Annotated in this window: 57 protein-coding genes (1 of these 57 running past the window's edge); 38 read left to right on the top strand and 19 right to left on the bottom strand. The window is 46.7% G+C overall.

From position 1 onward, the window contains the following. The 4 genes from WBM30_RS00315 to WBM30_RS00300 all read left to right on the top strand — a co-directional run. Positions 1-30, top strand: partial view of a threonine/serine exporter family protein gene (locus WBM30_RS00315; RefSeq protein ID WP_424898857.1) — the final stretch only. It extends 444 nt beyond the left edge of the window; 30 of the gene's 474 nt are visible here — the last part of the coding sequence; its start codon lies off the left edge, out of view; it ends in the stop codon at positions 28-30. A gap of 78 nt (positions 31-108) precedes the next feature. After that, positions 109-738 carry a YrrS family protein gene (locus WBM30_RS00310; protein ID WP_424898856.1) on the top strand — a complete coding sequence of 210 codons (630 nt, stop codon included), beginning with the start codon at positions 109-111 and terminating at the stop codon, positions 736-738. Positions 739-865: 127 nt separating this feature from the next. Beyond that, positions 866-1642: an IclR family transcriptional regulator gene (locus tag WBM30_RS00305; protein WP_424898855.1), complete on the top strand. Its 777-nt coding sequence runs from the start codon at positions 866-868 to the stop codon at positions 1640-1642. A 498-nt stretch (positions 1643-2140) separates the two neighbouring features. Beyond that, entirely contained in the window at positions 2141-3145 is a 1005-nt protein-coding gene (locus tag WBM30_RS00300) for a PfkB family carbohydrate kinase (protein WP_424898854.1), read from the top strand. A gap of 88 nt (positions 3146-3233) precedes the next feature. On the opposite strand, the gene WBM30_RS00295 is transcribed toward WBM30_RS00300, so the two are convergent. From WBM30_RS00295 to aroE, 6 genes are all read right to left on the bottom strand, one after another. After that, positions 3234-3458 carry a hypothetical protein gene (locus WBM30_RS00295; RefSeq protein WP_424898853.1) on the bottom strand — a complete coding sequence of 75 codons (225 nt, stop codon included), beginning with the start codon at positions 3456-3458 and terminating at the stop codon, positions 3234-3236. 19 nt (positions 3459-3477) lie between these two features. Next, a complete protein-coding gene (locus WBM30_RS00290) occupies positions 3478-3921 on the bottom strand; it encodes a hypothetical protein (RefSeq protein ID WP_424898852.1) in 444 nt (147 codons plus the stop codon). A gap of 9 nt (positions 3922-3930) precedes the next feature. Beyond that, positions 3931-4641: a hypothetical protein gene (locus WBM30_RS00285; protein WP_424898851.1), complete on the bottom strand. Its 711-nt coding sequence runs from the start codon at positions 4639-4641 to the stop codon at positions 3931-3933. A gap of 157 nt (positions 4642-4798) precedes the next feature. Further along, entirely contained in the window at positions 4799-5659 is an 861-nt protein-coding gene (locus WBM30_RS00280) for a prephenate dehydrogenase (protein ID WP_424898850.1), read from the bottom strand. Further along, positions 5643-6173, bottom strand: a complete 531-nt coding sequence (locus tag WBM30_RS00275) for a shikimate kinase (protein ID WP_424898848.1) — start codon at positions 6171-6173, stop codon at positions 5643-5645. Before WBM30_RS00275 ends, WBM30_RS00280 begins: the two co-directional genes overlap by 17 nt. A gap of 18 nt (positions 6174-6191) precedes the next feature. Then, positions 6192-7001, bottom strand: a complete 810-nt coding sequence (aroE, locus tag WBM30_RS00270) for a shikimate dehydrogenase (protein ID WP_424898847.1) — start codon at positions 6999-7001, stop codon at positions 6192-6194. 446 nt (positions 7002-7447) lie between these two features. Here aroE and aroF point away from each other — a divergent pair, with 446 nt between their 5' ends. From aroF to WBM30_RS00235, 7 genes are all read left to right on the top strand, one after another. Further along, positions 7448-8473: a 3-deoxy-7-phosphoheptulonate synthase gene (gene aroF, locus WBM30_RS00265; protein ID WP_424898846.1), complete on the top strand. Its 1026-nt coding sequence runs from the start codon at positions 7448-7450 to the stop codon at positions 8471-8473. A gap of 48 nt (positions 8474-8521) precedes the next feature. Further along, positions 8522-9595 carry a 3-dehydroquinate synthase gene (aroB, locus tag WBM30_RS00260; RefSeq protein ID WP_424898845.1) on the top strand — a complete coding sequence of 358 codons (1074 nt, stop codon included), beginning with the start codon at positions 8522-8524 and terminating at the stop codon, positions 9593-9595. Positions 9596-9653: 58 nt separating this feature from the next. Next, the gene (gene aroA, locus WBM30_RS00255; RefSeq protein WP_424898844.1) at positions 9654-10949 is read left to right on the top strand and encodes a 3-phosphoshikimate 1-carboxyvinyltransferase; all 1296 of its coding nucleotides are present in this window, start codon (positions 9654-9656) and stop codon (positions 10947-10949) included. Further along, a complete protein-coding gene (gene aroC, locus WBM30_RS00250; RefSeq protein WP_424898843.1) occupies positions 10946-12043 on the top strand; it encodes a chorismate synthase in 1098 nt (365 codons plus the stop codon). Before aroA ends, aroC begins: the two co-directional genes overlap by 4 nt. A gap of 20 nt (positions 12044-12063) precedes the next feature. Continuing rightward, complete coding sequence (pheA, locus tag WBM30_RS00245) at positions 12064-13209, top strand: prephenate dehydratase (protein WP_424898842.1); 1146 nt, start codon at positions 12064-12066, stop codon at positions 13207-13209. 122 nt (positions 13210-13331) lie between these two features. After that, entirely contained in the window at positions 13332-13856 is a 525-nt protein-coding gene (locus WBM30_RS00240) for a transcription repressor NadR (RefSeq protein ID WP_424898841.1), read from the top strand. A gap of 96 nt (positions 13857-13952) precedes the next feature. Further along, a complete protein-coding gene (locus WBM30_RS00235; protein WP_424898840.1) occupies positions 13953-14510 on the top strand; it encodes a hypothetical protein in 558 nt (185 codons plus the stop codon). A gap of 93 nt (positions 14511-14603) precedes the next feature. On the opposite strand, the gene WBM30_RS00230 is transcribed toward WBM30_RS00235, so the two are convergent. Together WBM30_RS00230 and WBM30_RS00225 are read right to left on the bottom strand one after the other, a co-directional pair. Beyond that, complete coding sequence (locus WBM30_RS00230; RefSeq protein WP_424898839.1) at positions 14604-15230, bottom strand: carbonic anhydrase; 627 nt, start codon at positions 15228-15230, stop codon at positions 14604-14606. A 24-nt stretch (positions 15231-15254) separates the two neighbouring features. After that, the gene (locus WBM30_RS00225) at positions 15255-16166 is read right to left on the bottom strand and encodes an AEC family transporter (RefSeq protein WP_424898838.1); all 912 of its coding nucleotides are present in this window, start codon (positions 16164-16166) and stop codon (positions 15255-15257) included. Between the two features lie 176 nt (positions 16167-16342). Between WBM30_RS00225 and WBM30_RS00220 the strand changes: the two genes are divergently transcribed. The 3 genes from WBM30_RS00220 to WBM30_RS00210 all read left to right on the top strand — a co-directional run bounded on the left by WBM30_RS00220 (position 16343) and on the right by WBM30_RS00210 (position 18485). Beyond that, positions 16343-16804, top strand: coding sequence for an S-ribosylhomocysteine lyase (locus WBM30_RS00220; protein ID WP_424898837.1), 462 nt, complete (start codon positions 16343-16345; stop codon positions 16802-16804). Between the two features lie 22 nt (positions 16805-16826). Beyond that, on the top strand, positions 16827-17939 hold the full coding sequence (locus WBM30_RS00215; protein WP_424898836.1) for an iron-containing alcohol dehydrogenase family protein: 1113 nt from the start codon (positions 16827-16829) through the stop codon (positions 17937-17939). 147 nt (positions 17940-18086) lie between these two features. Then, positions 18087-18485, top strand: coding sequence for a cytidine deaminase (locus WBM30_RS00210; RefSeq protein ID WP_424898835.1), 399 nt, complete (start codon positions 18087-18089; stop codon positions 18483-18485). A gap of 79 nt (positions 18486-18564) precedes the next feature. On the opposite strand, the gene WBM30_RS00205 is transcribed toward WBM30_RS00210, so the two are convergent. Continuing rightward, on the bottom strand, positions 18565-19413 hold the full coding sequence (locus WBM30_RS00205) for a hypothetical protein (protein WP_424898834.1): 849 nt from the start codon (positions 19411-19413) through the stop codon (positions 18565-18567). A gap of 147 nt (positions 19414-19560) precedes the next feature. Between WBM30_RS00205 and WBM30_RS00200 the strand changes: the two genes are divergently transcribed. The 3 genes from WBM30_RS00200 (at position 19561) to WBM30_RS00190 (ending at position 22217) form a co-directional block, all read left to right on the top strand. Further along, positions 19561-19935 (top strand): VOC family protein, encoded by a 375-nt coding sequence (locus tag WBM30_RS00200; protein ID WP_424898833.1) that lies wholly within the window; start codon positions 19561-19563, stop codon positions 19933-19935. 9 nt (positions 19936-19944) lie between these two features. After that, positions 19945-20592 (top strand): SGNH/GDSL hydrolase family protein, encoded by a 648-nt coding sequence (locus tag WBM30_RS00195; RefSeq protein WP_424898832.1) that lies wholly within the window; start codon positions 19945-19947, stop codon positions 20590-20592. A 494-nt stretch (positions 20593-21086) separates the two neighbouring features. After that, entirely contained in the window at positions 21087-22217 is a 1131-nt protein-coding gene (locus tag WBM30_RS00190; RefSeq protein ID WP_424898831.1) for a DUF4349 domain-containing protein, read from the top strand. Between the two features lie 105 nt (positions 22218-22322). On the opposite strand, the gene WBM30_RS00185 is transcribed toward WBM30_RS00190, so the two are convergent. Beyond that, positions 22323-22955 carry a DUF47 domain-containing protein gene (locus WBM30_RS00185; RefSeq protein ID WP_424898830.1) on the bottom strand — a complete coding sequence of 211 codons (633 nt, stop codon included), beginning with the start codon at positions 22953-22955 and terminating at the stop codon, positions 22323-22325. Between the two features lie 13 nt (positions 22956-22968). Beyond that, positions 22969-24021: an anion permease gene (locus WBM30_RS00180; RefSeq protein ID WP_424898829.1), complete on the bottom strand. Its 1053-nt coding sequence runs from the start codon at positions 24019-24021 to the stop codon at positions 22969-22971. Positions 24022-24356: 335 nt separating this feature from the next. On the opposite strand from WBM30_RS00180, the gene WBM30_RS00175 reads away from it, so the two are divergent. From WBM30_RS00175 to WBM30_RS00145, 7 genes are all read left to right on the top strand, one after another. Then, on the top strand, positions 24357-25640 hold the full coding sequence (locus WBM30_RS00175) for an alkaline phosphatase family protein (protein ID WP_424898828.1): 1284 nt from the start codon (positions 24357-24359) through the stop codon (positions 25638-25640). A gap of 21 nt (positions 25641-25661) precedes the next feature. Further along, entirely contained in the window at positions 25662-26045 is a 384-nt protein-coding gene (locus WBM30_RS00170; protein ID WP_424898827.1) for a (deoxy)nucleoside triphosphate pyrophosphohydrolase, read from the top strand. Positions 26046-26561: 516 nt separating this feature from the next. Next, the gene (glgB, locus tag WBM30_RS00165) at positions 26562-28472 is read left to right on the top strand and encodes a 1,4-alpha-glucan branching protein GlgB (RefSeq protein ID WP_424898826.1); all 1911 of its coding nucleotides are present in this window, start codon (positions 26562-26564) and stop codon (positions 28470-28472) included. 70 nt (positions 28473-28542) lie between these two features. Next, complete coding sequence (locus tag WBM30_RS00160; protein ID WP_424898825.1) at positions 28543-29679, top strand: glucose-1-phosphate adenylyltransferase; 1137 nt, start codon at positions 28543-28545, stop codon at positions 29677-29679. Continuing rightward, complete coding sequence (glgD, locus tag WBM30_RS00155; protein ID WP_424898824.1) at positions 29666-30811, top strand: glucose-1-phosphate adenylyltransferase subunit GlgD; 1146 nt, start codon at positions 29666-29668, stop codon at positions 30809-30811. Before WBM30_RS00160 ends, glgD begins: the two co-directional genes overlap by 14 nt. A gap of 17 nt (positions 30812-30828) precedes the next feature. Further along, the gene (gene glgA / locus WBM30_RS00150; RefSeq protein WP_424898822.1) at positions 30829-32268 is read left to right on the top strand and encodes a glycogen synthase GlgA; all 1440 of its coding nucleotides are present in this window, start codon (positions 30829-30831) and stop codon (positions 32266-32268) included. 18 nt (positions 32269-32286) lie between these two features. Continuing rightward, on the top strand, positions 32287-34683 hold the full coding sequence (locus tag WBM30_RS00145; RefSeq protein WP_424898821.1) for a glycogen/starch/alpha-glucan phosphorylase: 2397 nt from the start codon (positions 32287-32289) through the stop codon (positions 34681-34683). A 171-nt stretch (positions 34684-34854) separates the two neighbouring features. Here WBM30_RS00145 and WBM30_RS00140 read toward each other — a convergent pair whose 3' ends face one another. Then, complete coding sequence (locus tag WBM30_RS00140) at positions 34855-35217, bottom strand: DUF4828 domain-containing protein (protein ID WP_424898820.1); 363 nt, start codon at positions 35215-35217, stop codon at positions 34855-34857. A gap of 211 nt (positions 35218-35428) precedes the next feature. On the opposite strand from WBM30_RS00140, the gene WBM30_RS00135 reads away from it, so the two are divergent. Continuing rightward, positions 35429-36790, top strand: coding sequence for an aspartate kinase (locus WBM30_RS00135; RefSeq protein WP_424898819.1), 1362 nt, complete (start codon positions 35429-35431; stop codon positions 36788-36790). Between the two features lie 75 nt (positions 36791-36865). On the opposite strand, the gene WBM30_RS00130 is transcribed toward WBM30_RS00135, so the two are convergent. Both WBM30_RS00130 and WBM30_RS00125 read right to left on the bottom strand, forming a co-directional pair. Beyond that, positions 36866-38809, bottom strand: coding sequence for a heavy metal translocating P-type ATPase (locus tag WBM30_RS00130; RefSeq protein WP_424898818.1), 1944 nt, complete (start codon positions 38807-38809; stop codon positions 36866-36868). Between the two features lie 258 nt (positions 38810-39067). Continuing rightward, entirely contained in the window at positions 39068-39889 is an 822-nt protein-coding gene (locus tag WBM30_RS00125) for an undecaprenyl-diphosphate phosphatase (RefSeq protein ID WP_424898817.1), read from the bottom strand. 218 nt (positions 39890-40107) lie between these two features. Here WBM30_RS00125 and WBM30_RS00120 point away from each other — a divergent pair, with 218 nt between their 5' ends. Then, entirely contained in the window at positions 40108-40617 is a 510-nt protein-coding gene (locus WBM30_RS00120; RefSeq protein WP_319995913.1) for a PTS glucose transporter subunit IIA, read from the top strand. Between the two features lie 103 nt (positions 40618-40720). Here the strand turns inward: WBM30_RS00120 and WBM30_RS00115 are convergent, their stop codons facing one another. The 3 genes from WBM30_RS00115 to WBM30_RS00105 all read right to left on the bottom strand — a co-directional run bounded on the left by WBM30_RS00115 (position 40721) and on the right by WBM30_RS00105 (position 43458). Beyond that, complete coding sequence (locus tag WBM30_RS00115; RefSeq protein WP_424898816.1) at positions 40721-41338, bottom strand: flavin reductase family protein; 618 nt, start codon at positions 41336-41338, stop codon at positions 40721-40723. Between the two features lie 4 nt (positions 41339-41342). Further along, positions 41343-42245 (bottom strand): VOC family protein, encoded by a 903-nt coding sequence (locus WBM30_RS00110; RefSeq protein WP_424898815.1) that lies wholly within the window; start codon positions 42243-42245, stop codon positions 41343-41345. Positions 42246-42426: 181 nt separating this feature from the next. Further along, positions 42427-43458, bottom strand: a complete 1032-nt coding sequence (locus tag WBM30_RS00105; protein ID WP_424898814.1) for a lactonase family protein — start codon at positions 43456-43458, stop codon at positions 42427-42429. A gap of 173 nt (positions 43459-43631) precedes the next feature. Between WBM30_RS00105 and WBM30_RS00100 the strand changes: the two genes are divergently transcribed. The 6 genes from WBM30_RS00100 to WBM30_RS00075 all read left to right on the top strand — a co-directional run bounded on the left by WBM30_RS00100 (position 43632) and on the right by WBM30_RS00075 (position 48687). Beyond that, positions 43632-43991: a PTS glucitol/sorbitol transporter subunit IIA gene (locus WBM30_RS00100; RefSeq protein WP_424898813.1), complete on the top strand. Its 360-nt coding sequence runs from the start codon at positions 43632-43634 to the stop codon at positions 43989-43991. A gap of 11 nt (positions 43992-44002) precedes the next feature. Continuing rightward, positions 44003-45199, top strand: coding sequence for an AI-2E family transporter (locus tag WBM30_RS00095; RefSeq protein ID WP_424898812.1), 1197 nt, complete (start codon positions 44003-44005; stop codon positions 45197-45199). Positions 45200-45224: 25 nt separating this feature from the next. Beyond that, complete coding sequence (gene sppA / locus WBM30_RS00090; protein ID WP_424898811.1) at positions 45225-46265, top strand: signal peptide peptidase SppA; 1041 nt, start codon at positions 45225-45227, stop codon at positions 46263-46265. Next, positions 46265-46831 (top strand): RDD family protein, encoded by a 567-nt coding sequence (locus tag WBM30_RS00085; RefSeq protein WP_424898810.1) that lies wholly within the window; start codon positions 46265-46267, stop codon positions 46829-46831. Before sppA ends, WBM30_RS00085 begins: the two co-directional genes overlap by 1 nt. Positions 46832-47162: 331 nt before the next feature. Then, on the top strand, positions 47163-47564 hold the full coding sequence (locus WBM30_RS00080; RefSeq protein WP_424898809.1) for a GntR family transcriptional regulator: 402 nt from the start codon (positions 47163-47165) through the stop codon (positions 47562-47564). Continuing rightward, on the top strand, positions 47551-48687 hold the full coding sequence (locus tag WBM30_RS00075; RefSeq protein WP_424898808.1) for a DUF1648 domain-containing protein: 1137 nt from the start codon (positions 47551-47553) through the stop codon (positions 48685-48687). Before WBM30_RS00080 ends, WBM30_RS00075 begins: the two co-directional genes overlap by 14 nt. Before the next feature lie 61 nt (positions 48688-48748). Here WBM30_RS00075 and WBM30_RS00070 read toward each other — a convergent pair whose 3' ends face one another. Further along, complete coding sequence (locus WBM30_RS00070; RefSeq protein WP_424898807.1) at positions 48749-49411, bottom strand: type 1 glutamine amidotransferase; 663 nt, start codon at positions 49409-49411, stop codon at positions 48749-48751. After that, on the bottom strand, positions 49412-50764 hold the full coding sequence (locus WBM30_RS00065; protein WP_424898806.1) for a MurT ligase domain-containing protein: 1353 nt from the start codon (positions 50762-50764) through the stop codon (positions 49412-49414). A 374-nt stretch (positions 50765-51138) separates the two neighbouring features. Between WBM30_RS00065 and WBM30_RS00060 the strand changes: the two genes are divergently transcribed. The 6 genes from WBM30_RS00060 (at position 51139) to WBM30_RS00035 (ending at position 57595) form a co-directional block, all read left to right on the top strand. After that, positions 51139-51711 carry a thymidine kinase gene (locus WBM30_RS00060; protein ID WP_424898805.1) on the top strand — a complete coding sequence of 191 codons (573 nt, stop codon included), beginning with the start codon at positions 51139-51141 and terminating at the stop codon, positions 51709-51711. A gap of 42 nt (positions 51712-51753) precedes the next feature. Further along, positions 51754-52833 carry a peptide chain release factor 1 gene (prfA, locus tag WBM30_RS00055; protein ID WP_086627420.1) on the top strand — a complete coding sequence of 360 codons (1080 nt, stop codon included), beginning with the start codon at positions 51754-51756 and terminating at the stop codon, positions 52831-52833. Next, the gene (gene prmC, locus WBM30_RS00050) at positions 52820-53668 is read left to right on the top strand and encodes a peptide chain release factor N(5)-glutamine methyltransferase (protein ID WP_424898804.1); all 849 of its coding nucleotides are present in this window, start codon (positions 52820-52822) and stop codon (positions 53666-53668) included. The genes prfA and prmC overlap by 14 nt, the downstream gene beginning before the upstream one ends. 120 nt (positions 53669-53788) lie before the next feature. Beyond that, complete coding sequence (locus WBM30_RS00045) at positions 53789-54808, top strand: L-threonylcarbamoyladenylate synthase (protein ID WP_424898803.1); 1020 nt, start codon at positions 53789-53791, stop codon at positions 54806-54808. A gap of 159 nt (positions 54809-54967) precedes the next feature. Next, the gene (gene glyA, locus WBM30_RS00040; protein ID WP_424898802.1) at positions 54968-56245 is read left to right on the top strand and encodes a serine hydroxymethyltransferase; all 1278 of its coding nucleotides are present in this window, start codon (positions 54968-54970) and stop codon (positions 56243-56245) included. 174 nt (positions 56246-56419) lie between these two features. Further along, complete coding sequence (locus tag WBM30_RS00035; RefSeq protein WP_424898801.1) at positions 56420-57595, top strand: IS110 family transposase; 1176 nt, start codon at positions 56420-56422, stop codon at positions 57593-57595. The last annotated feature ends 76 nt before the right edge of the window (positions 57596-57671 follow it).

Below are 57671 nucleotides of genomic sequence, written 5' to 3'. Positions count from 1 at the left end.
AAGAAAAGCCAGGCTAATAGCCGACTGTGACACAGAGATGTAAACTGGATTTAACGCAGCCGTATCGCAAATATGCTAAACTTGTATTATTCAGAAGGGGGCTAACGCATGTCCGAAAATAATCAAAAACCGACCAGACAAGATTTACATCGAAATCATAAACGCAATAACCTGCTCGTTATCTTGGGCATCATCGCCGCCGCATTTTTGGGTCTTGTGCTCCTATATAATGTTTTTTACGGGAATGATGAAGAACCATCCGTAGCGGCAGGTAATCAAACTAACTCAAAAAGTATGATCATCACCGAGTCGGATGATCCCAGCAAAACGTCCTCTTCAGCCGAAAAATCTTCGGAAAAAGATGCAAACAGTTCAGAGGAGAAATCGGAATCAGACACCGAGACGGAGGAAGTTCCATCCACCGATGACAATGTCAGCACGGCCTATACCGGCGACTGGGAACCGATCGGCACAACCCAAACCGGGAAACATGTCACTGATTACAGTGACGGCTCCGCTGACCGGAATGAAATCAAGCAAGCCATTGCTGCCGTGACTGGCATCAGCACCGATAACATGGTCGAATGGTGGATCGGCAATGCCGGCGATCAGCAAGTCACCGCCACAGTCTCGGATACACAGAAAGAGACGATTGCGCGCGTCCAACTCAACTGGATTGACGGCGAAGGCTGGCAAGTCAAGCTTGTGGAAGAACTGAACGAGATACCGAACAACTGATTAACAAAACAAGGCGCTCTTTGATGGGGCGCTTTTTTTGTGTTGCTTATTTGGAAATGGTTCTGTACGGAATGCTGGTTTTGGGGTAAACTATTTCTGAATAGGAAACAGTTGAGGGGTGTCAAAAATGGAAGAAGAGAAAAAACCTTATGGAACGGTCCTGCTGAAAGCCGCAAAAATCATCGATCATTTGTCGAACAGCAAGGAAGCCCAGAGTCTGGCCGCCATCGCAGCCAACACGGGTCTGTCCAGCCCAACGGCACTGAAGATACTGGACACGCTGCTTTTGATCGGATATGTCGAGAAGGACGAGCAGACGAAGCGTTTTAGCTTGGGCAGCGCGTTGATCCGCTATGCGAACAACCGACTGGCGAATTTGGACATCATCAAAATCACCGATCCCTACCTTCGGAATCTGCAGGCGGGGCTGGATGAAACGGTTCATTTGGGTATACTGGATAAAGATGAGGTCCTCTACGTCAACAAGTTGGAGACACAAAAAGCGATCGCCAACATCAATTCCCGCATCGGAAACACCAATCATCTATACAGTTCCGCCATGGGCAAGGCGATGCTGGCTGCCTTCAACGACGAAGAGTTGACAGCATACCTGGAGCGGGTCGAACTAGTCGCGGACACCCCGAACACCATAACGGATCGGGATGTTCTGAAGGCAGAAGTGAAAAAAATCAAAGAATTGGGTTTTGCCACCGATGACGAAGAAAACGACCTAGATGTCATCTGCATCGGGGCGGCGCTCGTCGTCGACAACAAAATCTATGGCGCATTCAGCGTCAGCACGCCTAAGTACCGCTTCGAGCGCGAAAAGACCATCGAAAAGGTGCTGGAAACGAAAAAAAATCTGTTGGCTGAATTGGGAAGGCCGAATACGTTTATTAGTTGATTTGGCGTTATGATTTGGTACTCTGGTTCGAGTTCGCGCGTTTGAATTTGACAGGATCTCCCCGCCAAAACGGGTTTGGCGGGGAATCTCGTATTATCCGTGGACGTTTTTCCCCGCCAAGGTGGTTTCGGCGGTTTTTTTGACTGTGATTTGAACTGTTTTTCCCCGCCAAAATCATTTTGGCGGGTTATTTTTGCGCGGTAATTCATATCCAATGTCCCGAAGCCTCAATTCTCAGGGTAAATCAGAATATTAGGTGACGGTCCACTGTTCAAACGCCAATAAAATAGAAATTCGCTCACATAGGTGTTGAAATAACCAAAAGGAAACCGTATAATGAAACAAAAGTATTTCCTAAAAGAAAACAAGATTTCCTATTTGGAAATATAGTGAGTTTTTTGTATCATGCATTTCACGTCGGTTGCTTCATACCAGTAAGAAGTATGTAACCGCGTTCAGAAAAAGAGTTTATTAATATAATCGGGAGCGTGCGAGAAGATGAGTAAAATTTTGACGTTGGGTGAAATCATGTTACGCCTATCAACAGATCCAGGAACATTGATGACCTATTCCACAAATTTCACAGGGCATTACGGCGGTGGGGAAGCGAACGTCGGCATCAGTCTGGCGAATTTTGGACATGAAGTGGCTTTCGCAAGCAAAGTGCCGGCCAATCCGTTGGGGGTTGCAGTCCGGAAACATCTGAAAAGCTACGGAATTTGCACAGCCTTGCTGAGAAAAGGTGGCGAACGCCTCGGCACCTACTATTTGGAAAGTGGCGTTGGCGAACGTGCCGCTTCGGTGGTCTATGACCGCGCCCATTCAAGTTTCTCGAGCATGGAAGCCTTGGAATGGGATTTCGACGAGCTATTCGAGGACGTGAACCTGTTCCATATTTCCGGTGTCACTGCCGCTCTCACCAAGGATTGGGCCGCATGGTCGGTCGATTTGGTGCGGGAAGCGAAAAGACGCGGGATCAAAGTCAGTTTCGACATCAATTACCGCGCCAAACTATGGACGCAGGCCGAATGCGGGGCTTTTCTTCAGCAAGTCTTGCCGTTGACTGATTATCTTTCTGCAGGCAAATTAGATGCCTTGTATCTGATTGGGATTCCAGAAAATACGAGCGAACAGGAAGATGTGACTTATTATTACGAGAAGATGGCGGAAAAATATCCGAACATCGAAGTTTTCTACTCCACAATCCGTCAGGTGCATTCCGCCAGCCACAATGTGCTCCAAGGGACGATGTGGCGCAAAGGGGAAACGACCTTCTCAAACGTGCATACAATCACACCGATCGTTGACCGGGTAGGCGGAGGGGATGCTTATGCGGCAGGGGTTCTGCACGGTATTCTTTCTGGGTATACAGCGGAGCATACCGTCGATTTCGCGATCGCCGCATCCAGTATGAAGCACACGATCCATGGCGACTGCAACCAGTTTTCTGCCGAAGAAGTTGAAGATTTCATGAGGTCCGAGTCCGGCGCGATCAAACGATAAGAAAATACATATTAAAAAGGCAAGCGTTCGGTCAAAAAACCGAATGCTTGCCTTTTTTGTCGACTGTACCGTGGCAATGATTTTAAAATCAGATGAATTCGCTGTCGTATTGCTTCTCCAACAGTTTCATTTCATGGTGACTCACTTGGTCGAGCGTCATGAAAGCCAACAACAAGTTGAAGTCGTCGCGGGCTTCCGGATCGGCGGCATCCCAGATGAGCGTATGCGCCGCCTCGTCCTCATCGAGATCCTCCGAAAGATCGACCATGTTGTTGCGCCATTTGATGTATGCTTCGTATTGTCCAGGTTTCATATTATTTCCTCGCTTTTCTTTATTTCATAATGTAAATCATTTCGATTTCGCGTTTTTCAAGATCGGTTCCGCGCTTCATGAAGCCGGCGTTTTCGAGCGTTTCACGTCCCCATTGGTTGCCGATCTGGATCGATGCCTGCAGCAGTGTGCAGTCGAATTGCGTCTCGATCCATTTTGCAATCTCCCTTAGGCTTTCGGAACCGTAACTTTTGGATTGGAAGGGGTGGCCGATCATGAACTGTTCGAGCGTCATGATTGCTGTCTTCGACTCTCTTTTGACGAACGCCAAGCCGACCAGATCTTCCCCTGCATAAAGGGAGATCGGGAATAATTCTTGCGGTTGGACATAAGCCAACGCAAACATTTCCGCATTTGGGCGGATGTATTTGCGCTGCCAATCATCCACGCTCAACGCAAGCGCGGCCTCGATATTGTCTTGTGAAAGGTTATGTATAGTGATCATTTTTTGCTCCTAGTCCGTTTCGTTATTTTTGGTTTCCGTATCGAAGGTGATGAGATAAGCCTCAAGCCAATTACCGCTGCTCTTCAAGGCGAAGTAGCCCAAGGTAGCGACAATCGCTGCGGCGGTGCAGTTCACGATCAGGTCACCCATCGTATCCAATAAGGCCGCCTGCCCTATCAGCGGGACGCCCTCGATCGTCATGGTTCGTTGCGTATTCTGGCCCAGGACGCTGTCGGCGAAAAATTCATAAAATTCCCAAAGCACACCAATTGTTGTTGCCAGGCAGAAAGAAAAAAGCGAAGATAAGACCGGTGTCAGGTTCAATCTTTGGACGCCTCCCTCTTGCAGATTAGCGATGACGGAAAATCCGAGCACCCCAAATAAAGCAGAACTCAAGGCATGCTGGATGGTATCCCATTCGGCAACCGTGTCATAGAACCCGCCAAGACTGCCCAACAAGAGAGCCAAATAGAGAAACACAGCATAGATAAAGGTGATTCTCTGAGGTAAGAGGATGCGCGTATGTTTCCGCAGGAGCGAAGGAAAGAGCAAGGCGACCAGTCCGAAGCCGACTTGAACAAGCCGCAGAAAATGCTCAGCTTGCTTCTCGGTGCCTCTCGTTTGGATGAACCGCACAAATTCATACCCAGTGATCAGGATGAAGCTCGCAAAGATGAACAGGATTACAGCATAACTGAATTTTTTCAGCGTTTCACGCATGGTTTTTCAGCCTTCTTTCATATATTCAGCGCATATATCATCTACTCTCATTTTAGTCGACTTCAGCGGGAATCGCAACTTGTCAAGCCACTTTATGCCGCAAAAAAGGATGCCATAACGGCATCCTTTTTGCAGCGAGCAAAAATCAAATAGGTGTTTATCTATCAAATTTTTCCCGACGCTTGGTAGATTTTATGAAAAGTTGCTTAAGAGCCACACTGTCGTCGTTCTTGATGGCCGCCTTGATCAGGTCGAGCTGATCCTCGAACGTCTGGATGCTCTTCAGCAAATACTCTTTGTTCTCTAGGAAAAGTTCACTCCACAGGTCCTCATTGATCTTGGCGATCCGAGTCAATTCGCGGTAACTGTCACCGGTGAATTTTTCTGTTTCGCGGCCTTCAACATCGCTATTGACCAAAGCCACTGCGATCGCGTGCGGCAACTGGCTGGTGAAAGCGATCATTTCGTCATGGTAGTCGGCAGAGATGCGCGTAATCCGACCGAAGCCCATCTCCATGATCAAAGCTTCCATAAAAGCAAGATTCTCCTCTTTGTTGGACGGGAGTGGCGTCAGGATATAATTCGCATTTTTGTAAACGGAACTGCTGGCGAAATCGATGCCTTTTTTTTCGCGTCCGGCCATCGGATGACCGAAGACAAAGTCGATTGAGGCAGGCAAAACCGATAGGATATCCTCGATGAAGAATTTTTTGACGCCAGTCGCATCCGTCAGAATCGATCCCGGTTTGAAATGATCCTTATGAGTGACGATGAAATCATGCACGAGACGGGGATAGAGCGAAAAAATCACCAAATCGGATTGCGGCAGGATATCTTTCCCATCCTGATAGCCCTCCTTGATGAGTTGCTGAACTTTGGCTTTGTCCAGAGTCGCCTGATCGATGTCGATTCCGTAAAGATTACGGTAGCCGGCATCGTGAAGGGCCATCGCGAAGGACCCCCCGATTACGCCCAGGCCGACGATTGTGATATTCAGCTCCTTATTCAGGGGTGTCATGGGCGTTGCCTTCCTTTCCTGCTCCAGTGTGGCGCGCGATGATTTCCGCAGCGAGCTCTTCCAACGGTTTATCGTTCTTGACGACGAAATCAGCAGCGTCTTGGTAAAGGCTCTCGCGTTCGGCCTTCAGCGCATAGATCCGTTCGAATCCGTCCTTCAGCAGCGGCCGATGTGAAACTTCGATGTCGTGCGTGATGTCTTCGACTGCCCGGTCGATGTAGTAGACTGTGCCGTTCTTTTTTAAGGCCACGATGTTTTCGTTGCGTTTGACGACACCACCGCCCGTGCTCACGATCGTATCCTCGAAATTGGCAATTTCTTTATAGGCATCCGACTCGATGCTGCGGAAATAGTCCTCTCCGATTTGGAAGAGGTCAGTGATGCTTTTACCGGTTTTCTCCTCAATGAAGGCATCCGAATCGATGAAACGGTAACCGATTATATTGCTCAATAATTTCCCTAAAGTCGTCTTGCCTGCGCCAGGCAGTCCGATCAGGATGATATTTTTTCCCAAATCCTTCACCTATTCCCGTTATGATGTTATTTTTTCATAGATTTCTTGGTTCAATGTCAGTTCGAAAGGCCGTTCCAGCCAGATTTCCTGGGATTTGATACCTTGATGCACCAACATTTCCAATCCGTTGCAGGTTTTCAGACCGGCCGTTTTTGCCAAACGGAGGAATTCCGTTTCCTGAGGGTTGTAGATGAGGTCTACGGCTGCGCGGAATTGACGGATCACTTCCAATGGTACCGCACTGAGGCCAATGTTGTCAGGGAACATACCAAGCGGTGTCGTGTTTATGATGAGATCGCCTGAAATGTCGGCTATCTCATCATAACTCATCAAGGAGATGCGCGGATCGTCCGGGATATCAGTCAGGGAGCCTTTTTTTCGTGAAACGATGATAATCTTATTGATGCCGTTATCAAGCAAATATAAAACGACTGCTTTGGCGGAACCGCCGAAACCCAAAACCATGGCTGTGTTGTTTTCGATTGTGATGTCGTGCGAAGCCAACATGGTTCCGAATCCGTAATAATCGGTATTAGCACCGTACAGTTTACCGTCTTTTACCTTGATTGTGTTGACTGCACCGATGCGCACCGCTTCGGGTGTGATTTCGTCCAAGTAAGGCATCACCGTCTGTTTGTAGGGAATCGTCACGTTGACGCCGACAAACTGAAGCACGCGGATCCCTTCGATCGCCGCTTCCAACGCGTCAGGGGGCAGTTCAATATGTTTATAACCGGCATTCATACCGATCAGATCGAAAAAAGTCGAATGGATTCTTTCTGAATAACTGTGGCTCAGATGTTCGCCGAATAATCCGAAAAATTGCATCAAGTTTCACTCCTTTTAGGAAAGTGTAGATTATTGCCATGTAAATTTCAATACCCAGTTTAAATTAAAAAAAAATTAAAAAAACTATTGCAATGATTAGAGTGTTTGTTATAATGATGGAAATCAGACGTTTTCATTATGAGTTCAGCTGATTAAATGATACACAAGAGAAGAGGTCATCCGATGGGTTCCACGCATGCTATCAATCTTTTACAAACAAACTTTTACTTTACATTCTGGGGCTTCTATTTTAGCGCTGGATATTTTGTTTGGAAAAAATTGCATAGAGCGAATATGAGAAACATCAAGGGATGCGAGAAATAGGTTGCAGGACGGATTGTCAGGCAACAGCATTTTTGGATAACGAAGCTTAACGCGGTGCTCATATAACATGGGCACCGCTTTTTATTTTTTTAAAAGCAAAAACATACTAGGAGGAACAAGACATGATCATCATTTTGAAGAAAACTGCCAAAAAAGAGGAAATCGACGAACTGACAAAACGCTTAACGGATAAAGGGGTCATCGTGAGCCCGGTAATCGGCGAAACAATGACTATTTTGGGCTTGGTAGGGGACACTTCGAAAGTATCGATGGACACTATTCAGCAACATCATATCGTTGAACGCGTATTGAAAGTTCAGGAGCCTTACAAAAAGGCCAACCGCAAATTCCATCCGGACGATACGGTTGTCGAAATCGACGGCCAACGCATCGGTAACGGCTACTTCGGCGTGATCGCAGGTCCTTGTTCCGTTGAAGGCGAAGAACAGATCATCAGCATCGCGCAACGCGCAAAAGCTGCAGGTGCTAACTTCCTCCGCGGTGGAGCTTTCAAACCGCGTACATCCCCATACAGCTTCCAAGGTTTGGAATTGGAAGGCTTGCGTTTGTTGAAATTGGCGAAGGAAGCGACGGGCTTGCCGATCGTAACCGAATTGATGTCAACAAAATTCGTTGATGCGTTCGAGGCGGATGTCGATATGATCCAAATCGGTGCCCGCAACATGCAAAATTTCGATCTTTTGAAGGAAGTCGGCAAGACAAAGACGCCAGTTTTGTTGAAACGCGGCCTATCCGCAACTTACGAAGAATGGTTGATGTCTGCTGAATACATCATGTCCGAAGGGAACGAAAACGTCATCCTTTGCGAACGCGGCATCCGTACATTTGAAACGGAAACACGCAATACATTGGATATCCAAGCCGTTCCGGTCATCCAAAAATTATCCCATTTGCCGATCATCATCGATCCAAGTCATGCCGGCGGTTCAGCTTACTTGGTGCCATCCATGTCCAAATCCGCAGTCATGTCCGGCGCGAACGGTCTGATGGTCGAAATCCACCACGATCCTGAGAACGCATGGAGTGATGGCCAACAGTGCCTGAACCCGAATGAGTTCGATGAGTTGATGGCTGTCGTAAAACAATTGATTGCCATTGAAGGAAAGCATTTGGATGCGGTAAAATAAAGGAAGAACTTTCCTTAAAACAACGAAATCTTAATGAGGAGTGAGACAATGGCTGAATTACATGTAGGACTCGGCAAAAACAGCTATACGATCCTGATCGAAAATGGCTTGCGCCACCGTCTTCCGGAAGAAATCAAAAAAATCTACAGCGGCAAGAAAATTGCCATCATCACGGACCATAACGTCAATGCGCACTACGGTTCCCAATTGGAGAAAGGGCTGCAGGCTGCAGGCTTCGAAACGCTTGTTGTTGCCTTGCCGGCCGGCGAGCAGACGAAAGATTTCCAGATGCTGCCCCTGATATATGAACAATTGTTGGATTTCCAACTCAACCGCAGTGAACTGATCATTGCCTTGGGTGGTGGCGTCATTGGGGATCTTGCAGGCTTTGCGGCTGCCAGCTTCCTGCGCGGCGTGCCTTTCATCCAGATTCCGACTTCCTTGTTGGCCCAAGTGGACAGCAGCATCGGCGGCAAGGTCGGCGTCGATCTGGCAAGAGGGAAGAATCTGGTTGGGGCTTTCAATCAACCGAAGAAAGTGTTCATCGATCCGGAAATGCTGAACACGTTGTCGGACCACTTTTTCCGCGACGGTCTCGGGGAAGTCATCAAATACGGCTGCATCAAGGACGCCGAATTCTTCAGTTTCCTGCAGACGCTGCATACCCGCGAAGAGATGATGGCGCACATCGAAAAGATCCTCTACACGTGCTGCGACATCAAGCGCAGAGTCGTGGAAGAGGACGAAAAGGACACCGGCGAACGGATGCTGCTGAACTTTGGCCACACGATTGCTCATGCTTTGGAGACCTATACCAATTATGCGAAATATTCGCACGGTGAAGCGGTGGCTATCGGCATGGTCGCAATCACACGCCTTTCCGAGAAAAAAGGCTTCACACAACCTGGTACGGCCGCTGCAATCGAAGCATTGGCGAAACAAATCGGCTTGCCTACGGAACTGCATATGGAAGAAGTTGATTTAGATAGCTTGTTGGCGATCATGACGTTGGACAAAAAGAATTTGGACGACCATCTGAAAGTCATCCTGTTGAAGGAAATCGGCAACAGCTATGTTCAGGATGAAACCATCGCCTTCTTTGATGAACTGGAGAACATGTAGAGCTATACTATAGAAGAAACAGAAGAAACAAAATCGAAGAAATAACAGGAGGATTACCATGGATTTGACGATACAGCCACATAAACTATCGGGAACAGTGACTGTCCCGCCTTCAAAGAGTTTGGCGCACCGTGCGGTCATCTGTGCCGCGCTTTCCGACGGCACCTGCAAGATCGATAACATCGCGCTTTCGGATGACATCATCGCAACTACGGAGGCCATGAAGGCATTCGGAGCAATCATTGAGCAGGATGGCAGCACTTTGACGATCACTGGTGCGGGACAATGCATTACAGAAGCAAAAGCTGATGAGAACGCAACAACCGCTGAACATCTGATCGATTGCAATGAATCCGGTTCGACGTTGCGCTTTGTCGTACCGATTTCGACGCTTTTCCAAGGCGCGAGCCGCTTCATCGGTAGAGGTAATCTGGGCAAACGACCTTTGACTATCTTCTATGATATTTTCGAAGAACAAGGTATCTCTTACAAACCCACTGAAGGCGAACTTGATTTGGTCGTGGACGGCAACCTGAAACCGGGGCACTTCTCATTTCCTGGAAATGTCAGCTCGCAATTCATCACGGGTCTTTTGTTCACACTGCCGTTGTTGGGCGGGGATTCGCTCATCACGATCACGACGCCGCTTGAATCGATCGGCTATATCGATTTGACGTTGGATGTCATGAGCGCTTTCGGTGTAACCATCGAAAACGAAGGCCATCAACTCTTCCGGATCAAGGGTGGACAATCCTACAAAGCGACGGATTACCGCGTCGAAGGGGATTATTCCCAAGCGGCCTTCTTCCTGTGCGCAGACGCATTGGGTAACGACCTGTTGGTGGACGATCTGTCGATGGATTCCCTGCAGGGTGACCGCGCTGTCGTCTCCATTTTGGAAGCAATGGGCGTCTCTTTCGAGCAGCAAGGCAACGGCTTGATCGGCACGGCAACAAATGGGCTGCACGGTACTCTGATCGATGCGGCGCAATGCCCGGACATCATTCCGGTAGTCGCGTTGACGGCTTGCCTGAGCGAAGGCAAAACCGAAATCATCAATGCAGGCAGACTGCGGATCAAAGAATGCGATCGTTTGGAAGCTACGGCCAGCGTATTGAAGAAACTGGGCGCTGACATCGAAGAACTTCCGGAAGGCCTGCTGATCCACGGCGTCAAATCGCTGAAGGGTGGAGAAACAGTCTGGAGCTACAAGGACCACCGCATTGCTATGATGTTGGCGATTGCTGCGACAGTCTGCGAACAACCGATCACGGTTACGGATGCCGAGTGCGTTTCAAAATCGTATCCGAATTTTTGGGAAGACTATAAAGCAATAGGGGGCAAGATATTATGAGTGGTGTATTTGGGAATAAATTAAAGGTATCCATCTTCGGTGAATCACATGGTTCCGCAATCGGCGTCACCATCGACGGTCTGCCGCCAGGCCATAAGATCGATATGGATAACGTTCTGCAGGAAATGAAACGCAGAGCGCCGGGGCAAGGGGCTTTGACGACGCCAAGGAAAGAAAAAGATCAGCCTGAAATCTTGAGTGGCTACTTCAACGACATGACGACAGGCAGCCCGCTTGCGGCAATCATCCGCAACAGCGACACGCGTTCCAAAGACTACGGCCAGATGAAAAAATTGATGCGTCCCGGCCAGGCCGACTACCCTGGCTATGTCCGTTACGACGGCTTCAACGATTACCGCGGCAGCGGCCATTTCTCCGGCCGGATCACGGCACCGCTAGTGTTTGCTGGCGCAATCGCGAAACAATTGCTTGAAAAGCAAGGCATCACAATCGGCGGCCACGTGAAAAGCGTAGCCAAAATCCAGGATGACAGCTTCCTGAACACGGAAGTCACACCTGAAATGCTGAAAAGCTTTGCAAATAAAGAACTGCCGTTGTTGAACGAGTCGCTTGAAGAGGAAATGCGCAATCTGATCCGCGAAGCAAAAGCCAGCGGCGATTCCGTTGGTGGAACCGCAGAAATTTGTGTATTGGGCATCCCTGCAGGAGTCGGCAATCCGTTCTTTGATTCCGTTGAGTCCGTTCTGGCGCATATTCTTTTCTCCGTGCCTGCCATCAAAGGCTTGGAGTTCGGAAGCGGCTTCGGCATCGCAGAAATGCTTGGATCGGAAGCGAATGATTCCTATTATTATGACGGTGACCAGATCAAGACCCGCACGAACCATAACGGCGGTATTTTAGGCGGCATCACGGACGGCATGCCGATCATCTACAAAGTGGCAATCAAGCCGCCAGCTTCCATCACGAAGTTGCAGCAGACCATCAATATCGAGGACAAAACGGATGCGGAATTATCGGTTGAAGGCAGACACGATCCGATCATCGTGCCGCGCGCCATTCCTGTATTGGAAGCCGTGACGGCGATCGCGATCCTGGATCTGCTGTTGGATTCCAAATTCTATAAATACGACTGAGAACGGAGTGGAAGGCGAGTATGACGGATTTAGAAGACTATCGCAAAGAGTTGGATGCCATTGATCAGGAGCTTGTGGCTTTGTTCGAAAAACGGATGCACATTTCCCAAGCTATCGGCAATTATAAGCTGGTGCATGATTTGCCCATCTTTGACGAAGGCCGTGAGCAGCGCGTCGTGGAAAGGAATCTTACCCATCTGAAGAGTGAGGAGTTTGCGGTGCAGACCCATCATTTCTTGGATACGATCATGGATCTTTCGAAAGAAGTCCAAAAGGATGTCCGGGCGGCTTCGAATGATTATGAGCAGATTTTTGCGATCCACGATCCAAAAGAGCACGCGCAGATTGGTTATTTCGGGGAAACGGGCTCGTTCTGTGAAGAAGCGATGTTGGCTTATTTCAAGGAAGCGCCCCGCGATCCGAAAAACTACCATACCTTTGAATCGCTGTTTATTGGTATCCAGAACGGGGAAATCGATTACGGCGTTCTGCCAGTTGAAAACTCTTCTACTGGTGCGATTTCTCAAGTGCTCGATCTGTTGTACAAATATGGTCTATCCATAGTGGGTGAGCAATACATCAAAATCGAGCAGCATCTGATCGGCCTGGAAGGGACCGGTTTGGATCAGATCGAGGAAGTCTATTCGCACCCGCAAGGTTTCCAGCAATCCACCGATTATTTCAAGGACCATGAGCAGTGGCGTCAGATTCCTTTCCACAGCACATCCGACAGCGCGAAAATGGTGAAGGACTCCGGAGATGCGCATAAAGGCGCCATCGCCAGCAGAAGGGCCGCACAGATCCATGGCCTCGCCATCTTGGCGGAGAGCATCCAGAATCAGAGTGAAAACACGACCCGTTTCATCATCGTCGGCAAGGATCTTGAGTCGAATCCTCGTTGCAACAAAGTTAGCGTGGTGTTCTCTTTGGACAACCAAGCCGGGACCCTGTTCAAGCTGCTGCGTCATTTCGCAAGGTATCACATCAACCTGATCAAAATCGAATCCCGACCTGTTGAAGGGGAGAAATGGGAGTACTTGCTGTACTTGGATTTCGAAGGCAACATCGTCGACGAAAACGTCCATGAAGCCCTGCGCTTCATCCACCGGAGCAGCGTCTATTTCCGCTTGTTGGGCTGCTATATGGCCGCTACCGAAAACAAATAAGAAAAGCCAGCAATGACTGCCTTGTGCGGCGCGTTGCTGGCTTTTTGTTTTTTCGATTCTTGCAGTCCGGGGCAAAAATAGGTACTATAAAGAAGAGAACGCGTTACGGAAGGGTGAGTTTATTGAAAGCAGCAGAGAGACGAAATGAAATCATCAAATTATTGGAAGCCACGGATCAACCGGTGAATGCCACCCAACTGGCTGAAATGTTATCGGTCAGCCGTCAGGTCATCGTGGGCGATATCGCGTTGATCCGCGCCAAGGGGATCGATATCCTGGCAACGCCGCGGGGCTATCTGTCCGCGAATGCATTCAAGAGCGAAGGGAGCCTGTTTACAGGCAAAATTGCCTGCCAGCACTCGCAAGCCGACACAGTCACGGAACTTAACATCATCGTGGACAATGGCGGCGAGGCCGTGGATGTTCAGGTTGAGCATCCCGTTTATGGCACCTTGACCGGTGAATTGCATATCCGCTCGCGCCATGATGTCATCGATTTTATGAAAAAAATCGCATCAAATGAAGCAGCGATGCTGTCTTCGCTGACGGGGGGCGTGCATCTGCATACACTTGCCTGCAAGGATGAAGACACCTTCCTGCGCATCAAAAAGGAACTGCAGGAAGCGGGGATCCTCTATTCCGGGTGAAAATGCATGAAAATAAGCTTGACAACTCCTGAAAAGATTATATAATATATTACAACTGTCAAGACAGTTGTAAATATCTTTGGAGGGATTGGCCAAATGAATACACGTACACAAACGAAACACATTACGATAGCTGCTCTACTGATTGCGATAGGGATTCTGATACCGATGATTTCCCCTTTGAAAATAATTCTGGAACCGGCATCCTTCACCTTGGCTAGCCATGTGGCGACGATGATTGCTATGTTCCTTTCGCCCGGCATCGCGGTTGCGGTTGCCTTTGGAACTGCTGTAGGCTTCATGTTGGGCGGCTTTCCGTTGGTCGTAGTCCTGCGTGCGGCAACGCACATGATCTTTTCTTATGTCGGTGCAAAGTATATCCAAAAGCACCCGGAAATGGCCCATGATATCAAAAAATCGTTGCTGTTCAGCTTGGTTCTGGGTGTATTGCATGCTGGCTGTGAGGTTATCGTCGTGAGCCTGTTCTACTTTGCAGGAAACCTTACGACAGCTTATTACGACAAAGGACTGATTTCTTCCGTCATGCTGCTGGTCGGCGTCGGAACCGTCATCCACAGCATGGTCGATTACTGGTTGGCTCAAATCGTCTGGAAAACGGTCGGCAAAAAAGCTCTGCCTTTACGCTCTGTGTAGATCGGAAAACGAATCAAATGAAAAGGACGCATCCCGGATTTAATTGCGGGATGCGTCCTTTTTCTGTGCGTGACATTCATTCTTCAAATTTGCTCAACCGTTTCCCAACAAAAATTCGCCTTTATCGCGGTCGTAGATGAAAACTTCACCGGTCTCGATGATGTAGTGCCACCCGCTGATTTTCAGCTTGCCTTCCCTCATTTTTTTGGCTATGTAAGGAAAAGTTATCAAATGCTTCAGCTGCTCCACGACATTGCCTTGCTCCATCATCCAAGCCCGTGCTTCGGGTTCGGATTCCGGGATTTCCTTTAGGACACGGTCGCGAACCGGATGGATCAGTTCCAGCCATTTGCGGGTGTGCGGCAACTCCTCCAGTTTGCCTTCGGGATGCAGGCAAGCAGCACAGCCGCCGCAGTTGGAATGGCCACAGATGATGATGTTCTCTACGCCTAGTGCGAGCACGGCATACTCGATGGCGGATGTTGTTGCCACGTATTCAGTAGTCATCCGATAAGGCGGCACGATGTTGGCGATGTTGCGGACGATGAACAATTCGCCTGGTAACGTTCCGGTGATCATATTTGGATCGATACGTGAATCAGAACAGGAAATAAAGAGGGTATGCGGTTTCTGGGATGCTTTTAAACCCTTGAACAGCTCACGATGAGATTCAAAATCCCCTCTTCTGAAATTGACGATACCTTCTAATAACTTTTCCATGCGCATACCTTCTTTCTGAAATGATTATCCGAACAATAGCTGTGCAAATTGCACGATGATCGGTATTGAAAATAAAGACAGTAAAGTGGTCAGAACCACGAGCCGCGCTCCATATTCATAGTCTCCGCCGAACAGACGGCCAAGGATGGCTGTATTCGTTGCAGCCGGCGCACAGGAAGCGATGGTCAGGACGATTTCCACCATATAGTCATTGATCGGCAACAAATAGATGACGCCGATTGAGATGAGGGCGGTGACGATCAAACGGAGGAAAGTGGTCCAATAGGCTTTCGGGAAAGCCAACAATTCCGAAAAATTGCTGTTGGCGATATAGCTGCCGAGGATGATCATGGCCAGCGGCGTATTCAACGCTGCCAAGCTGTCAACGGACTTCCAGAGAAAGTCAGGGACCGGCAGGCGGCTGATGTAGATGGACAAACCGATGGCAGCGCCGATCATTCCGGGATTGATAAGGGTTTGCCGCAAGGTCATCGCTTTTTTGTCGCCCGAAATCAGATATTGGCCGTAAGTCCACTGGGTGACGTTATTTGCCATGATGTAACCGGACATGAAAAAGACGCCCTCATAGCCCACAGTCGCAAGGACCAAGGGGATGCCGATAAAACCGGCATTCGGGAAAATTGTGGCGTATTTGTCGATGCGATCCTCTTTTTTCAACAGGACATGGACGATGAACGCGCGGATGGAAATTGTCAGAAAAGCTGCCAGTGTCGCCCATAACAACAACTTCAAGCGGTGCGCATCAAAAGTTGCATTGAAAGAAGTGATCATGGTCGCTGGCATCACGAACAAGGAGAGGATGGTCGATATCTGACGCGTCCCTTCGCTGGTGATGACATGCGTACGGATCAGAATAAAACCAAAAAACATGATGGTGAACATGGTCAGCAACTGCTGGAAAACGATACTTATCAAAGTGGCGCAGCACTCCTTTCATGCGCGAAAGCAAATTCTCAGTTTTTTACTGTCCCTACATGATAACACACCACGTGATATAATTTTAAGGAAAATCTCATAAATGTCTAGTATAATGTATTGGTACGCATCAAAAACAAACAACAGCGCTTAAGCTGAAGAATGGAGAAATATAGATGGCTAGAGTAGAAAGTTTTGAATTGGATCACGATTTGGTGAAGGCTCCGTATGTCCGCCAAGCAGGCTATGAAGTGCACGAAACTGGGGCTGTCGTCACAAAATTCGACCTGCGCTTTGTGCAACCAAACCAGGATGCGTTGCCGACTGGTGCTATGCACACGTTGGAACACCTTTTGGCGATCAACATCCGCGATTTTGTGGATGGCGTCATCGACTTGTCTCCGATGGGTTGCCGTACCGGTTTTTACATGATCTGTTGGGGTGAACACACTCCGGAAGAAATCGCTGTTGCTTTGGAAAAAGTGTTGCAGATTGTATTGGAAACGACCGTAGTTCCGGCAACGACCGCGAAGGAATGCGGAAATTACCGCGACCATTCCTTGTTCGGTGCACAAGAATACGCTAAGCAGGTGTTGGCGGCGGGCATCAGCCGCGATCCGTTCACGCGTACGTTCTAGAAATTCAGGGAGGATTGACGTTATGACGAAAGAATTGATTGTTAGGACTGGTCCGCAAGAATACGAATGCAGGGAAGGGGTCCTCTCAACTTTGCCGAAACGTTTGGAAGAACGCTTCGTAAAAAATATTTTGATTGTGCACGGGACCGTATCCTGGCAAAAAGCCCGGCCCTACCTTGAAGACCTCTATCAAGTAGGATTTGTAATCACAGAAGTGGCTTTTTTGGGCGAATGCAGCTATGAAGAAGTCGACCGCATCGTTGGGTTGGCCGCACAGCACAAGAGCGATGCGATCATCGGCATCGGCGGCGGAAAGATCATGGACGCTGTGAAATATGCTGCAGCTAAAGCGGGCTGCATCCTGAATGTGATGATCCCGACATTGGCGAGCAATTGCGCGCCTTGGACACCGCTTAGCGTCATGTACACCGAAGATGGCGTGTTCATCCGCTACGATTTCCTGCAGCAACAAGCTTCGCTTTTGTTATTGGAACCAAAATTGATCATCGATTCGCCGAAGAATTTCTTTGTGGCCGGATTGGCGGACACGCTGGCCAAATGGTACGAATCGGATGAAATCCTTTCGCTGCCTGAGAATGCCCAACAACCGATGCTGATGATGGCGCGCCAAGCGGCATACATCTGCAGACAAAGCATCCTGGATCACGCCGAGTTGGCGATCGCCAGCCTGGAAGCCGGCGAAGTGACCGAAGCTTTTGTGAAGCTGACGGAAGTCATCACTTCCATCAGCGGCATGGTCGGCGGGATGGGGGATGCTTTTGCGAGGACGACCATCGCCCATGAAATCCATGATGCCATCACCAACTTCCCGGAGTCGCATCATTTCCTGCATGGGCATAAAGTTGCCTATGGAATCATGGTCCAGTTGGCTTATGAAAAGAAATGGGCTGAGATCGATAATCTGATTCCGTTCTATGAACACTTGAACATTCCGAAGAGCCTCTACGATCTGCACATGGACAGATTGGACGAAGAGGGTATCATGGAAATCGCCCGCCTGTCGACCAAACCTGAAGCACCGGCGCACGGACTGCCTTATGAAGTCACAGCCGAGTTGATGGCGGAAGCGATCCAGGCACTCGAGGATTACATGACGAATTTGCCGGAACTCTAATCCGAACGATTAAAGCTTGAACAGAAGCTAGGTAACATGAATAGATGACCTTTCCGGTTTGGCAAATTCTGGAATAATCGGTATACTGTAAACACGAACATTTACCGATCAGAAAAATAACCATTCTTGATAAGCGAGGGATCATCGATGAACAGTGAAGAATTAGTCTCCAGAGCAAGAGCGGCCATGCAACATGCATACAGCCCGTATTCCCATTTTCCGGTGGGAGCGGCAATCCTTTATAAGGACGGCGAAGTGATCGAAGGCGTAAACGTGGAAAATGTTTCCTTCGGCGCGACAAACTGCGCGGAGCGGACCGCTTTATTCACCGGAGTTACGAGAGGCTACCGCAAAGACGACGTCGCAGCCATCGCCATCGCCGGTGACACGGAAACGTTCCTTCCGCCTTGCAGCATCTGCCGCCAGGTGATGGTGGAATTGTGCGGATACGAAACGCCTGTCTACCTTTCCGACAAGCACGGGAAAATCATGGAGCTGACGATCAAAGAGTTGGTTCCCTACGCCTTTACCGATTTGGATATGTAAAAAAAAACAACTGCGGACACCTATTAGTGGTGGGCCGCAGTTGCTTTTTGGTTCTGGACCGGATACTTTCCGGTTGATGCTACATTTTCAGGAATAATACATAGGCGATCGTCATCATCAGCAGCAAATGTACGCTGATGCCGCCGAGGCAAAGGTAAAGGGTATCCCTTTTCGTTTCGTTGATTGTCTGGTACAAGCTGGCGATGAACGTCACCAGATAGCTGGAAAGATGGACCAAGAACAACAACAGCACAGGTACAGCCATCAAAATCGGGGCAATTAGGCTGATCACGAAGGCAGTGCCCAACAGCAGCAGACCGAAAGCATTCATGCCTGCATATTGCGTCATCCAGTTATGGAAGGCATGGCGTCTGTGCAGAAAGAATGTTTTGATGAGGTATGCCAGGAAGGGATACAGATAATAATATGCCAGGAACAAAAGGAAACTCTTCATGAACCAAACAATCGGTTCGACCTGGAAAGTGACAGTCGGCAGCAAGGAAATCTGCGAAAGCAGATCATATTGATTAGCCAATGCGACCGCAATCCGCGTAACCAATCCGCCTGAGAGCAACGCCGATAGGACGAAGGTGAAGTAGCCGTAAAGATTGTGGCTTTCTCTGCGCGATTTTCTGGTCTCTGCGGGATCTTTCATTTTTTTCCATAAAAAACGAACGTAGCGGATGAATTTATTCATTGCGTTGTTGAAAGAAAACTCTTGTTTTTCAGCACGCGAAGCCACTTCAGCCGCTTCTTCCTCCTCATCAGCTGTCAGATCGACAAAATTTTCCGTATTATCTTCGAATAAAGTGGATTGGTGAAATTCATCTTGTTGGATTGCGTCCGAGTCGGAAACATCCGAACCGCACATCGGGCAGATCAAAGCCTCTTTCGGGATGCGATTATGGCAGTAGATACATATCTTCATTGAGTTTTCTCCTTCTCACTGGTAACTAACTTCTAGAATAATTCAGTTTGTAGGATATAGCAAGGTTATTTTTGCGACAAATTTTTTGTAAAGGAACTGATAATTCGGTATGATAAAGACAGCATAAATGAGAGGAATGATGACTTAATGAAAATGTTACACACTTGCATCCGCGTTCAGCACCTGGATAAATCGATTGCATTCTACAAAGAGGCTTTTGGTTTCCAAGAAAAAAAGAAGCTGGATTACCCTGAACACAAGTTTTCAATCGTTTATTTAGGTTTGGAAGGCGATGATTATGAGTTGGAGTTGACTTACAATTACGATCATGAACCTTATAACATCGGTGATGGTTATGGACACATCGCTATCGGAGTTGACGAATTTGAAGCCCTTCATGACAAACAGGTAGCTGCCGGATTCAACGTGACCGACTATAAAGGGTTGCCTGATTCTTCCGTTAGATACTACTTCATAACCGATCCGGATGGCTACAAGGTTGAAGTCATCCAGAACAGATAGGGCGGACCTATGGAGAAAACGCCCAAGTACAAATTGCTTTTCATCGGCGATAGCATCACGGATGTCGGCCGCAACCGCAACAATCCAGGTTCGCTGGGAAAAGGCTATGTAGCAATGATAGCGAAGGCTCTTGCGGACAGAGGCGATGCCGAACACTATCAGCTGATCAACCGCGGCATCAGCGGCAACAGAATCCATGATATAGCGGAAAGATGGCACGGTGATTGCGTTTCGCTCGAACCTGATGTCGTCACTATGTTGATAGGCATCAACGATACGTGGCATAATGTAGGCGATGAAACGGTGTTCGCGACCAAACAGGGTGCTGAACAGTTCGAAATGCATTACCGCCATTTGTTGGCTTCCTTGCGGAAAAAATCGAATGCGCGGATCATTCTGATGGAGCCGTTCGTCTTCCCGTATCCGGAAGACCGCAAAACTTGGCGGGTCGATTTGGATCCGAAACAGGAAATCGTCAAACGCCTGGCCGAAGAGTTCGATGCCGATTGGATCGGGCTGGATGCATATTTGAATACAATCGGTGCTGTCGAGGGATATGAAACATTATCGAATGACGGCGTCCATCCGACCCAAAAAGGGCACAGGCTCATTGCTGATGCTTGGCTGGAGAAATTTGATGATCGCGGCAAAGAATAAGGACTATTCAGCAGACTGTCTGCAACCGAAATAAAAGTCTTGCTTTTTCGGTTTTTACATGATAAGATGTTTTACATGCGATGAGGCGACGAGCAATCAGGTGGGTTCGCCCATTCCGCGCAAGCGGCATAGTGATTGCAAATCAAACGGGACATACGTGCTTGCACAACCACAGGATGTGGATGTTTGATGGTGACTGCTGTGAACAGTCCCATCCATGGGTTTACCCATGCCGTATCAGAAGAAAGGGTCGGAAAGATGAACACTTAGGTGTTTACCTTTCCGGCCCTTTCTTTTTTTGCGGGAAAAATTGGGCCGTCAGCTCCGGCGAAGTCCGCTTCGCCGGAGAAGCGGCTAGTTTCCTCAGCTGTTCTCGGGTCAAGCCAAATCCGCCATAGCCGGACCTGTAATTATGTAAGGGCTTTATTAGGCGCAGCGGCCGCCATGCGGTATAATCTAAGTAGGAAACTTAGCAAAGATTGGAGGCGCCTCAATTGAAAAAACTGAAATTATTGATCCTTTCCCTGCTGTCATTTTCGCTAGTGGGCTGTTCATTTTTAACGACGGAAGAAACGAGTGTTTCGCAACAGGACGCTGCTGGAGTAGACAATGTAACGACGGAAATATCCAAATCGGATGGGGCAGAAGGCACGGGATTGTTGATTGGTGAAAAGGTAGTGACCACAGTCCACCTTTCCTATGAAACGTTGAAATATGATGATTCCATCGCTTATCTGAAGGAAATCGTCGGTAAATATGGAGCCTATGTGGAATACTCTTATGAATCAAGCGGCGGCGACATGATCTACACGACTTCCTCATTGGGCCAAAATTATCGCCAAGGCAGCTACACAATTCGGATTCCGAAAGATTCCGTGACAGCTTTCCTGGATGATCTGGAGGGCGGGCTGGGAACAAAAACCAGCGAGCAGCAGGGGAATGAGGACGTAACGCAATATTATGAGGACACGGCCACCCGTATCAGCGTCCTGCAAAGCAAGGAAGAGCGTCTGTTGACGCTGCTTGAGCAAGCAGAGACGGTCGAGGAGATCCTTGCCATCGAGGACAACCTTAGCGCGGCCATAGCCGAAAGGGAAGTACTGCAGTCAGAATTGGACAATATTGATGATCTGATCGATTATACAGCTTTATATCTGACGGTTTCTGAGCGTTCGCGCATTTCGAACAATCAAGGCGGATCGACGCCATTCTGGGATCGCGTCAAGGATGCGTTCATCAATTCGCTTTATTCCTTCTACTATTGGCTGCAGGATGCAGCAATCTGGTTCATCTATGCAATGCCGTTCTTCGTAGCCGTTCTGTTGTTGCTGCTCCTGTTGTGGGCAATCAAAAAACTGTTCGGCAAAACGATTTGGGGCAAGCAAAGGGTAGAGAAGCAGCTCCAGGAAAGAAAACAGATTGAAGAGCGCCGGAAAGAACGGTTTGAACGGACCCATCCAAGAAAACCCGGAGGAACGAACGTCGCAACGAAAGCGACCGTCACCCCGCCTGTGCCGCCAAAAGATGGTGCAACAAATGTGCCGGAAACTCCGGCCGCGAAAAGCGATACCACAAAGGAAACACCCCCTGAAGGCGGCAACAAGGAAGATCCCTTGGAACCGTAACTTTAACAAATATTCCTGAAACAAAGAAGCAGCCACCGAATCCCAGCGGATTCGGTGGCTGCTTCTTTGTTTTTTTAGATACTGAATGCCTGACCCCGCAAAATGCTACGAATTTTTCAGGACAATCCTTTCGATGACATTGGCTGCCGCTTCAAAGGAATCGGTAGCCCGTTCGAACCGGTCGTAGATATTCGTCGTAGCCATTGTCGTCAGCGCATCCTTCTGTTCGACAAATAATTTCTTGACCGAACGGGTGTACAAGGAGTCTCCCTGCTTTTCAAGGTGATTGATGGTGATGATAGCTTCTTTAATGATTTTTGATTTCTTGAAATTCATCAGATCATTGATGGCTTCATCCAGGGTCAACGCGCTCTTTTCGATTATCTCCATAAACTTCAACATTGCCGGCGTGATTTTTTGAATCTGGTAGATATCGATGTGGATGAGCGTGTCTTCGATCGTGTCGATGGTGGTATCCAATTCCCCGGCCAAATCGATGATGTCCTCGCGTTCGAGTGGAGGGAGAAAATCGCTGTATAGGTAACTCATCATCTTGTGCTTCTTTTGATCCGCTGCATGCTCGATCTCATGGAGTTCTTTGAGTCGGGCCTCCAAAGTCTCTAGATTGTAATCAGCCAAAATGCTGGTCATCAATTTGGCTGCGGAAACGGCCATTGCGGAAACTTCGATGAATTCTTGGTAGTAGCTATATTCTTTTGTTTTTTTTCTCATCAGCATAGTTGTAATCTCCTCAGAATATATTCATGAAAATAAGCGCCATCAGGTACCCAACCAAACCGCAGCCTGGGAACGTCAGAACCCAAGCCCAAACCATTTCTTTGACGGTGATCCAATTTACGGAAGATAGCCGTTTAGCTGCGCCGACGCCCATGATGGCAGTCGTTTTTGTATGTGTGGTGCTGACCGGCAAACCCCAGATAGATGAGAGCAAAAGGCAAGCTGCAGCACCAACGTCAGCACTGAAGCCTTGATATCCTTCCAGTTTCACCATGTTCATGCCCACCGTTTTGATGATCTTATAACCACCAATCGAGGTACCCAAGGCCATTACCAATGAGCAGAGAATCATCATCCAAAGCGGGATGATGAATTGGGTTGTATCGCTGTTGCCTTGCCCTAGGAATATTCCCAACATGAAAATTCCCATGAATTTTTGACCGTCTTGGGCACCGTGCATAAAGGCCATAGCCGCTCCACCAAGCACTTGGCCTTTCTGGAAAAACGGTCCCGTTTTTTGCCGGGCTTTATTTTTGCAGATGGCAGTGGTGAGCTTTGATACGCTAAAACCGAAGCCAAAGCCTAGGATCGTGGAGAGGAACAGACCGTAGATGACTTTGATCCATTCCGCTCCATTGATGGCTCCGAAGCCCCCCTGTAATGCAATCGCAGCACCAGATATGCCTGCAATCAGGGCGTGACTCTCACTGGTTGGGATTCCGAAGTACCAAGCTGCCGTTGCCCAAAGGACAATCGCGAAAAGAGCGGCGCAAAGCGCGATGATGGATTGTTTTGGGTCGTTGCCGAAATCGACCATGTTCGCAATCGTTTGGGCAACTGTAGCGTTGACGGAGGTCATCACGAAGACTCCCAAAAAGTTAAATACGGCGGCCATCAGGATGGCTTTCTGAGGAGCAATGGACCGAGTGGATACGCAAGTTGCAATTGCGTTCGGTGCATCGGTCCAGCCGTTCACCAAGATGACACCCAACGTCAATACCACAATTATCAGGAGGATGGGATTCGTCTGGATGCTGTCGATAAAATCCGAGAATGTGATTGTCATAGTTTGCAGTTCCACACTTTCTTGAATAGCGTAAACAATAAATGTAATCGCTTCCTTTTTTGATAACTGCTCATGTGGCGGCGGAGGTCAGCGAATTTAATGATTCCACTATTGTATTGTTAGATATTGCACATTATCCATTTTACTCCTAACTGTCCAAAAAAAGAATAGCATTTTGAGTGAATCGAAGCTTAAAGAATCACGCTGTTTATGTTTTTGAAAAGGCGGTGACGAAATACGTGCCTCCGCAGTCACTAGAATATTGAAATTAAATACTTTGCTGTATCCATGCGGCTACCAATATATGGTAAAATAACAGAATAGGAGGGTATATTATGGTAAAGAGAAAACTGTATATCATTTCATTAGATGCATTTGGTGCCAGTGACTTAGAATTTGCCAAGACGCTGCCCCATTTCCAGGAAATATTGGACAGAAGCGCACTTGTCAAAGAGGTTGAGTCGGTCTATCCCTCTTTGACATATGTAGCCCATACTTCAATCGCAACAGGGATGTATCCGAATCGGCACGGAATCATCCACAATACACACCGGCAATCGGAAAGGCTGTCACCAGATTGGTATTGGTATGCCAAAGAAATAAAGAAGGCCACGTTGTTTGATGTTGCCAAGAAGGCTGGTTATACAACATGTGCTTTGCTTTGGCCGGTGACGGGGAAGAGTCCTTCCATAGACTATAACCTCGCAGAAATTTTTCCGAACAGGCCCTGGAAAAACCAGATAATGGTTTCCGCTTTTGCATCCAGCACAAAATATGCGTTGGAGATGAACAAAAAATATAGCTCATTGCGAAACGGCATTGATCAACCGGAGTTGGATGAATTTGTGACGGCGATAGCAGTCGATACGATCAAGACGAAACAGCCGGATCTGATGGCTGTGCATCTGGTCGATCTGGACAGCATGCGTCATCAGTATGGAGTCTTGAGCGACCAAGCGAAAGAAGCTATCATCCGGATGGATCGCCACCTTGGTCAGATCATCGAAGCGATGAAAGAAATGGACATTTATGAGAATACCGTGTTGGCCGTGTTGGGCGATCATTATCAGATTGATACGCATACAGTCATCCGCCCGAACCACCTGTTTTTAGATAAAGGGTGGCAGACTTTGGATCGCAAGAGGAATATCAAGGACTGGAAAGTGCTGGCAAAAGCGGCAGATGGAGCTTGCTATATTTACCGGAAAGATGTCACCATCACCAACAAAATGATATTGGATGCGTTGAAAGGAATCGAAGGCAGGATCGAAACCATCCATTCGGCCGCAGAAGCCAGAAAAATGGGGGCAGATGAGAATTGCCTATTCATTTTGGAAGCGAAGGCGGGTTATTATTTTGAGAGTGACGTGCTCTATCCTTTCATGGAGAGTACCGCTAAAAACCTTCCCGACCGAAGATTGCATAGCGCAACGCACGGCTTCAGTCCGAAAAAGAAAAAATATGCCACGATGCTGATGGTTTCCGGACCCGGAATCGACAAAGACGCTGTTGTCGAAAAGGGCCGGCTAATAGACGAAGGACCGACTTTCCTGCATGCAATTGGACTGAAATTTCCGGAAGCCACGGATGGAAGGGTCATTAATAAAATATTCTTGTAATCAGGAGGATTTAATCGCCGCATGATCAAAGTAGTGGGAGCTGTAATAGAAAAAGAGGGCAGCATTTTTTGTGCCAAAAGAGGCCCGGGTAAAGCGTTGGCTGGCCTATGGGAATTCCCTGGGGGTAAGATTGAGGAAAATGAAACGGCAGAAGAAGCACTTGTCCGGGAGATGGAGGAAGAGTTTTCCTGCCGGATACTGGTCAAAGACAAACTTCTTACAATCAAGCATCCATATGATTTTGGAACAGTTGAATTGACGACGCTGCTCTGTGAATTACACGAGGGCGAACCTCGATTGTCGGAGCATGCAGAAATGCGTTGGGTGAACATCTCCGAATTGCTTGAGCTGGACTGGGCGCCGGCAGATGTGCCCACAGTGGAACTGTTGGCACAACATTTGTAAATATCAAGTAAAAATAATCCTGAATTGTAAAAATCATGGCACAATTTTTGCAAATCAGGATTTTTTTACTATGTAAATGTAAGCGTCAACATTCATTGTTGGGACGAATATCCTAATTGTGAAATTAATAACAAAATATATTTGTGTGTTTTCATATTCCTTTTTGTAAGTGGACGCTGAAAAAGTATTGTGGCAGTAGGCTTAATCGAACGCAATCTCATCTAAATCTAATTAATTATTCATTTTTATAAATTAAGTGGATTCTACATAGTGATATTTGTGTCTTGATTTTGCGTAGCGTTTACAATGTTGTTTTTATGTAAAAAGGCTATTAAGGATGATAGATTATTACTATCAGTAAGGAAATCAGGTTTCAATATATTTATCATGATTTATGGCAAAATCATCTTTAAAATGGTATTATGGATATATATTAATGAAAGGGTCTTGCATGATTAAATAAATCATTATCAGATCGTTTTGTTGCGGCAATATAATTGTAAGGGAAGTGTCTGGATGAGTGCAAAAATGAACATACTTAAAGAGTTGGAAAAAGAGATGTATTTGTTCAACATCGGGGAACATCTTGAAAGCTATCGCTTTTTAGGAAGTAAAAAACGGACCGAAGATGGGGTTGAAGGCTGGCGTTTCACTGTTTGGGCGCCTAATGCAAAAAACGTTTCGTTAGTCGGAGATTTTACTGAGTGGAAACCCGTAGAAATGCAAAAAATCGGTAAAACCGGTGGCTGGTCGCTCTTTACGGAGGATGCAGCCCAAGGCGACTGTTACAAGTATTATATCGAGGATAAGAACGGCAAAAAGAAATATAAAATCGATCCTTATTCTTTTGCTTATGAAGTTCCGCCAAAAGACGCCTCTGTCGTGTTCGACATGCCAGAGAAAAAATGGAAAGACGGCAGATGGTCCGCAAACAAAAAAAGAAAGTCCATCTATCAAAAACCACTTAACATTTATGAAGTGCATTTCAGTTCTTGGAAAAAACATGATGATGGCAGCTGGTATTCCTTCAAGGATCTTGCTGAGTCGCTGATTCCATATGTGAAGGAAATGGGTTACACGCACATTGAATTCATGCCATTAATGGAACATCCGCTAGAAGCTTCTTGGGGCTATCAAATCACCGGGTACTTCGCGGTGGCTGGCCGTTACGGCAACTTGCTGGAATTAAGGGATTTCGTGGAAGAAGCGCATAAAGAAGGGGTCGGGGTCATCATGGACTGGGTTCCCGGACATTTCTGCAAAAATGACTATGCGTTAGCCAATTTCGATGGCACGCCGACTTTTGAATATGCCGATCCGAATCGCGCCATCAACAACCGTTGGGGAACGTTGAATTTTGACTTGGGTAAAGCGCAAGTGCACAGTTTCCTGATTTCGAATGCCATTTTCTGGCTACAAGAGTTCCATTTTGACGGAATCCGTGTCGATGCCGTTTCGAATATGCTTTATCTTGATTATGATGAAGGTCCTTGGACACCGAATGAAGACGGTGGCAATGATAACCGCCAAGGGATCGAATTCCTGAAGAAGATGAATACAAAAGTCTTCGAGCGCCAGCCGGATACTTACATGATTGCGGAAGAAAGCACTGCTTGGGCCAATGTCACAAAACCGGTCGATACAGGTGGGCTAGGCTTTAACTATAAATGGAATATGGGCTGGATGAATGATACTTTGCGCTTCTTCGAAATGGATCCATTGTTCCGAAAAGACAATTTCAATCTGATTACCTTCTCATTCATGTATGCATTCAATGAAAACTTTATTTTGCCGATTTCCCACGATGAAGTGGTCCACGGTAAACAATCCCTGCTGGCTAAAATGCCAGGTGACCGCTATAAACAATTTGCAGGCTTACGTACGCTGCAAGCCTATATGATGGCTCATCCAGGGAAGAAATTGAATTTCATGGGTAATGAAATCGGACAATTCCTGGAATGGCGCTTCTACGACCAAATTGAATGGGGTGTCCTGAACAACGAGTTCAATCCAGAGTTCCAGCATTACATCAAAACGTTGAATCATCTATACAAAGATTCGAAAGCTTTGCATGAAGTCGATGATGCCAATACCGGTTTAGAGATTCTCGACGCTGACAACAGCTTGGAATCGGTGCTTTCCTTCATTAGAACAGGTGAAAAGCCGCGCGATTTCCTGATTGTCGTGTGCAACTTCACACCTGTTGAACGTCTCAATTTCCGAGTGGGCGTGCCATATGAAGGCCACTACGAAGTGTTGTTGAATACGGAAATGCAGGAATTCGGTGGTACTTGGACAGAAAATCTTCCTGAAATGATCACCAGCCTCGACGGCATGAATCGCCAACCGTTCTCAATCGAATTTACGTTACCCGCATTAGGAGTTTTGTTCATCAAACCAAAACGCGTTTTTGGTGTTAATAAATAGATCTACAGATAGTTATGATGAGAAGGAGGGGAAAGGAAGAAGCATTCTTCCTGATACTATGAAAAATCAAATGGTAGCAATGATATTAGCCGGAGGGCAAGGGACTCGGCTTGGGAAATTAACGCGCGAAACAGCCAAACCGGCCGTTCCGTTCGGCGGAAAATATCGAATAATCGATTTTGCTCTAAGTAACTGCGCTAACTCAGGAATCAATAAAGTTGGGGTAGTGACACAGTACCAACCTTTGGAATTAAATGAACACATTGGAAACGGTGAGTCGTGGGGACTGACTGGCAGAGACGGTGGAGTGACTATCCTTCAGCCGTATTCGAGTGCAGATGGCGAAAAGTGGTTCAAGGGGACTGCTCATGCCATCTACCAGAATATCGCCTATATCGACAGATACAATCCGGAATACGTGTTGGTTTTGTCCGGTGACCATATCTACAAGATGGACTACTCCAACATGTTGGATTTCCATATTGCGCACAAGGCCAGCTTGACGGTCGGCGTCATCCCTGTTCCGATGGAAGAAGCACCTCGTTTTGGGATCATGAACACGGATCAGACTAACCGCATCATCGAATTCGATGAAAAACCGAAAGAACCGAAAAGCAATCTGGCATCAATGGGAATCTACATCTTCAATTGGCAGGTGCTCCGTAAATATTTGGTGGAAGATCAAGCTAAACAACGCGAAATGGAAGATTTCGGTAAAAACGTTATTCCAGCCTATCTTGAAAACGGCGAAAACTGTTTTGCTTATGCGTTTGACGGTTATTGGAAAGATGTCGGCACCATCGAAAGCCTTTGGGAAGCGAACATGGAATTCCTCGATCCAAATCATACCCTGAATATCCGGGATGAAGAATGGCGCATCTATTCGAAAAATCCGGTATCCCCTCCACAGTTCTTGACAGAGTCATCCAACGTGACGGACTCCATGATCGTTGATGGATGCTACGTGGCAGGTGAAATCACGCATTCGATCTTGTCCCAGAACGTTCGCGTCGGCAATGGATCAGTCGTACGGGATAGCCTGGTTATGGCAAATGTTACGATCGGTGAAAATGTTACAATTGAGCATGCCATCATTGGGGAGAATGCAAAAATCGCCGACAATGCAAATGTCATCGGCAAGAACGGTGAAATCGAAGTTGTTGGATATGCTGAAGTTATAGGAGGACTGAAAGATGAAGATGAATAGTATTTGTGCCATTTTAAATTTGACCGAGGACGAGACAGCGTTGAAACCTTTGACGTATGTCCGCCCGATTGCTTCTCTACCGTTTGCTAGCCGTTATCGCCTGATCGATTTCAATCTTTCGAGCATCAGCCATGCTGAAATCAAATCAGTGGGTATGTTTATCGCAGGAAGCGGCCGTTCGATCTATGACCATATCCGCAGCGGATCCGTATGGGACCTTGAGTCCGGCTTGACCGGCGGGATCTTTACGTACTCCCAACAAGTGCTGAAAGCAGTCCAGGAGAAAAATGGCGATGCTCCAGACTTCTACATGAACCATAAGGAGTTCATCGAACGCTCCCAAGGCGAATACGTTATCATCATGGGTAGCAAAATTCTGGCCAATGTCGACATCAAAGCCATCATGCAACACCATTTGGCTAAGGAAGGCGACATCACTGTCGTCTATAAGAGCGTTCCGAAAGCCTTCCTGGAAAACAGACCGAATGAAAAAGTATTGAAAATTGATCGTGATGAATATTTGTTGCACTTGATTGATGCAAAAGATGCCTCAGAAGATCCTGAGCGCCTTGCGATGAGCATGAATATGTATTTCATGAGAGCGGACAAGATGCTGGAATTGATCCAGCGTGCGGAATTGGAAAATGTGCAACTCGATTCAGATAAACTGATCGAACACTACCTGCCTGAATACCAAGTCAACACATATGAATATACAGGCTATATGGCGAACATCGATTCAATCGAAGCCTACTTTAAGGCTAATATGGAAATGTTGGAAAAGAATAAGTTCTCATCTTTGTTCCACGGAAGCCAGAGCGTTATCACGAAGGTGAAGAACGGAGCACCGACCTATTATGCTAAAGGTGCTCATGTGAAAAATGCCCAGTTCGCTACCGGGTGCGTTGTTGAAGGGACAGTCGAAGACTCCTTGATTTTCCGTAAAGTCAACATCGCTAAGGATGCCGAAGTACGCAACTCCATCATCATGCAGGGTGCACAGATTGGTGAAGGCGCAATCCTCGAATATTGTATCCTGGACAAAAATGTGACTGTCGGAGCTGGCGTGACTTTGAAAGGCACGAAAGATAATCTTGTTGTGATCGAAAAAAATAAAATACTCACAGTTTAGAAAGAAGGATGCGCACGATGAAAATTTTATTTGCCGCAAGTGAGGCTGCTCCCTTCTTTAAAACAGGTGGCCTCGGTGATGTCGCGTACGCATTGCCGAAGGAGTTAGTCAAACAAGGCGTGGATATCCGGGTAGTGCTTCCCTATTACTCGACCATGCCTGCAAAATACAAAGAAGACATCAAAGAATTACTGCACTTCCGCGTACAAGTCGGTTGGAAAAGCATGTATTGTGGTGTGAAAACATTGGAATTGGAAGGCGTGACTTATTATTTCATCGATAATCAAGCCTATTTCAATCGTCCATCCCTGTACGGTCAAATGGATGATGCCGAAAGATTCGGTTTTTTCTCTTTGGCGATCTGCGAAATGATGGAAAAAATTGATTTCATTCCGGATGTCGTGCATGTGAATGATTGGCATACGGCCATGGTTCCGGTTCTCCTTGTGGATAAATACCATTGGGTCGAAGCGTATCAAGGCATCCGTAAAGTCATCACGATCCACAACATCCGTTTCCAAGGCGTGTACGATCCATCAATTCTGACTAGTATTTTCGGGACCGGCATGAACATCTACCATGAAGCTGGCGTGAAGTATTACGATAACGTTAACTTCATGAAAGGCGGCATCAATTTTTCAGACGTCGTCACGACGGTCAGCCCATCCTATGCGAATGAAATCCAGACACAGGAATTCGGTGAAGGCTTGGAAGGGACTTTGGGCTACAACAGTTGGAAAATCAGAGGCATCATCAACGGAATCGATTACGATGTCAATGATCCGGAAACGGATCCGAAGCTCGAATTCCATTTCTCAGCCGACGATTTGACCGGGAAAGCAGCAAATAAAGCGGCCCTGCAGGAACGTTTGGGATTGGAAGTGAATCCTGACATCCCGTTGATCACGAGCGTCGGACGCTTGACTGATCAAAAAGGCTATCAACTTGTGCAGGAAAAAACCGAGGAATTATTGAATGCCCGGGATGTGCAGATTGCTATCCTCGGGACCGGAGAATCGGAATACGAGGACTCCTTCCGTTACTTTGCTGCAAAATACCCTGATCGCTTTGCTGCGGTCATCGATTTTGACATCACCTTGGCACAGCAGATGTACGCAGGCGCAGATCTGTTCCTGATGCCTTCCGCATTCGAACCATGTGGCTTGTCGCAAATGATTTCCTTGCGCTACGGCACTTTGCCGATTGTGCATGAAACGGGCGGCTTGAAAGATACCGTGGTCCCTTATAATTCCTACACGGGTGAAGGCACCGGGTTCACATTCATTGATTTCAGTGGGTATGCATTGCTCGGAACCATCTATCGTGCGCTGGATGTATATGAAAACCAACCGAAAGCCTGGGCCGAAATGGTTCGCGAAGCAATGAGCAGCGATTTCAGCTGGAAAGAACCGGCTAAGGATTATCTGGATGTCTATCAGTCATTAGTCAACGAATAAGAGGAGTTGGAAGCATATATGGCATTTGACGTTCAAGAGTTCAAAAAAGAATATCAAAAGAAATTTGAGGAATTATTCGCTTACGGTTATGAGGCGGGTTCAAAAACGGAACAGTACATTGCTTTGGGGGACTTGGTCCGCGGACTCTACTCCGAGGATTGGATTCAAACAGTCACGGAGTACAACAACAAAAAGGAAAAGCAAATCTATTACTTTTCGATGGAGTTCCTGCCCGGAAGGATGCTGAAAAGCAATCTCCTTAATATGGGGATACTGGACTGCGTCAGACAAGGCATGGAGGATATGGGCTTGGATTTGGATGAAGTGGCGCGTGCTGAAGTCGATCCGGCTTTAGGAAACGGCGGACTCGGCAGATTAGCTTCCTGCTTCATGGATTCGATCGCGTCGACCGGCCTTGCCGGAAACGGCAACGGAATCCGCTACCGTTATGGTCTTTTCAAACAAAAATTCATCAACGGCTATCAGATTGAATTGCCTGAGAATTGGCTCCGCAACAAGAACGTATGGGAAGTCAGAAAAGAGAATAAAGCCGTCATCGTACGTTTCGGCGGAGAGGTCAGCTTTACGCAGGATGGGGACGGCAAATTGCGTGTGCGTCACGAAAATACCCGTGATATCCTAGCGGTTCCTTACGATACAGCGCAAGTCGGCTACAATAACGGCGTCGTCAATAATCTGCGACTTTGGTCTGCAGAAATACCGTATGGTGATGAAGCGCGTTTTTCGACGGAAGAGCAACGTGAAGAAGTCAAACGTATCACCGAAGTATTGTATCCGGATGATTCCAACTATGAAGGGCGTCTATTGCGCGTTCAGCAGGAATACTTTTTCTCCTCTGCCGGCATCCAAAGCATCGTCCGCTATTTCAAGCAATTAAATCTGGACTGGAGCCTTTTCCCGGATAAAATCGCCATCCACATCAACGATACGCACCCAACTTTGGCAATACCTGAATTGATGCGGATCCTGTTGGATGAAGAGGGGTTGACTTGGGACCAAGCGTGGGAAATCACGAAGAAAACAGTCAGCTATACCAACCATACGATTCTTCAGGAAGCAATGGAGCGTTGGCCGGAAACGATGATTTCAGATTTATTGCCGCGTATCTACCAGATTATTCAGGAAATCAACCGCCGCCATATCGACAAGAAAACGCCTTTATACGGAGAAGAATTATCGCAGCGCACTGCCATCATCGCAAATGGACAAATCAAAATGGCCAACCTTGCCATCATCGGCAGCCATAGCGTCAATGGCGTCGCTAGATTACATACTGACATCCTGATGGCTGATACGCTGCATGACTTCTATGTGATGTATCCGCAAAAATTCAACAACAAAACCAATGGAATCACGCAAAGGCGCTGGGTCCAGATCGCGAATGAAAATCTGACTGCGATGCTTGACGACACAATCGGGACGGAGTGGAAGAGCGATCCGGAAGACATCAAAATTCTGAAGGCGCACCGCGACAATAAAAATGTCCTGGATAAGCTAGAACAAGTCAAGCTGGCAAACAAAGTACGTTTTGCAGCTTATGTACAGCAAGAAATGGGCATCAAAATTGATCCGACTGCATTGTTCGATGTGCAGATCAAACGATTGCATGCTTATAAACGCCAATTGCTGAACGTTCTGCACATCTTAGACAGATACCTGCAACTGAAGGATAATCCTAATGCTAATCTGCAGAAACGCGTCTTCATCTTTGGTGCAAAAGCTGCCCCTAGCTATTATTATGCAAAACAAATAATCAAATTGATAAATTCGATTGCTGATCTCGTTAACAATGACCCTTCCATCGATGACAAAATCAAGATTGTTTTCGTTGAGAACTATGGCGTTTCGTTGGCAGAGTTGATCATCCCGGCAGCCGATATCAGCGAACAGATTTCTCTTGCCGGTAAGGAAGCTTCCGGTACCAGCAATATGAAGTTGATGTCGAATGGTGCCATCACAATGGCAACATTGGATGGTGCCAATGTTGAAATCAGGGATAATGTCGGTGACGACAATATCTTCATCTTTGGCCTGAAGAGTGACGAAGTGCAAGAATACTATCGCAATGGCGTATACAATTCAAGAGATATCTACGAAAAGAATCCGCGTTTGAAACGTATCCTGAATCTGCTTATTGATGGCACGATTCCAGGTGTCGAGACTGAAGGCCGGGATATCTTCGATTCGTTGGTCATGTACAACGATGAGTATTTCCTGCTGAAGGACTTTGATGGATATCTGCAAGCGCAATATGAGGCGGATGTGGCCTTTTCTGACAGAGACCGATGGAACCGCATGGCACTGATGAATATTGCAAGCTCAGGGCCGTTTTCATCGGATTACACGATTCTGCGTTACGCGGATGAAATCTGGAAGATCAAACCACAGTCCTGATCGAAGTTAACTAAATGCAAGCAAGGGCTGCCTCGTTTTTGAGGCAGCCCTTGCTTTGTTCATGAACATGAATAAACGAAATTTATCCATGTTCATGTTATACATCCGTTCACAGTCACCCATTTCAAAAAAAAAAGCCCTTATTAGGGGCGGCGTTACATAAGCAATTCGTTATTTATCGGTTTCACGTTTGAAGTAGAATTCTTGTTCTTCTGCCTCATCGTAGATGGTCAGCGTAGGGGACGTATCTTTTTTCAGAATCAGATAATAGCCGAAGTGGTCGCGGAAGACCAGTTCGTTGGGTTTGGCTTCTTCAAGGGTTGCTTTTAATTTTTTGTTGTTTAGGAGAATCTCCAGATTATCAGTAATTTCAACCTTCAAGGACTGTGCGTCGTTTTTCCATGTGCCGATGTAAGGGGTGTACGATGCTGATTGACTCTTCCCGGCATTGCGATTTGACTTGAACAAAGCAGAGCTGATGCTTGCGATTACGGATAATCCGACTACGATCCTCCAAGGATTATTTTTTTTCACTGATTTGAAACCTCCCACATTAAGTTAACTCATAGTATATTCCTTTTTTTGCAAATGGCCATAGCATTAACAATACAAATATGTTACAAATGATGTAAAGTTTGAAAAGGTAATTGCCATAGCCATGATATGATGATATTCTAAAGCATAAATGAAAATACAATTACAAAATTAAAAAAAGATTAAAAAACCAAGTGAGGAAGTGTTCGGTTTGAAGGTTATCAAATTTGGCGGGAGTTCTCTTGCGAATGGAACTCAATTGAAAAAAGTGTTGCAGATTGTGAAAGATGACGCAGACAGAAGAATTGTGGTCGTTTCAGCACCCGGGAAGCGCAATGACTCGGACGAGAAGGTTACGGATCTGCTGATCAAGTTGGCCAATGAGGTACAAAATAAAGAAGATCACCAAAAAACCCTGAAGACAATCCTGAAAAGATATCAAGATATCGTCGATGAATTGGAGATCGATCCAAGCGTTATGGCCATCATTTCCAAAAACTATGAGAAACTGATCCAGTCGAAATTCTACAACGAATTGTATGCACTGGATGCTTACAAAGCAAGCGGTGAAGACAACAGCGCCATCCTTGTAGCTGCATTTTTCAATAAAGAGGGCATCCCTGCCAGATACGTCAACCCGAAGGATGCAGGCCTATTGGTCACTGACAATCCAGGAAACGCGCGTGTATTATCGGAATCCTTCAAGAATCTGTATGCTTTGCGTGACTCGAAAGAAGTCATCGTATTCCCGGGCTTCTTCGGCTACACGAAGGATGGACAATTGCTTACCTTCTCAAGAGGGGGATCGGACATCTCCGGCGCAATCGTCGCCAACGGTGTCAAAGCTAGCCTATATGAAAACTTTACGGACGTTGACGCCATTTATGTGGCAAACCCTAAAATGGTCAAACACCCGAAAAAAATCAAGCAATTGACCTATCGCGAAATGCGTGAATTATCCTACAGCGGATTTTCAGTCTTCCATGACGAAGCTTTGCAGCCGGCTTTCAGCGCCGGAATCCCGGTGGTCGTAAAAAATACCAACAATCCGTCTGCTCCAGGTACGAGCATCACAAGAACAAAGCCTGAAAACAAGCAGATCGTCTCCGGTATCGCAAGTTCGACCGGTTTCATGAGCATCTACATCGGCAAATACCTGATGAACCGAGAGGTCGGATTCGGCCGCAGAGTGCTGCAGATTTTCGAAGATTTCAACCTGAACTTTGAACACATGCCATCCGGTATCGACGATTTATCGATCATCCTGCGCGCCAATCAGATGACGATGCAGCAGGAACAAGAGTTGTTGTACCGCTTGAAGAATGAATTGGAAGCGGACGATGTAAATGTCAAAGGTGGCATCTGCTTATTGATGATCGTCGGCGAAGGCATGGTCAATTCCGTCGGGACAGTAGCGAAAGCCTGTACCGCACTTGCTGAAGCGGACATCAACCTGGAAATGATCAACCAAGGTTCATCAGAAGTCAGCATCATGTTCGGGATCGACGAAAAGGATGAAGCTAGAGCAGTCAAAGTGCTGTACGATGCATTCTTCCCATCAAAAAAAGACTAGATTAAAAAACAGGCATTGATGAATTCTCATCAATGCCTGTTTTCATGTTTTCAGATGCCACTAGCATGAGTGAAATTATTTTTCGTGCGCTAATCCGGTGCTCGAAGCCTTTCCGTCCGATGTGACAGTGCCTTGAAAGTGGTGGGTAGGGATTTTCGCCAAAAGCCTTAGACTGTTCATGATGACCAGAATTGTGCTGCCTTCGTGTCCGACCACACCGAGCGGCAAGTTGATGAGCTGGAACAGGTTGGACATGATCAGAATAAGGATGACGGTAATCGAGAAGATGATGTTCTGCATGGTGATTTTTTTCAGCTTCTTCGACAATCCATAACAATATTCCAGTTTGTCGAGTTCACTCCTCATCAGTACCACATCCGCCGTTTCCATGGCGATGTCCGTTCCTTCGCCCATAGCGATGCCGATGTCGGCGTTTGCCAATGCAGGGGCGTCGTTCACGCCGTCTCCGACCATCGCGACCAGATTATATTTCGCCTGCAGGTCTTTCAGGATGGTAGTTTTGTCTTCGGGAAGGCAGTTTGCGCGGATTTCATCCACACCCAATTGCTTACCGATTGTTTGCCCGGTTGCTTCATTGTCGCCGGTAATCATGATCGTGTGGACGCCATTGGCTTTGAAAAAGGCGATCATGTCTTTTGCTTCAGATTTAGGGGTATCCAATAAAGCATAATAGGCCACGACTGTATCATCCTGTGAAATGTAGATGACGGTCTTTCCTTCGTTTTGGAGCGCGAAAGCTTCTTTTACGAAGGGAGGCTCATTCTGGTCATCATTAACGACAAAGGATTTTTTGCCGATTTTCCATTGGCTTCCGAATGCTCCGCCGGCCAATCCGAAACCTGTAAGATCCTTAATCGTATCCATCTGGGACTTCACAAAGTCCTTCGTGCCAAGATGCTGGACCAATGCGGAGGCAATCGGGTGGGTTGAAGAGTGCTCCAACGCATACACAACGGACATGATGTGCTTTTCATCCGTGCCTGCCAGATAGCTGGCTTCCGTCACTACAGGTTTGCCTTCCGTCAGCGTGCCTGTTTTGTCGAATGCGATGCAATCCATGGCCGAGAAGTTCTCGATTGCGATGCCGCCTTTGAACAGGATACCGTGCTTTGCTGCATTGGAAATGGCGGAAAGCACAGCAGGAGTGGCCGAAGCCACCAATGCGCAAGGGGAGGCGACCGTCAATAGCACCATGCCGCGATAGAATGATTCATTCCAACCCCAATCCAGGAGGAAATAAAACACAGCGATCATGACAGGTACAAAAATGAGGACGATTTTGACATAGGTGTTTTCGATACGGTTGATGAAACTTGCTGTCTTAGAAGGTGTCTTTTGTGCTTCTTCAACCATGCGGATAATTTTGGCGAACAGGGTATCCTTGGATTCTTTCGAGACAGTCATCGTCAACGCTTCGCTCAGGTTGATCGTGCTGCCGAATATATCATCGCCGACAGTTTTTTCGACAGGAACGGATTCGCCGGAAATGGCGGCTTCATCGATCAGACCTTGACCCGATGCAATCGTGCCGTCGATAGGGATGCTGGCGCCTTTAGGGACCATTAATGTATCGCCGACTTTCAGATCCTTGACTGCAACGTCTTCGGTTGAGCCATCCGGGTTGATGCGCTTTGCGATTTCAGGGACAATGTTCATCAATGCCGTAATCGCTTGGGTACTTTTATCGGTCGCGTATTCCTCGAGCGAACCGGAGAGCGAGAAGATGAAGATGAGCAGCGCGCCTTCCATCCAGTAACCGATAAGAGAGGCGCCCACTGCGGCAAGCACCATCAGGATATCGACGTTCAAGTGTTTATTTTCAACTGTATCGATGAATCCTTCTTTTGCTTGTTTATAACCGCCTATGATGAACGATAGAACGAAAATGATGGCTGCAGCTATATCAAAGTTTTGCCATTGCAACAAAATGCCAAGAATGATCAGAATGCCACTTATCGTGGTTGCGATCATCGCTTTATTCTTAAATAAGTCTTTCATGATTTGACACTCCTTCCTTATATGCTTTCATGATAGCACTAAAAAAGTCTAGATTATAATCATTATAATCAAACGGAAATGAATATCATTCTCAATATCCACATATCAGACACAATTCAAAGAGGCCAAAAATTGCATGCAGCAATAAAATCAGAAGGAAAACGAATGACGATAGATTATAATGATTATCGATAAGCAAAAAAGTATTCTGGATGACAAAACAAAAAGCCACCCCAAAAGGATGGCCAAAATTATTTTTTAGACAAACAGGAAATAGATCAAGACGATTGCTCCAAGTATAATCCGATACCAACCGAAAGCTTTGAAGTCGTTGCGTTTCAAATAACCGATCAAAAACTTGATGGCGACGATCGAAACGAGGAAAGCAGTAATCATGCCTGACAAGAGAACTGCGAATTCAAGCCCGGTAAAGCTGAAGCCGAATTTGATGATCTTCAAAAAGCTGATCCCGAACATGATCGGAATGCTCATGAAAAAGGAGAATTCAGTTGCGATGAAGCGGGAAGTGCCTAATACGATGCTCCCCAAGATGGAAGAACCGGAGCGCGAGGTTCCCGGAATGATCGAGAGCGCTTGGAACAAACCGATTTGGAAAGCCTTCATATAGGTCAATTGGCTGAAATTGGTGATGCTTGGTTCGCGATCCTTATGCTTGTTTTCGATCAGGATGAACAAGATCCCGTAGATGATCAGTGCCAGAGCTACAACTGTCGCGTTCAGGAGGTTTTCGTCCGCCCAATCGTTCAAGGGCAAGCCGATGACCCCTGCCGGAATACACCCGATGACTACTTTTTTCCAGATATCCCAAGTCTGTGTCTTCTCTTCCTTGGTTTTGCTTGGGGAAAAGGGATTCAGTTTGTGAAAATAAATGACGACGACCGCGAGGATGGCACCCAGCTGAATAACATAGAAGAACATCTCTTTGAATGCCTGCGAAAGATCCAATTGGATGAACTCTTCAACCAAGATCATGTGGCCCGTGCTGCTGATGGGCAACCATTCAGTGATACCCTCTACAATGCCGAGGATAATTGCTTTCAGTATTTCTATAAATTCCATATACTATCCTTTCTGTAGTGCATTTTTTTTATACTCTATCATCTAGTATAGCGAAATGAAAAAGATTAGCCAATCCTTTTCAAGGATTCTTAAGGAATGGAGGAGCATTTTTGAATGTAAGCGGTGCTAAAAAAATTTCACAATGCTTACCTGTTTATGTTAAAATGAAGTATACCAATTTTCACAAAAGCTCATTTAAATAAGGAAGAGGCGATAGCATGTTTGGCTTTTTTAAGAAGGATGATAAAAAGGGAAAACTGCCAGTTGAGAAGGAAATTTTATATTCACCTGCCAATGGTGTAGTGGTACCTGTTTCAGATGTTGCAGATCCAGTATTTTCCCAAAAAATGATGGGTGACGGTTTCGCGGTCATTCCTACAGACGGAAACATCTATTCACCAGCAAAAGGTAAAGTATTGAGCGTATTTCCGACAAAGCATGCAGTAGGCATTTTGTTGGACAGCGGATTGGAACTTTTGTTGCACATGGGGTTGGATACGGTTGAGTTAAACGGGAAACCATTCGAAATCTTCGTGAAGGAAGGCCAAGCTGTGACTGCGGACACACTGATCGCCAAAGTGGATTTAGCGCAGCTGCAGGAAGCCGGCAAAGATTCCGCGATGGTCGTCGTCATCACGAATATGGACAAAGTTAAAAATTTCAGCCTGGATGTGACCGGCGAGTCTGCCGTTAAAGCAGAAATAGGAAGCGTCCAGCCGAAGGAATAATTTCATATATCCCAAAAAGCTTCATCCGGAGATTTGCCGGATGAAGCTTTTTCGTTAGGCGGAAAAGCTGCCTGCGAGTCGCCGTTTGCAAACTGAAAATCCGTTAAGGACGTTCCAGCGAAAAAATCTCCCCGAGCTTTGTATAATCGTTGCCGGCCAGCCTAGCGACCGGCTCCAATTTGTTGGCCAAAACATACTGTTTTTCCTGATTGAACACCGATTCATCGAAAAAGAAATCTACGACGCGCAGGATGAACAGATCCGTAAGCACGTTGCCTTCCGCATCCGTCAGAGGAACATATTGATGGACAGTTGTCTCCATCCGTATTTTCGCCTCTTTGATCGCGGGTACAGTGACAGTGTTGCTGGCAGTCAATGTCAAATCCGTCAGATCGATTTCGCTCTCGGTGTCAGGCAATTGAGCAGCCGTCCTATTCATATCCTCAACCAGTTCTTCGCTGACGATATGGACGACGCCTTGTCCGGAAGCCAGCAGGTTTTTGGCAGAATCCTTGATTTTTCCGTCATTCCTTAGAATGGCTACGCTTATCAGCGGCAGCACGTTCGAGGCGACGCTAAAAAAACTGAACGGCGCAGCATTGACGATCTGTGTTTCCTGATTCTGAGTGGTGATCCAAGCAATCGGGCGGGGAATGATGCTCCCGGTCAAAAATTTGTACATCTGTTTTGTGTTGAGCTCTTCGCTATTGAAATGCTGCATGAGATCACTTCTTTCTGTTCAGGATAGTGGATTCGATCGCTTTTCGTTGTGGTTGCAAGAAATCAGGGAGGGCGAATGTTTCCCCGAGTTTTTCCAATGGTTCATCCAATGTGAAGCCAGGCTTGTCGGTTGCAATTTCGATGCGCAATCCGCTCGGCTCGCGCAGATAAAGGCTTTGGAAGTAACCACGATCGATGATTTTTTCTACGGTAATATCATTTCGTTTTGCCTTTTCAAGGATCTGATCCAAATTTTTACGGTCTGGCACGCTGTAAGCAATATGGTCGATGGCTCCTCTGCCGAGGCGGGAAGGCTTCAGGCTGGTGGACTGGATCAGCCGACTTTTTTCATCCGCGGAAGACCTCGGATGGGCAATATGATCTGTCAGCAGCATGCCCAGCACATCGTGGAAAAAGACCTCGGTTTTTTCCACATCTGACACGGTATAATGAATGCCTTGGATTCCGATGATCTGGTATTCGGTGGGCACCTCGCTGTGGTTCGTCGCCTGACTGGCTGCAATCGTTCCGGCTACTTCGACCAAGCTGATTTTCATATCGTCAGGATCCAGAAAGGTACATCCTTTGTCATCGTTCTCAATCAAACGAATGTCCCTCGCGGTAAGGTGTTTTTTCCAGAACGGCAGACTGCCTTGAGGAATCTTCAATAGCACTTCGTGGATGAAACTGTCTTCTTCGTGACGTTGGCCAACTCTCGGCAACTCGAAAAAGGTCAAAATCGTACCAGGAGTTCCTTTGTAGTCCCCATAAAAAAGATGGGGATCGGTCAAGTTATCCTGATTGACCGTCTGTTTTACGAGACGCAACCCTAGGATATCTGTATAGAATGTCTTGTTCCTCTCCGCATCTTTGGTGATGGCGGTGAGATGGTGAAAACCGGTAATCATGTAAGCTCCAACCTCCGTTCAAATAATCTATAAATCGAGTATACAGGAGAGTGACTCAGAGAGGTAACTATTCTGCTCAGCTGGTAGCTTCAATGATTTGTGCATTGATTACGACAGGATACACAAAGTGAAAGCAAAAATCCTCCACGTTCATCAGAACGTGGAGGGGAATGTGATTATTTTAGTAGAACACGCAGACGCACTCTGGCGCGTAGACGTCTTTTTGCAACAACGATAATTTGCCTGTTTCTGCATCGCGTTCGAATAAAGTCAGGTTATCGGAATCCTGATGAGCCACGATTACGAATTGGCCGCTTGGATCCAAGTTGAAGTCACGCGGGATATTTCCTTCAGTCGGTACATATTCCACCAATGACAATGTTTCACCGTCTTCGGATACTGCATAGACAACCAATGAGTCATGACCACGATTGGAAGCATAAACGAACTTGCCGTCAGCGGAAATGCGGATAGCCGCGCCGCCGTTGAAACCGGTATGCTCTTCAGGGATAGTCGTGATGACTTGCAATAATGAGAAAGTGCCTGCTGCTGCATCATAAGCCAACACTTCGACATCGCTGCTCAATTCGCCAAACAAGTAAGCCACTTTGCCGTTCGGATGGAAAACCAAGTGACGCGGGCCAGTGCCAGGAGTCGCTTTATAGCGGGCAACTTCGGTCAGTTTGCCTTCATTGGAAACTGTGTAGGTGTACACTTCATCGGTTCCCAAATCGCATGATAACAAGTATTTTTTGTCCGGAGAAAGCGCGCTGTAATGCACATGCGGAATGTTTTGGTTTTCATGGATGCTTGAACCTTCATGTTGCGCACGGTCAGTCATCGTGAAGGAGCCGTCAGCGTTCTCTTTGTAGACAGTCAAGTATCCGCCGTGGTAATTGGCAGTGAAGATCAATTTTTTGTCTTCGTCGAAGTAGATATAGCAAGGCGCAGATCCTTCGGCAGAAATTTCGGCTACCTTATCATAGGTTCCGTTTTCATTTTTCTTAAAAGAAGTGATGCCGCCGCCTTCGTCCGTTTTGGAAATTGCGTATAGTGTTTCTTTGTCTGACGATAAATCCAGGTAAGTAGGGCTGTCGACTTCCGCAATCAAGCGATAATCACGTAATTCTTTTTTATCGGTGTCCAAAATGATTTGATGAACCCCTTTACTTTCTCTTTTCGTGTAAGAGCCAAGATATAAAACTTGTTCCATTCAAAGACCTCCTATATATTATGATAATTCCATTATAACAAATGCCCTTCACAATTACAGGGAAAAAGCTTACAAAGCAAATAAAGTTGGCTTGAATGGCATAATCAATGGTTTGCCAAATAAACTGTGATAGAATAGAAGGTGTAAAAAGTGTCTGAAAAGGGGATATGTCAATGCAAAGCAAAGTAATTCAAATTGGAGAAAAAGCAATAGATATAAAAGAACCGATGATCATCCTGTTCGATGACAGCGCAACGGCAACATTGCAGGAGGTTTCTGTCATCCATCGTTTTGTGGAGCCGCAGGAATGGTTCGAACTGGCGGACGGGGACCGGATTTTATTTGACGATCAGGAATACCGCATATCCTATGTAGGTACGCATGTCTTGAAAAATCTGCAGTCGCTTGGCCACACAACCATGATCTTTAAAAATTGGGACGACGAACGCCTGGAAACAAGCATCTATTTGACCCCTTACGTTTTGCCGACAATAACAGACGGCACCACCATTACTTATAAGAAGAAAGATTGAAGGTGAGTCCAATGGAAAGAGCTCCGCGTAGAGGAACGAAATCCGGGAATCGGTTGTCGTGGTTCGAAAGATGGTTTCTGAACAACAAATTCGTGACTGTCCTTCTGATCATTTTACTGATTCTCCTGATCTTTTTGGTATTTTCAAAAATATCTTATCTTTTAGGACCAATAGGCAGCTTCTTTAGTGTCATCGGTTTTCCGCTCATAATGGCGGGTATTTTTTATTATATGCTGAATCCTTTGGTTACGCTGATGGAAAAGAGGGGCATCAAACGATTTGCCGGGACCTGGATCGCCTTTGTGCTGGTACTGCTGATGATGATTTGGGGATTTGCGATTCTGATCCCGATCATCCGCGATCAGACGATAGGCATTGTCCGCGAATTTCCGGCTTATTGGAAGGCGCTCGAGAGCATGACAATCGAATTGGTCAATTATGATTGGTTCACCTCTTTGCAGGATCAGATTAATCAAATTAACTCGGACATCTTCAACTCTGTTTCCACGAAATTGAATGAAGTCCTGTCGAACACGGTCAGCGGATTGGGCAGCGTCGTCGGGATTTTAACGAACGCATTTGTGGGAATCGTCACGATGCCGATCATCTTGTATTATTTATTGAAGGAAGGGGATAAGTTGCCACTGACTTTTTTGCAATTCTTTCCCACAAATCTGCGAGAATCGATAGGTGAGCTTTTGAAGAAAATCAACACGCAGATCAGTCAATATGTGCGCGGTCAGATAACAGTCGCCTTCTTTGTCGGGCTGATGTTCGTCATCGGCTATGCCATCATCGGAATGAAATTCGGCATCGTCCTGGGGATACTCGCAGGCTTCCTGAACATCATCCCGTATATGGGTTCCTTCATTGCGATGGTGCCCGCTGTGATCGTTGCGATAGTGGATTCTCCACTGATGTTGGTAAAAGTGCTATTGGTTTTCTCGATTGAACAATTCATCGAGGGGCGCGTCATTTCACCGCAAGTATTAGGCAGCAATCTCGAGGTCCATCCCGTCACAATCATCTTCGTGTTGCTTACGGCAGGAAAACTGTTCGGTCTGACCGGTTTCATCTTAGGCATTCCCGGTTATGCTGTCCTTAAAGTACTGTTCATGCATATTTTTGATTGGTACAAAGAAATTTCCGGATTATATTTGGATGAACCTGAAATAGAAGAACCGGAAGAGGACTATGTTCAAGAATAATCGAAATGAAAAGGGGTAATGCTTGATGAACAAAAAGAGATGGATTGCGGTGGCAATCGCGCTTGTGCTTTTCGTGGCATCAATCGGCTCGCAATTCCTGTCGACCCGTGTGGCTGACCAAACGGAAGATTCCCTCAGCCAGCTTACCGGCAATCTGATCCCAGGGACAAGCCTGCAGGAAAGTGTTCTGGAAAGCGGTGATGCCAGCAACCGGATCGCGGTTCTGCATATCGAAGGAACGATTCAATCTGGTACAGGGAGTATGCTGACTGACGGCTCAAGCTATGATCACGATCTTTTCCTGGAGCAACTGAAGGCCATCGAAGAGGATGACACGATCAAAGGGATTTTCCTGATAGTGGACAGCCCGGGTGGTGGGGTATATGAAAGTGCGGAAGCGCACGATAAATTGTACCGCATTGCTGCTGAGAAGAAACTTCCGGTCTATGCTTCGATGCAAGGAACGGCCGCAAGCGGAGGCTACTACATTTCTGCTGGTGCGGATAAAATTTATGCTACAGCTGAAACGACTACCGGTTCGATCGGCGTCATCATGCAAGCAATCGAATACTCTGGCCTTCTTGAAAAATTGGGTATCGAATACAATACGATCAAGTCAGGCAGCCTCAAGGACATCGGGTCGCCGGATCGGGATATGACGGAAGAAGAGCGTGCTTTGCTTCAGGCATACGTCGATGAGGCCTATCAGCGCTTCGTCACCGTCGTATCGACAGGAAGGGACATGCCGGAAGAAGAGGTCCGTGCTGTTGCGAACGGCATGATTTATTCCGGAACCCAAGCGCAAGCGTTAGGGTTGGTGGATGAGATAGCCTACACGGATGATGCATTGAAAGCGATGAAAGCCGCTTATGACCTCGAGGATGCGGAAGTCTTCGACTACACTTCGACACCTGGCCTATTTTCCGATTTTTCTTGGTTGTTCGCTCAGGCGGCTGCCAAACTGACGAGCCAGGATAATCAGACGCTTTCTGAACTGCAGTTGCTACGTGATACTTTTGGGACAACCGCCGCTCCGAGATTGCTTTATCTCTACGGAGGTGAGTGATGATGGAAGAGCAAACCACTACGCATGAAGAACGCTTGGAAGAAATCCGCAAAAAGAAAGTAGCCTGGGAGGAAGCCGAGCGCTTTTCCGACCAGCAGGAACGCCCGTTTCACCGCTATCCGGATTATGTATTCGCCGGCTTCTGGATCAGGTTGTTTGCCTACCTCGTCGACTTGCTGATTGTGCAGGCATTGGTGGGGCTTTTGATCAAGCCGATTTTCGCTTTGGGCGGATTCAGTATGCAAGGGAACGATTTCTTTACCTTTTTCGGATTTTTTCAGTTGCTGATCTTTGTCGGGTATTTCATACTGACAACGAAATATACAAACGGCCAAACACTTGGGAAAATGATTTTCGGCATCCGTGTTGTCTGCTTTAAAGAAGAAAAACTCAGTTGGCAGACCGTCCTGATCCGCGAAGGCGTGGGTCGTTATATCGGTAAAATCGTGGCTGTGGTCTATCTGGTTACTGCTTTCCAAAACAAGAAACAACATCCAATCGACATGCTTTGCGATACGTCGGTCGTGACGGAAAACAGCATCAGGGCTTTGCAAGAAGGTTACTAGTAGAGAGTACAAGTGTGGGGAAATGGCATGCAACCGGGGGTTATCGGTCGCATGCCATTTTTTGTGTTGTACTAAATTTTTTTGCGGGGTGGCTGGAGGAGAAAGTGAATAATAGTGCGGAACTCCGGTGACGCCGTCGTTCGCCGGAGAAGAGAGGAAAACTATAGCAGGTCCTCCGGCGGGGACCTGCTCATCGGAGGACACATATCACTCTAACCCTCTCCTCCGGGGAAGCCTGCTTTAACCGGAGGAGGCGTCAGCGCACCGCTTTCTGCTTGCAAATCCCACCGCTAGTGTTATACTTGTTATATAACGAACAGGAGGGGTAAAAATGTTCATCGAAATTCTTCCGAACAGCGACACGCCGATCTACACGCAACTGATGTACCAGATTAAAATTGGCATCCTCAAACGGGAATGGTCATATGGGGATGGATTGCCGAGCGTCCGGAGCCTGGCCAGCGAATTGGGCATTAACATGCATACCGTGAATAAAGCGTATAATCTATTGACCGACGAAGGCGTGCTGGAAAAAAACCAGAAAGGCTATTTCGTCAGCGAACGCGCGACAATGGCGTCCAATGAACGCACGAAAGCGGCGATGCAGGATAAGCTCAAAGAAATTCTGATCGACAAACAGATTTTTGAGGTTAATGAAGCAACGTTCAACGGATGGCTGAACGAACTCGAGAAAGAGTTGGAAGGGGAAGGGAAAGCAGATGCTGATATTTAGTTGGTTCATGGTGATTATGTTTTTGATTATTGGAGTGGTCAACGGCATTACGCCATATTATAGCCGGTTAGGCACACCGTTTGGAGTGACTGTTCCGACATCGCATCAGAAGGACCCTTACGTTTTGAAACTTAAAAAGGCTTACCTTTATCAAAATATATTCGGGAGTATACTGCTCGCTGCGCCAATCTTTTTCTTTCTTCTCTGGGATGATGAAGAGAAAGCGGAAATGTTCACCAGCATTTATGTGACGGTTGCGATGTTCATTTTCATCTTCCTTTCCTTCCTGCTGTACCTGCAGAAACGGAAACAGCTCCGCAGTTGGAAAGAAGCGAACGGCATCCGGATTGAACCGAAAAAAGCCAAAATCGTCATCGATACGGCCTATCAAAAAGATTTGAAGGTGGTCTCCCATTCGGTCTTCGTTTCGGCGCAATTGTTTATCCTGTTGGTGACCGTAGCGGTGACGCTTTATTTCTATGACTTGATTCCCGAGCGCTTCCCGGTCCACTGGAACAGTTCGAATGAGCCCGATCGGATCGTCGATAAAACCTATATGAATGTATTTATGCTTCCGGCGATTCAATTGTTGATGATTCCGATGATGTTTTTCAGTCACTATTCCTTCATCAAATCGAAACAGAAGATTTCGCCTTATCTGTCAGATCTCTCCAGCAAGCAGAGTAAATTGTTCCGCCAGGCTTGGTCCTATTACTTCCTCGTCGTGACCGTACTGACGCAGCTTTTGTTGAGCGGCATCCATTTCTTTTCCTTGTTCTTCGCGGACAAGGGCGCCCAGTGGATCCTTGGTATGACGATACCGTTCGTGGTCATCATAGTTGGGTACAGCGTTTATCTGACCTGGAAATACGGCCAAGGCGGCGAAAAACTGTTCCTGAACGAAGCCGGTGAATTGCCGGATGAAGTGACGGAAGCCGATGAAGAGCGCTACTGGAAGTGGGGCGTATGGTATTACAATCCAGAAGATCCATCTATATTTGTCGAAAAACGTTTCGGTATCGGAAGCACTCTGAATATGGCGAGATGGCAATCCTGGGCGTTCGTCGCCGGACTGTTGGCATTTGTAGTGCTGACGATTGTGCTTTCTTTTGCAATGGAATAACGATGAGCATATATCAAAAAAGAGGAGCTGTCCCATTTCAGGGCAGCTCCTCTTTTTTGGTTTATATTTCGATCTTTTTGTTGTGTTGGGCAATGGCCATATCGACGATGCGGTTTGCCAGGTGGATGTTGCGGACCAACAGAGGCCCGTGGAAATAAGAACAGAAGACATTTTTGTAGCGGGCGCCTTCGGTCTTATCTTCACCGTTATTACCCATGCCTTTTTCGACTTTCCCGAGCGGGCGCATGTTTTCCCCAAGGAAGGTCCGTCCGTTATGGTTTTCGAATCCCTCGTAGGTCTCATTAAATTCTTCGCTGCGAATCGTGATATCGCCGATGAACCGGTTGTTGTCCTGGCTCAGAGTATAATGATCCAAGGCGCTGATGCCGGGGATTTTGTTGCCGGCTGCATCCATGTAGTAGTGGCCCAATAATTGGTAACCACCACAGATGGCTAATACCACGCCATCATTCTCGATATATTCCTTGATTCCTGCCGCTTTGTCCTGAATGTCTTTGGAAACGATGAACTGTTCGTAATCCTGGCCTCCTCCAAAAAAGACGAGGTCATATTTTTCGGGATCGAAAGGCTGGTCCAGACTGATGATCTCTGTTTCGAAATCGATACCTTTTTCACGGGCACAATACTGGAGCATCAACAGATTCCCGTTGTCGCCGTATGTATTCAGTAGGTTGCCATACAAGTGGCAAATACGTAGTTGCATTTATTTCATCCTTTCCGCTATATAGCCTTGGTTCGCCAGCTCTTTACGGAGTTGCAGCACAGCGGTGTAAGTTGCCATCACATAGATTTTTTTCGTAGGAGCCTTTTTGAAAGCTTTGATGACATCAGTGATTTCCGGTAAAACTTCCAGCTTTTCTTCCGGAATGCCGGCAACCTTCATGCGTAAGGTTAGCTCTTTTTGGCGGATGCCGCTGACGGTAACTTTCGGGATATCAAAATCCAAAAACTTCTCGTAGTTTCCGTCCCAGATCCAGCTGACGTCGGTTCCGTCTGCCGGGCGATCATTCAGGATCGATACGACGCTGAATGGCTCCTCTTCGTAATGCAGAAGGTCGATGACCTGGTTCAGACCGACCGGATTTTTGATGAGGTTCAGGATGATTTCCTTATCGTCGACGGTGATCGTTTCTTGACGACCAAATTTTTGCTGGGCAGCCGAGAAGCCGGCTTGGATCTCTTCAGGAGTCAAGCCGAAATGCTTACCGACGGAATAGGCAGCCAAGGCATTATAGACGTTGTAGAGACCGGCAACATTCGTGTGGAACGGATGGCCATCGATTTCAAATGAAGAACTCTTGTGCGTTAATTTGTCCACTTTGGTAACCGCATAAGCCAATTCCGGACGTTTGAAATCACAATGGGCACAATAATATTTTCCAAGGTTGCTGTATGTATTGAATTTATAGCGCAAAATGTGCTGGCATTTTGGACACAGCACGCCGTCAGTGTTGTAATGCGCCAAGGTGTCGCCATCGGGCTCGTGATTAAAACCGAAATAGATCTGTTTGTTGACCAACTCTTTGGAGTTGAAGATTGGGCTGTCCCCATTTGCCAGGATGACCGCATCCGGTGCGAGTGCAGCGCCATCGACCATTTTTTGGTAGATTGTATATATTTCGCCGAATCGATCCATCTGATCTCGGAAAACATTCGTGTTCACGATGACCTTCGGCTTAATGAACTTCGTCACTTTGACGAGGCTGGCTTCATCGACCTCAAGAACAGCAAAGGCCCTTTCCTTTTTTACTTTACGTGAATAGCCTTCCAGGAATGAAGAGATGATGCCTTGCTCCATGTTGGCGCCGGTCGGATTCGTCAAAATATGCGGGAATTTTTGTTGCAGGACATGATAAGTCAACGATGTCGTCAGCGTCTTGCCGTTTGTGCCGGTGATGATGACGACATCAAAATTTTCAGAAAGATGTTGCAATACGTCGGGATCCAATTTCACGGCCAGTTTGCCGGGCAGACTGGTTCCGCCTTTGGTAAATGTTTGAAGACCCCACTGGGCGATTTTGCCGATATTGATTGCTAGTGAACCGCGGATAGTCAAATAAATTCGCTCCTTACTTATGTATCTCTTGCCATCATAGCATATAACAAGGCTTTTTTCGATAGCGTTAGTATAGCAGAATTTGCCAGGATTTAATATTTTAAGATGCCTTATCGTGTCAGGAAAGGGTGTTCCGATTGCCGAATGACAGCTGATGATCGTGAATTTTATTGACTTTGGAGCCATTTCCTACTATCATTATACGGGATGTTATTCAGTTTTTTTATCATTCGCCAACCTTACTGGAGCGGAATGATGAAGGTGAGATAATAGCGGGTCGGAAACAGGATGACACAGGGGCATCCTTTCTTTTTGCAGGAAATTCCGACCGATTTATGAAAAATAGGCAAGACGCTGTTGGAAAGGTGGACATAATGGCACAGTTATTTTTTAAATATGGGGCGATGAACAGCGGGAAATCGATCGAGATCCTGAAGGTTGCCTACAATTATGAAGAGCAGAACAAATCAGTGATGATCTTTACTAGCGCGATCGATAACCGTGATGGCGTAGGCTATGTTTCGAGTCGGATCGGATTGAAGCGCGAAGCCACTCCGATTGCGAATGACACGGATGTGTTTTTGGAAGTCAGCAAAAATACAAAAAAGCCAGCCTGCATTTTGATTGATGAATCCCAATTCCTATCCAAAGCGCATGTCATCCAATTAGCGCGCATCGTGGATGAATTGGGAATCCCGGTGATGGCGTTCGGATTGAAGAATGATTTCCAGAACGAATTGTTCGAAGGCTCCAAATATCTGTTGCTCTACGCGGATAAGATAGAAGAAATCAAAACTATCTGCTGGTACTGTCATAAAAAAGCGATCATGAACATGCGTGTCGTGGATGGAAAACCAGTATATGCCGGCGAACAGATCCAAATCGGCGGAAACGAATCCTATCTTCCCGTCTGCCGTAACCATTACCACCATCCGCCCTTGGCCTAGAACAGATACTCAGAAACATAAAAAGAGGAGTTTGAAAAAGTTATGTATGATCAATTAGATGCATTCATTATCCGTTATGAAGAGCTTTCCGAATTGTTGAGCGATCCGGAAGTCCAGGCTGACACAAAACGGTTCTTGGGATTGACCAAAGAAGAAGCAGGGCTGCGCGAGAAAGTCGCGACCTTCAATCGCTATAAAGAGGTGGAAGGAGAAATCTCCGACACAGAAGAAATGTTGTCAGAAAAGTTGGATGATGACATGGCTGCTATGGCCAAAGAGGAATTGAACGACTTAAAGAAAGAGAAGACCGAGCTTGAAGAGCGCATCAAAGTTTTGTTGCTCCCTACAGATCCGAATGATGACAAAAATATAATCATGGAGATCCGTGGGGCTGCCGGCGGGGATGAGGCTGCTTTGTTCGCTGGAAAGCTGTTCACAATGTACAGTAAATTCGCTGAAAGCCATGGCTGGCGCGTCGAGGTCATGGATGCGAACATTACCGGCATCGGCGGCTACAAAGAGATCATCCTGATGATCAGCGGAAACGGTGCCTACTCCAAACTGAAATACGAGAGCGGTGCACACCGTGTTCAACGTGTCCCGGAAACAGAATCTCAAGGACGTGTGCATACCTCCACTGCCACCGTTGTCGTCTTGCCGGAAGCGGAAGATGTCGAATTGAACATCGAAGACAAAGACATCCGCACAGATATCTACCATGCCAGCGGAGCCGGCGGACAGCACGTCAACAAGACGGCATCCGCGGTCCGTTTGACTCACTTGCCGACCGGAATCGCCGTTGCCATGCAGGATGAGCGATCCCAAATCAAAAACCGCGAGAAAGCGATGAAAATTTTGCGCACGCGTGTCTACGACAAAATTTCTTCAGATGCACAATCAGAATACGATGCGACGCGTAAATCCGCAATCGGTACAGGCGATCGTTCCGAACGGATCCGCACCTACAATTTCCCGCAAAACCGTGTCACGGATCACCGTATCGGTTTGACCTTGCAAAAGTTGGATACGATTTTAAGCGGAAAATTGGATGAAGTTATCGATGCGTTGATCATGGCAGATCAGACGCAAAAATTGGAGTCCTTGAACAATGGGTCAATCTAAGGAGCTCACTTACCAGCAAGCATTGCAGAATGGCGCGCTTTTTTTGGAACAGAACGAAAAAAGTCCGTTGGCTGCTGAAAGGCTGCTTTTGGATCGTTTAGGTTGGACGAAAACGGATTTGTTGATGCGCTTTGCCGATCCGATAACGGATTCAGAATACAAGCAGTATTTCAGCGACATAAATGAGTACGTCGGGGGCAAACCGATCCAGTACATCGTAGGCGTCGAATGGTTCTATGGCTATCCCTTGAAAGTCACGGAGGCTACGTTGATTCCGCGTCCGGAAACGGAAGAGCTCGTGCAACGGGCGCTAAAATGCCTGGAGGGGAAAGGGCCGCAGAAGGTCCTCGATATCGGAACAGGATCCGGTGCTATAGCCATTGCGATGAAAAAGGAACGCCCGCAGGATGAAGTTACAGCCACTGATCTGTCTGAAGAAGCATTGTCCGTCGCGAAAGAGAACGCTGAGCATCTGAATGTGGACATCCGTTTCCTGCAAGGGGATCTGCTGGAGCCGGTGCAGTTGGAGACTTTCGACTGTATCCTCAGCAACCCGCCTTACATCAGCGAAGATGAAATCGGCTTGATGGACCGCTCCGTTTTGGATTACGAACCGCACTCGGCTTTGTTCGCTGACCACGACGGATTGGACCTATACCAAAAGATGGCGTTCACGCTTCCGTTCCATTTGAAAACAGACGGATGCCTGTTCATGGAAATCGGGTTCAATCAAGGCGAAAAATTATTGGAACTCTACAAAAAAGCTTTCCCGGATAAAACGGTCACGATCGAAAAAGATCTGTCCGGCCTCGATCGCATGCTCATAGTAAAATAAGAAAAGAGTCGCCTGTTATCCATGGGCAAAAAATGGCTGCGGGCAATTGCCCCGGCTATTTTTTTAACCTGAACAGCGCTGCTGCGTGTCCAAACATTCAGAAAGGAGCATTTATTTATTATGGAAACAAAAATATATGCCGCCTCAACGATCGATGAGGCGGCCGAACTGCTGAAAGCTGGAGAATTGATTGCCTTTCCGACAGAGACAGTTTACGGTCTGGGTGCTATCGCATCAAATGATGAAGCCGTCAAAAATGTATATAAAGTAAAAGGAAGACCCAGCGACAATCCGCTGATCGTTCATGTATCCAATCGGGAGATTGCGCAATATGTAGCCCTTGTGCCGCCCCAAGCAGAAGCCTTGATGGAGGCTTTTTGGCCAGGGCCGTTGACTTTGATTTTCCCGATGAAAGAAGGCGTTTTTGCGCCGACCGTAACCGCAGGCCACAATACCGTTGCGTTGCGGATGCCTGCCCAAGAACAAACGCTTGAATTGATCAGAAAAACCGGCTTTCCTTTGGTGGGGCCGAGCGCGAACACATCAGGCAAACCGAGCCCGACGACCGCCCAGCACGTGATGCATGACCTTTCAGGGAAAATTGCAGGCATCCTTGATGGAGGCGAAACGCAGATCGGTTTGGAATCAACCGTTCTGGACTTGACCAATGCCGAAGGACCTGTCATTTTACGTCCGGGTGCCATCACGGAAGTGCAATTGGAACCGATCATCGGAAAACTGGCAGGAAGTGCGCAAATAAAAAATGAAGCAGAGGCACCGAAAGCGCCAGGGATGAAATATCAGCATTATGCCCCCGCGCAACCGGTCGTCCTGATTGATGGAACGGCCGATGATTGGGAAGCTATCATTGAAGTGTACCGCGGTGAAGGCAAGAAAATCGGCATTTTGGCATCGGAAGAACAACTGGCTGCGCATAAGGATGCAGCGCTGGCTACCTATTCATTGGGATTGAAGGATGATGTGGCAGCTGCATCGCAGCGTCTTTATGCCGGATTGCGGTATCTCGATGATCAACCGATCGATGTGATCTTGGCGGAAGGCTATGACCTTGCCGGCCTTGGGAAAGCATTCATGAATCGTCTGGAAAAAGCGGCTTCTTCAAAATATCCGAAAAAATAAGCAGAATTATCGTGTATTATCCGTCTTTAGCTTACTTTTTATACAAAATATTCAATTCCAGGAGCTTATATGCTTTATTTCCTGAAAAATTATGCTATACTCAACTTACATTTTTTAAATGTTTAAAATTTTGGAATAATGTGATGGAAGGGTGCAAACATGGATAAAGAATTATTTGCAGCAATTGATAAAGAACGCGAAAGACAAGAGAACGGAATCGAGCTGATTGCTTCCGAAAACTTTGTATCTGAAGATGTTATGAGAGCACAAGGCAGCATCTTGACCAACAAATATGCTGAAGGCTACCCTGGTCGTCGTTACTATGGTGGTTGCGAATTTATCGATATCATCGAAAACTTGGCGATCGATCGCATAAAAGCAATCTTCGGTGCAGAATATGCCAATGTACAACCACATTCCGGTTCACAAGCGAATATGGCTGCTTACCGTGTTTTGGTTCAACCCGGCGATAAAATTTTGGGAATGGACTTGAGTCACGGCGGACATTTGACCCATGGCGCATCCGTGAATTTCAGCGGCCAGACTTATGAATTTGTAGCTTACGGCGTAGAAAAAGATTCCGAGACGATCGACTATGACAAAGTCAGAGAGATTGCTTTGAAAGAACAACCAAAATTGATTGTTGCAGGCGCCAGCGCTTACCCACGCGCAATCGATTTCAAACGTTTTAGAGAAATCGCTGATGAAGTCGGTGCTTATTTGATGGTGGACATGGCTCATATCGCAGGACTTTGCGCAACTGGACATCACCAAAATCCGGTTGAGTACGCTCACATCGTAACTACGACTACACATAAAACACTTCGTGGCCCGCGCGGCGGCGTCATCTTAGCCAAAGAAGAATTCGGCAAAAAGTTGAACAGCGCTGTCTTCCCGGGGATCCAAGGCGGACCACTTGAGCACGTTATCGCTGCCAAGGCTGTATCATTCTTTGAAGCTGCAACACCAGAGTACACTGAATACATCGGGCAAGTCATCAAAAATGCCCAAGCAATGGCTGATGTCTTTAATGCATCCGACTTGCGCGTCATCAGTGGCGGAACAGACAACCACTTATTGCTGTTGGATGTTACAAGCAGCGGTTTGAACGGAAAACAAGTAGAAAAACTGTTGGATACCGTTGAAATCACTGTCAATAAAAACACGATTCCATTTGAAACGCTTGGCGCAAATAAAGCCAGCGGCATCCGTATCGGCACACCTGCCATCACAACTAGAGGCCTGAAGGAAGCGGAAGCACGCAAGGTTGCTGAATTGATTGTGGAGACTATCCAAAACCACACAGATGAAGCGAAATTGGCTGAAGTCCGTGCGGCAGTCCACGCAATCACAAAAGCTTTCCCATTGCACAAAAAACTCCAAGTTCGCTGCGCGAACAAATCCATGACAGAAAATAAGTTGCCCCTTATAATTTAGTTGAAGGTAACACAAATTCAAGCTCTTAACGGTGTTTTGCCGAACCCGTACAAAAAACTGAATGATTTCATCTTGTTGAGAAAAACCGAATATACCTATGAGTATGGAAACAAAATTACAGATCTATTTCGATGAAATCCGTTATCTTCTCATTTTTTTATAGGAGGGATTTCCATGGAAGTTATGGTTGAAACCTGTTGTGGAATCGATGTGCATCAAAAGTCCATTGTCTGTTGTATCCTTGATGGCCCATTAGACACGAACAAACCAAAAAAACAGCATCGTACCTTTGGTACAACAACAAAGAAACTAAGAGAAGCATTGGCATGGATTCAGTCTCAAAATGTCACACACGTTTTTTTCGAAAGCACGGGGCAATATTGGATTCCCATATTTAATATTTTTTATGACAGCAATCTGACGTTGATTCTGGCGAATCCGCAACACATTAAAAATCTTCCTGGCAGGAAAACGGATATGAACGATGCGGAATGGATTGCCCAACTTGGTAGATGTGGTCTGATTCAGCCATCCTACATTCCTTGCGAGGAAGTTCAACAATTGCGGCTTCTGACAAGACGCCGTAAATCCTATACTGAACGGATCACCCAATGTAAAAATGAAATTCATAATATTTTACAACGGGCCAACATTAAGCTAACGAGCTATCTTTCGGATATCTATGGTCTTACTGGAATGGCCTTATTGGAGATGTTCATTAACGGGGAAGTCATTGCAGAAGAAACGGTTCTTCCCAAAATTCAGGGGAGAGTCAAAGCTACTGTGGATCAGCTAGTTGAAGCGATGGACGGTAAATTGTCCATTGAAGATCGATTCCTACTGGGACAATCCTTGGAACATTACCGTCATTTGGTAAATCAAGTAGAGGAAATCACGGCTGTTATCAAGCAATATGTTTTAGAGAGATTTGAGCGAGAGTATAGTCTCCTTATTGAACTTCCCGGAGTCAGTGCTATTGTTGCCTGCGTGATTTTGAGTGAAATTGGCCCAAATGTAGAGGCCTTCCAATCACAAGGCAACTTAGCATCGTGGGCGGGAGTATGCCCAGGATCTTACGAGAGTGCTGGAATAAAAAAATCTTCCCATACAACACAAGGAAATAAATATTTAAAATCCAGCCTTTTCCAGGCCGGAGGCACTGCGGGGAGATCAAAAGATGAAGGGTTCAATAATCTATACGCTCGTATTTCTGGTAGAAGTTCGAAGATGAAGGCAATCATCGCCTGTGCACATAAAATGATTCGAATAATCTATAAAATCTTGAGCACAGGCGAGCATTACGACGCAAAAAAAGCTCTAGGACTGCGGCAACAGGCTAGAGCAAACTAAAAAAATTTTTTCCACTTAAATTATAGCATGGGAGTGACTTTTTGCGCATTTTTCAGCTATTTATTTTCAAACAAAA

Source organism: Trichococcus sp. (genome assembly GCF_049684335.1).
In the GTDB taxonomy this organism is placed as follows: Bacteria; Bacillota; Bacilli; order Lactobacillales; family Aerococcaceae; genus Trichococcus.
Note: the sequence above shows the minus strand (reverse complement) of the source record. Positions and strands in the feature narration are given on the sequence as shown.

Bases quoted from the DNA above. Each gene is read 5' to 3' on its own strand.
- aroC (WP_424898843.1), top strand. From the start codon at position 10,946: ATGAGTGGTGTATTTGGGAATAAATTAAAGGTATCCATCTTCGGTGAA.
- WBM30_RS00210 (WP_424898835.1), top strand. From the start codon at position 18,087: ATGAACAGTGAAGAATTAGTCTCCAGAGCAAGAGCGGCCATGCAACAT.
- glgA (WP_424898822.1), top strand. From the start codon at position 30,829: ATGAAAATTTTATTTGCCGCAAGTGAGGCTGCTCCCTTCTTTAAAACA.
- WBM30_RS00285 (WP_424898851.1), bottom strand. From the start codon at position 4,641: ATGCGTGAAACGCTGAAAAAATTCAGTTATGCTGTAATCCTGTTCATC.
- WBM30_RS00215 (WP_424898836.1), top strand. From the start codon at position 16,827: ATGACGAAAGAATTGATTGTTAGGACTGGTCCGCAAGAATACGAATGC.
- WBM30_RS00310 (WP_424898856.1), top strand. From the start codon at position 109: ATGTCCGAAAATAATCAAAAACCGACCAGACAAGATTTACATCGAAAT.
- WBM30_RS00290 (WP_424898852.1), bottom strand. From the start codon at position 3,921: ATGATCACTATACATAACCTTTCACAAGACAATATCGAGGCCGCGCTT.
- WBM30_RS00125 (WP_424898817.1), bottom strand. From the start codon at position 39,889: ATGGAATTTATAGAAATACTGAAAGCAATTATCCTCGGCATTGTAGAG.
- WBM30_RS00205 (WP_424898834.1), bottom strand. From the start codon at position 19,413: ATGAAGATATGTATCTACTGCCATAATCGCATCCCGAAAGAGGCTTTG.
- glgB (WP_424898826.1), top strand. From the start codon at position 26,562: ATGAGTGCAAAAATGAACATACTTAAAGAGTTGGAAAAAGAGATGTAT.
- WBM30_RS00105 (WP_424898814.1), bottom strand. From the start codon at position 43,458: ATGGAACAAGTTTTATATCTTGGCTCTTACACGAAAAGAGAAAGTAAA.
- WBM30_RS00295 (WP_424898853.1), bottom strand. From the start codon at position 3,458: ATGAAACCTGGACAATACGAAGCATACATCAAATGGCGCAACAACATG.
- WBM30_RS00145 (WP_424898821.1), top strand. From the start codon at position 32,287: ATGGCATTTGACGTTCAAGAGTTCAAAAAAGAATATCAAAAGAAATTT.
- aroE (WP_424898847.1), bottom strand. From the start codon at position 7,001: ATGCAATTTTTCGGATTATTCGGCGAACATCTGAGCCACAGTTATTCA.
- WBM30_RS00095 (WP_424898812.1), top strand. From the start codon at position 44,003: ATGGAAAGAGCTCCGCGTAGAGGAACGAAATCCGGGAATCGGTTGTCG.
- WBM30_RS00075 (WP_424898808.1), top strand. From the start codon at position 47,551: ATGCTGATATTTAGTTGGTTCATGGTGATTATGTTTTTGATTATTGGA.
- glgD (WP_424898824.1), top strand. From the start codon at position 29,666: ATGAAGATGAATAGTATTTGTGCCATTTTAAATTTGACCGAGGACGAG.
- WBM30_RS00175 (WP_424898828.1), top strand. From the start codon at position 24,357: ATGGTAAAGAGAAAACTGTATATCATTTCATTAGATGCATTTGGTGCC.
- aroF (WP_424898846.1), top strand. From the start codon at position 7,448: ATGATCATCATTTTGAAGAAAACTGCCAAAAAAGAGGAAATCGACGAA.
- WBM30_RS00235 (WP_424898840.1), top strand. From the start codon at position 13,953: ATGAATACACGTACACAAACGAAACACATTACGATAGCTGCTCTACTG.
- glyA (WP_424898802.1), top strand. From the start codon at position 54,968: ATGGATAAAGAATTATTTGCAGCAATTGATAAAGAACGCGAAAGACAA.
- WBM30_RS00180 (WP_424898829.1), bottom strand. From the start codon at position 24,021: ATGACAATCACATTCTCGGATTTTATCGACAGCATCCAGACGAATCCC.
- WBM30_RS00160 (WP_424898825.1), top strand. From the start codon at position 28,543: ATGGTAGCAATGATATTAGCCGGAGGGCAAGGGACTCGGCTTGGGAAA.
- WBM30_RS00130 (WP_424898818.1), bottom strand. From the start codon at position 38,809: ATGAAAGACTTATTTAAGAATAAAGCGATGATCGCAACCACGATAAGT.
- sppA (WP_424898811.1), top strand. From the start codon at position 45,225: ATGAACAAAAAGAGATGGATTGCGGTGGCAATCGCGCTTGTGCTTTTC.
- WBM30_RS00170 (WP_424898827.1), top strand. From the start codon at position 25,662: ATGATCAAAGTAGTGGGAGCTGTAATAGAAAAAGAGGGCAGCATTTTT.
- prmC (WP_424898804.1), top strand. From the start codon at position 52,820: ATGGGTCAATCTAAGGAGCTCACTTACCAGCAAGCATTGCAGAATGGC.
- WBM30_RS00185 (WP_424898830.1), bottom strand. From the start codon at position 22,955: ATGCTGATGAGAAAAAAAACAAAAGAATATAGCTACTACCAAGAATTC.
- WBM30_RS00110 (WP_424898815.1), bottom strand. From the start codon at position 42,245: ATGATTACCGGTTTTCACCATCTCACCGCCATCACCAAAGATGCGGAG.
- aroA (WP_424898844.1), top strand. From the start codon at position 9,654: ATGGATTTGACGATACAGCCACATAAACTATCGGGAACAGTGACTGTC.
- WBM30_RS00300 (WP_424898854.1), top strand. From the start codon at position 2,141: ATGAGTAAAATTTTGACGTTGGGTGAAATCATGTTACGCCTATCAACA.
- WBM30_RS00230 (WP_424898839.1), bottom strand. From the start codon at position 15,230: ATGGAAAAGTTATTAGAAGGTATCGTCAATTTCAGAAGAGGGGATTTT.
- WBM30_RS00195 (WP_424898832.1), top strand. From the start codon at position 19,945: ATGGAGAAAACGCCCAAGTACAAATTGCTTTTCATCGGCGATAGCATC.
- WBM30_RS00035 (WP_424898801.1), top strand. From the start codon at position 56,420: ATGGAAGTTATGGTTGAAACCTGTTGTGGAATCGATGTGCATCAAAAG.
- WBM30_RS00200 (WP_424898833.1), top strand. From the start codon at position 19,561: ATGAAAATGTTACACACTTGCATCCGCGTTCAGCACCTGGATAAATCG.
- WBM30_RS00080 (WP_424898809.1), top strand. From the start codon at position 47,163: ATGTTCATCGAAATTCTTCCGAACAGCGACACGCCGATCTACACGCAA.
- WBM30_RS00060 (WP_424898805.1), top strand. From the start codon at position 51,139: ATGGCACAGTTATTTTTTAAATATGGGGCGATGAACAGCGGGAAATCG.
- aroB (WP_424898845.1), top strand. From the start codon at position 8,522: ATGGCTGAATTACATGTAGGACTCGGCAAAAACAGCTATACGATCCTG.
- WBM30_RS00115 (WP_424898816.1), bottom strand. From the start codon at position 41,338: ATGCAGCATTTCAATAGCGAAGAGCTCAACACAAAACAGATGTACAAA.
- WBM30_RS00280 (WP_424898850.1), bottom strand. From the start codon at position 5,659: ATGACACCCCTGAATAAGGAGCTGAATATCACAATCGTCGGCCTGGGC.
- WBM30_RS00045 (WP_424898803.1), top strand. From the start codon at position 53,789: ATGGAAACAAAAATATATGCCGCCTCAACGATCGATGAGGCGGCCGAA.
- WBM30_RS00070 (WP_424898807.1), bottom strand. From the start codon at position 49,411: ATGCAACTACGTATTTGCCACTTGTATGGCAACCTACTGAATACATAC.
- WBM30_RS00120 (WP_319995913.1), top strand. From the start codon at position 40,108: ATGTTTGGCTTTTTTAAGAAGGATGATAAAAAGGGAAAACTGCCAGTT.
- WBM30_RS00085 (WP_424898810.1), top strand. From the start codon at position 46,265: ATGATGGAAGAGCAAACCACTACGCATGAAGAACGCTTGGAAGAAATC.
- WBM30_RS00305 (WP_424898855.1), top strand. From the start codon at position 866: ATGGAAGAAGAGAAAAAACCTTATGGAACGGTCCTGCTGAAAGCCGCA.
- WBM30_RS00220 (WP_424898837.1), top strand. From the start codon at position 16,343: ATGGCTAGAGTAGAAAGTTTTGAATTGGATCACGATTTGGTGAAGGCT.
- prfA (WP_086627420.1), top strand. From the start codon at position 51,754: ATGTATGATCAATTAGATGCATTCATTATCCGTTATGAAGAGCTTTCC.
- pheA (WP_424898842.1), top strand. From the start codon at position 12,064: ATGACGGATTTAGAAGACTATCGCAAAGAGTTGGATGCCATTGATCAG.
- WBM30_RS00100 (WP_424898813.1), top strand. From the start codon at position 43,632: ATGCAAAGCAAAGTAATTCAAATTGGAGAAAAAGCAATAGATATAAAA.